This window comes from Luteimonas sp. RIT-PG2_3 (genome assembly GCF_054902115.1).
Window position 1 is genome coordinate 280,540 of sequence record NZ_JBUBPF010000005.1, and the last position, 57,168, is coordinate 337,707.

The 57,168-nt window shown below is 68.1% G+C and carries 50 protein-coding genes, 1 tRNA gene and 2 pseudogenes (2 of these 53 cut by a window edge); 31 read left to right on the forward strand and 22 right to left on the reverse strand.

The window, feature by feature from the left end; all coding sequences use genetic code 11:
- The 5 genes and pseudogenes from ACYX7E_RS10400 to ACYX7E_RS10420 all read left to right on the forward strand — a co-directional run.
- Positions 1–270 carry the final stretch of a segregation and condensation protein A gene (locus ACYX7E_RS10400; RefSeq protein WP_462080507.1) on the forward strand. The gene continues 660 nt to the left of window position 1, outside the view, so the window shows 270 of its 930 coding nt (coding positions 661–930); the start codon falls outside the window, past its left edge; its stop codon occupies positions 268–270.
- A gap of 95 nt (positions 271–365) precedes the next feature.
- Positions 366–1,160: pseudogene (gene scpB, locus ACYX7E_RS10405) on the forward strand (SMC-Scp complex subunit ScpB); the annotation flags it as partial.
- Positions 1,161–1,171: 11 nt separating this feature from the next.
- Positions 1,172–2,788, forward strand: a complete 1,617-nt coding sequence (locus ACYX7E_RS10410; RefSeq protein ID WP_462080508.1) for a pseudouridine synthase — start codon at positions 1,172–1,174, stop codon at positions 2,786–2,788.
- 186 nt (positions 2,789–2,974) lie between these two features.
- Positions 2,975–4,084: an NAD(P)/FAD-dependent oxidoreductase gene (locus ACYX7E_RS10415; protein WP_462080509.1), complete on the forward strand. Its 1,110-nt coding sequence runs from the start codon at positions 2,975–2,977 to the stop codon at positions 4,082–4,084.
- A 154-nt stretch (positions 4,085–4,238) separates the two neighbouring features.
- The gene (locus ACYX7E_RS10420; RefSeq protein WP_462080510.1) at positions 4,239–4,691 is read left to right on the forward strand and encodes a PaaI family thioesterase; all 453 of its coding nucleotides are present in this window, start codon (positions 4,239–4,241) and stop codon (positions 4,689–4,691) included.
- Between the two features lie 125 nt (positions 4,692–4,816).
- Here ACYX7E_RS10420 and ACYX7E_RS10425 read toward each other — a convergent pair whose 3' ends face one another.
- Positions 4,817–5,641 (reverse strand): amidohydrolase, encoded by an 825-nt coding sequence (locus ACYX7E_RS10425; RefSeq protein ID WP_462080511.1) that lies wholly within the window; start codon positions 5,639–5,641, stop codon positions 4,817–4,819.
- Between the two features lies 1 nt (position 5,642).
- Positions 5,643–6,788: a pyridoxal phosphate-dependent aminotransferase gene (locus ACYX7E_RS10430; RefSeq protein WP_462080512.1), complete on the reverse strand. Its 1,146-nt coding sequence runs from the start codon at positions 6,786–6,788 to the stop codon at positions 5,643–5,645.
- A gap of 72 nt (positions 6,789–6,860) precedes the next feature.
- On the opposite strand from ACYX7E_RS10430, the gene ACYX7E_RS10435 reads away from it, so the two are divergent.
- The 16 genes from ACYX7E_RS10435 (at position 6,861) to ACYX7E_RS10510 (ending at position 19,738) form a co-directional block, all read left to right on the forward strand.
- Positions 6,861–7,376 (forward strand): DUF3293 domain-containing protein, encoded by a 516-nt coding sequence (locus tag ACYX7E_RS10435; protein WP_462080513.1) that lies wholly within the window; start codon positions 6,861–6,863, stop codon positions 7,374–7,376.
- Between the two features lie 184 nt (positions 7,377–7,560).
- Positions 7,561–8,235: a heme ABC exporter ATP-binding protein CcmA gene (gene ccmA, locus ACYX7E_RS10440; RefSeq protein ID WP_462080514.1), complete on the forward strand. Its 675-nt coding sequence runs from the start codon at positions 7,561–7,563 to the stop codon at positions 8,233–8,235.
- The gene (ccmB, locus tag ACYX7E_RS10445) at positions 8,232–8,903 is read left to right on the forward strand and encodes a heme exporter protein CcmB (protein WP_462080515.1); all 672 of its coding nucleotides are present in this window, start codon (positions 8,232–8,234) and stop codon (positions 8,901–8,903) included. The genes ccmA and ccmB overlap by 4 nt, the downstream gene beginning before the upstream one ends.
- A 201-nt stretch (positions 8,904–9,104) precedes the next feature.
- Positions 9,105–9,803 carry a TetR/AcrR family transcriptional regulator gene (locus tag ACYX7E_RS10450; protein ID WP_462080516.1) on the forward strand — a complete coding sequence of 233 codons (699 nt, stop codon included), beginning with the start codon at positions 9,105–9,107 and terminating at the stop codon, positions 9,801–9,803.
- 239 nt (positions 9,804–10,042) lie between these two features.
- Complete coding sequence (locus tag ACYX7E_RS10455) at positions 10,043–10,792, forward strand: heme ABC transporter permease (protein WP_462080642.1); 750 nt, start codon at positions 10,043–10,045, stop codon at positions 10,790–10,792.
- 13 nt (positions 10,793–10,805) lie between these two features.
- A complete protein-coding gene (ccmD, locus tag ACYX7E_RS10460) occupies positions 10,806–11,006 on the forward strand; it encodes a heme exporter protein CcmD (protein ID WP_462080517.1) in 201 nt (66 codons plus the stop codon).
- The gene (gene ccmE / locus ACYX7E_RS10465) at positions 11,003–11,488 is read left to right on the forward strand and encodes a cytochrome c maturation protein CcmE (protein WP_462080518.1); all 486 of its coding nucleotides are present in this window, start codon (positions 11,003–11,005) and stop codon (positions 11,486–11,488) included. The genes ccmD and ccmE overlap by 4 nt, the downstream gene beginning before the upstream one ends.
- Positions 11,489–13,444, forward strand: a complete 1,956-nt coding sequence (locus ACYX7E_RS10470) for a heme lyase CcmF/NrfE family subunit (protein WP_462080519.1) — start codon at positions 11,489–11,491, stop codon at positions 13,442–13,444.
- Positions 13,441–14,028, forward strand: a complete 588-nt coding sequence (locus ACYX7E_RS10475) for a DsbE family thiol:disulfide interchange protein (protein ID WP_462080520.1) — start codon at positions 13,441–13,443, stop codon at positions 14,026–14,028. Before ACYX7E_RS10470 ends, ACYX7E_RS10475 begins: the two co-directional genes overlap by 4 nt.
- 41 nt (positions 14,029–14,069) lie before the next feature.
- Complete coding sequence (locus tag ACYX7E_RS10480; protein ID WP_462080643.1) at positions 14,070–14,498, forward strand: cytochrome c-type biogenesis protein; 429 nt, start codon at positions 14,070–14,072, stop codon at positions 14,496–14,498.
- On the forward strand, positions 14,492–15,556 hold the full coding sequence (locus ACYX7E_RS10485; protein ID WP_462080521.1) for a tetratricopeptide repeat protein: 1,065 nt from the start codon (positions 14,492–14,494) through the stop codon (positions 15,554–15,556). The genes ACYX7E_RS10480 and ACYX7E_RS10485 overlap by 7 nt, the downstream gene beginning before the upstream one ends.
- 233 nt (positions 15,557–15,789) lie before the next feature.
- A complete protein-coding gene (gene metX, locus ACYX7E_RS10490; RefSeq protein ID WP_462080522.1) occupies positions 15,790–16,905 on the forward strand; it encodes a homoserine O-acetyltransferase MetX in 1,116 nt (371 codons plus the stop codon).
- 82 nt (positions 16,906–16,987) lie between these two features.
- Positions 16,988–17,593, forward strand: coding sequence for a cysteine dioxygenase family protein (locus tag ACYX7E_RS10495; protein ID WP_462080523.1), 606 nt, complete (start codon positions 16,988–16,990; stop codon positions 17,591–17,593).
- Between the two features lie 59 nt (positions 17,594–17,652).
- A tRNA-Leu gene (locus tag ACYX7E_RS10500) sits at positions 17,653–17,738 on the forward strand.
- Between the two features lie 166 nt (positions 17,739–17,904).
- Positions 17,905–18,333 carry an NUDIX domain-containing protein gene (locus ACYX7E_RS10505; RefSeq protein ID WP_462080524.1) on the forward strand — a complete coding sequence of 143 codons (429 nt, stop codon included), beginning with the start codon at positions 17,905–17,907 and terminating at the stop codon, positions 18,331–18,333.
- Positions 18,334–18,496: 163 nt separating this feature from the next.
- Positions 18,497–19,738 (forward strand): CynX/NimT family MFS transporter, encoded by a 1,242-nt coding sequence (locus ACYX7E_RS10510; protein ID WP_462080644.1) that lies wholly within the window; start codon positions 18,497–18,499, stop codon positions 19,736–19,738.
- 28 nt (positions 19,739–19,766) lie between these two features.
- Here ACYX7E_RS10510 and ACYX7E_RS10515 read toward each other — a convergent pair whose 3' ends face one another.
- Positions 19,767–20,522 (reverse strand): 2OG-Fe(II) oxygenase, encoded by a 756-nt coding sequence (locus ACYX7E_RS10515; protein WP_462080525.1) that lies wholly within the window; start codon positions 20,520–20,522, stop codon positions 19,767–19,769.
- Positions 20,523–20,831: 309 nt separating this feature from the next.
- Between ACYX7E_RS10515 and ACYX7E_RS10520 the strand changes: the two genes are divergently transcribed.
- On the forward strand, positions 20,832–22,568 hold the full coding sequence (locus ACYX7E_RS10520; protein ID WP_462080526.1) for an AMP-binding protein: 1,737 nt from the start codon (positions 20,832–20,834) through the stop codon (positions 22,566–22,568).
- A 206-nt stretch (positions 22,569–22,774) separates the two neighbouring features.
- On the opposite strand, the gene ACYX7E_RS10525 is transcribed toward ACYX7E_RS10520, so the two are convergent.
- Positions 22,775–23,134 (reverse strand): RidA family protein, encoded by a 360-nt coding sequence (locus ACYX7E_RS10525; RefSeq protein WP_462080527.1) that lies wholly within the window; start codon positions 23,132–23,134, stop codon positions 22,775–22,777.
- 246 nt (positions 23,135–23,380) lie between these two features.
- On the opposite strand from ACYX7E_RS10525, the gene ACYX7E_RS10530 reads away from it, so the two are divergent.
- Positions 23,381–24,718 (forward strand): PQQ-dependent sugar dehydrogenase, encoded by a 1,338-nt coding sequence (locus ACYX7E_RS10530; RefSeq protein WP_462080528.1) that lies wholly within the window; start codon positions 23,381–23,383, stop codon positions 24,716–24,718.
- A 111-nt stretch (positions 24,719–24,829) separates the two neighbouring features.
- Positions 24,830–25,627, forward strand: coding sequence for an NRDE family protein (locus tag ACYX7E_RS10535; protein WP_462080529.1), 798 nt, complete (start codon positions 24,830–24,832; stop codon positions 25,625–25,627).
- A gap of 289 nt (positions 25,628–25,916) precedes the next feature.
- Here ACYX7E_RS10535 and ACYX7E_RS10540 read toward each other — a convergent pair whose 3' ends face one another.
- The 7 genes from ACYX7E_RS10540 to ACYX7E_RS10570 all read right to left on the reverse strand — a co-directional run bounded on the left by ACYX7E_RS10540 (position 25,917) and on the right by ACYX7E_RS10570 (position 32,424).
- On the reverse strand, positions 25,917–26,387 hold the full coding sequence (locus ACYX7E_RS10540) for a hypothetical protein (protein WP_462080530.1): 471 nt from the start codon (positions 26,385–26,387) through the stop codon (positions 25,917–25,919).
- 8 nt (positions 26,388–26,395) lie between these two features.
- Positions 26,396–26,593 (reverse strand): PspC domain-containing protein, encoded by a 198-nt coding sequence (locus tag ACYX7E_RS10545; RefSeq protein ID WP_462080531.1) that lies wholly within the window; start codon positions 26,591–26,593, stop codon positions 26,396–26,398.
- A 31-nt stretch (positions 26,594–26,624) separates the two neighbouring features.
- The gene (locus ACYX7E_RS10550) at positions 26,625–27,032 is read right to left on the reverse strand and encodes a YfeK family protein (RefSeq protein WP_462080532.1); all 408 of its coding nucleotides are present in this window, start codon (positions 27,030–27,032) and stop codon (positions 26,625–26,627) included.
- Positions 27,029–28,099: a class III poly(R)-hydroxyalkanoic acid synthase subunit PhaC gene (locus tag ACYX7E_RS10555; protein ID WP_462080533.1), complete on the reverse strand. Its 1,071-nt coding sequence runs from the start codon at positions 28,097–28,099 to the stop codon at positions 27,029–27,031. Before ACYX7E_RS10555 ends, ACYX7E_RS10550 begins: the two co-directional genes overlap by 4 nt.
- A gap of 62 nt (positions 28,100–28,161) precedes the next feature.
- Positions 28,162–29,652, reverse strand: a complete 1,491-nt coding sequence (phaE, locus tag ACYX7E_RS10560) for a class III poly(R)-hydroxyalkanoic acid synthase subunit PhaE (protein ID WP_462080534.1) — start codon at positions 29,650–29,652, stop codon at positions 28,162–28,164.
- Positions 29,653–29,805: 153 nt separating this feature from the next.
- The gene (locus ACYX7E_RS10565) at positions 29,806–30,435 is read right to left on the reverse strand and encodes a CDP-alcohol phosphatidyltransferase family protein (protein ID WP_462080535.1); all 630 of its coding nucleotides are present in this window, start codon (positions 30,433–30,435) and stop codon (positions 29,806–29,808) included.
- Between the two features lie 141 nt (positions 30,436–30,576).
- On the reverse strand, positions 30,577–32,424 hold the full coding sequence (locus ACYX7E_RS10570; RefSeq protein ID WP_462080536.1) for a 3-hydroxybutyrate oligomer hydrolase family protein: 1,848 nt from the start codon (positions 32,422–32,424) through the stop codon (positions 30,577–30,579).
- 143 nt (positions 32,425–32,567) lie between these two features.
- Here ACYX7E_RS10570 and ACYX7E_RS10575 point away from each other — a divergent pair, with 143 nt between their 5' ends.
- Genes ACYX7E_RS10575 through ACYX7E_RS10585 form a run of 3 tightly spaced genes read left to right on the forward strand, consistent with a single transcriptional unit; the run spans position 32,568 to position 34,555 of the window.
- Positions 32,568–33,386: a 3-hydroxybutyrate dehydrogenase gene (locus tag ACYX7E_RS10575; RefSeq protein ID WP_462080537.1), complete on the forward strand. Its 819-nt coding sequence runs from the start codon at positions 32,568–32,570 to the stop codon at positions 33,384–33,386.
- Positions 33,387–33,417: 31 nt separating this feature from the next.
- Positions 33,418–33,885 carry a GNAT family N-acetyltransferase gene (locus ACYX7E_RS10580; RefSeq protein ID WP_462080538.1) on the forward strand — a complete coding sequence of 156 codons (468 nt, stop codon included), beginning with the start codon at positions 33,418–33,420 and terminating at the stop codon, positions 33,883–33,885.
- Between the two features lie 4 nt (positions 33,886–33,889).
- Positions 33,890–34,555, forward strand: coding sequence for a response regulator (locus tag ACYX7E_RS10585; RefSeq protein ID WP_462080539.1), 666 nt, complete (start codon positions 33,890–33,892; stop codon positions 34,553–34,555).
- A 112-nt stretch (positions 34,556–34,667) separates the two neighbouring features.
- On the opposite strand, the gene ACYX7E_RS10590 is transcribed toward ACYX7E_RS10585, so the two are convergent.
- From ACYX7E_RS10590 to ACYX7E_RS10610, 5 genes are all read right to left on the reverse strand, one after another.
- Positions 34,668–35,156: an NUDIX hydrolase gene (locus ACYX7E_RS10590; RefSeq protein ID WP_462080540.1), complete on the reverse strand. Its 489-nt coding sequence runs from the start codon at positions 35,154–35,156 to the stop codon at positions 34,668–34,670.
- Between the two features lie 75 nt (positions 35,157–35,231).
- Complete coding sequence (locus ACYX7E_RS10595) at positions 35,232–38,660, reverse strand: hybrid sensor histidine kinase/response regulator (protein ID WP_462080541.1); 3,429 nt, start codon at positions 38,658–38,660, stop codon at positions 35,232–35,234.
- Between the two features lie 86 nt (positions 38,661–38,746).
- Complete coding sequence (locus ACYX7E_RS10600; RefSeq protein ID WP_462080542.1) at positions 38,747–39,241, reverse strand: MaoC family dehydratase; 495 nt, start codon at positions 39,239–39,241, stop codon at positions 38,747–38,749.
- 137 nt (positions 39,242–39,378) lie between these two features.
- Positions 39,379–40,242: an alpha/beta fold hydrolase gene (locus ACYX7E_RS10605; protein ID WP_462080543.1), complete on the reverse strand. Its 864-nt coding sequence runs from the start codon at positions 40,240–40,242 to the stop codon at positions 39,379–39,381.
- Between the two features lie 653 nt (positions 40,243–40,895).
- On the reverse strand, positions 40,896–43,088 hold the full coding sequence (locus ACYX7E_RS10610; protein ID WP_462080544.1) for a TonB-dependent receptor: 2,193 nt from the start codon (positions 43,086–43,088) through the stop codon (positions 40,896–40,898).
- Positions 43,089–43,260: 172 nt separating this feature from the next.
- Here ACYX7E_RS10610 and ACYX7E_RS10615 point away from each other — a divergent pair, with 172 nt between their 5' ends.
- The 4 genes from ACYX7E_RS10615 to ACYX7E_RS10630 all read left to right on the forward strand — a co-directional run bounded on the left by ACYX7E_RS10615 (position 43,261) and on the right by ACYX7E_RS10630 (position 49,468).
- Positions 43,261–44,664: a GntP family permease gene (locus tag ACYX7E_RS10615; RefSeq protein ID WP_462080545.1), complete on the forward strand. Its 1,404-nt coding sequence runs from the start codon at positions 43,261–43,263 to the stop codon at positions 44,662–44,664.
- Positions 44,665–44,981: 317 nt separating this feature from the next.
- Complete coding sequence (locus tag ACYX7E_RS10620; protein WP_462080546.1) at positions 44,982–45,914, forward strand: extracellular catalytic domain type 1 short-chain-length polyhydroxyalkanoate depolymerase; 933 nt, start codon at positions 44,982–44,984, stop codon at positions 45,912–45,914.
- Positions 45,915–46,183: 269 nt separating this feature from the next.
- Positions 46,184–47,956 carry a DUF1800 domain-containing protein gene (locus ACYX7E_RS10625; RefSeq protein ID WP_462080547.1) on the forward strand — a complete coding sequence of 591 codons (1,773 nt, stop codon included), beginning with the start codon at positions 46,184–46,186 and terminating at the stop codon, positions 47,954–47,956.
- Positions 47,957–47,965: 9 nt separating this feature from the next.
- Positions 47,966–49,468, forward strand: a complete 1,503-nt coding sequence (locus ACYX7E_RS10630; RefSeq protein ID WP_462080548.1) for a DUF1501 domain-containing protein — start codon at positions 47,966–47,968, stop codon at positions 49,466–49,468.
- A gap of 275 nt (positions 49,469–49,743) precedes the next feature.
- Here the strand turns inward: ACYX7E_RS10630 and pnp are convergent, their stop codons facing one another.
- From pnp to nusA, 6 genes and pseudogenes are all read right to left on the reverse strand, one after another.
- Positions 49,744–51,852: a polyribonucleotide nucleotidyltransferase gene (pnp, locus tag ACYX7E_RS10635; protein WP_462080549.1), complete on the reverse strand. Its 2,109-nt coding sequence runs from the start codon at positions 51,850–51,852 to the stop codon at positions 49,744–49,746.
- 124 nt (positions 51,853–51,976) lie between these two features.
- Positions 51,977–52,237 (reverse strand): 30S ribosomal protein S15, encoded by a 261-nt coding sequence (gene rpsO, locus ACYX7E_RS10640; RefSeq protein WP_462080550.1) that lies wholly within the window; start codon positions 52,235–52,237, stop codon positions 51,977–51,979.
- Between the two features lie 224 nt (positions 52,238–52,461).
- Positions 52,462–53,421 carry a tRNA pseudouridine(55) synthase TruB gene (gene truB, locus ACYX7E_RS10645; RefSeq protein ID WP_462080551.1) on the reverse strand — a complete coding sequence of 320 codons (960 nt, stop codon included), beginning with the start codon at positions 53,419–53,421 and terminating at the stop codon, positions 52,462–52,464.
- A 132-nt stretch (positions 53,422–53,553) separates the two neighbouring features.
- Positions 53,554–53,937: a 30S ribosome-binding factor RbfA gene (gene rbfA / locus ACYX7E_RS10650; protein ID WP_462080552.1), complete on the reverse strand. Its 384-nt coding sequence runs from the start codon at positions 53,935–53,937 to the stop codon at positions 53,554–53,556.
- 158 nt (positions 53,938–54,095) lie between these two features.
- Positions 54,096–56,099, reverse strand: a pseudogene (infB, locus tag ACYX7E_RS10655) (translation initiation factor IF-2); the annotation flags it as partial.
- A gap of 715 nt (positions 56,100–56,814) precedes the next feature.
- Positions 56,815–57,168 carry the 3' portion of a transcription termination factor NusA gene (nusA, locus tag ACYX7E_RS10660; protein WP_462080553.1) on the reverse strand. The gene runs 1,158 nt beyond the window's last position, so 354 of the gene's 1,512 nt are visible here — the last part of the coding sequence; its start codon lies beyond the right edge, outside the window; the stop codon is at positions 56,815–56,817.

Here is a 57,168-nt window from a genome sequence, read left to right on the forward strand (position 1 = left end):
GGCGAGCTGCTGACGCGCCTCCACGACGGCGCCTTCCACCGCTTCGAAACCCTGTTCGAGGCCCGCGAAGGCAAGCTCGGCGTGGTGGTGACCTTCCTGTCGGTGCTTGAACTCACCAAGGAACGCCTGCTCGACATCGTCCAGGACGCGCCGCTGGGGCCGATCTACATCAAGTCGCTGGCCACCGAGGGCAGCGCCAACGAGCCGATGGCGTTCTCCAGCGAGTTCGACGACGACGTCAGCGACGACGCTGCCGACGCGGTCGTCTGAGCGCAATCAGACCTTCGCACCCGCCACGTCGACTGATGACCGCGACTTTCCGTCCCACCGATCCAGCACACGACAGAACCACGCCGCCAACGCATATGGACCAACTCCTCATCACACGGATCGTCGAAGCCGCGCTGCTGGCCTCCAGCCAGCCGCTGCCGCTGGTCCAGCTCAACGGGCTGTTCCCGCTCGACGAAGCCGCCCCGGAGGGCAGCATCGAGCAGGCCCTGGAGACCCTGCAGGCCGACTGCGCCGAACGCGGCGTCGAACTGGTCGAGCTGGCCTCGGGGTGGCGCTACCAGGTCAAGGCCGACGTGCACCCTTGGGTCGCGCGCCTGTGGACCGAACGCCAGACCCGCTATACGCGCGCCACGCTGGAGACCCTGGCGCTGATCGCCTACCGCCAGCCGATCACCCGCGGCGAGATCGAACAGGTCCGTGGCGTGGCCACCAACAGCAACATCATCAAGGCGCTGGAAGAGCGCGAGTGGATCCGCGCCGTCGGCCATCGCGACATCCCCGGACGGCCCGAACTGCTGGGCACCACCAAGGGCTTCCTCGACTACTTCGGCCTCAAGCGCCTGGATGAGCTGCCGCCATTGTCGGAACTCAAGGACTTCGGCGAACTCGAGCCGCAGTTCCAGTTCAGCGGCGAGACCCGCGAACCGCGCGCGCTCGGCGACATCGCCATCAACGACGCCGATGCCGGCCTGGCCGACGCCCAGGATGCCGACGCGGACGACACGCACGACGACAGCGACAGCGACGACCACGCCGCCAACGAAGCCCTCCCGGCCGACGCCGACCACCCGACTGCCTCCGACGACAACCCGCCGCCGGAAGATTCCCAGGACCCAACCCACGCCCTCGCCGAAGACGGCGACAGCACCCGGAGCAACGCATGACCGAGCAACACCCCACTGCCGAGAAAGGCACCCGCAAACTTTCGCTCAAGCGCAGCGAGCAGGCCGCCGAGGCCCCGCGCCTTGAAGAGCGCCTGCACAAGGTCCTGGCCCAGGCCGGACTCGGCTCGCGCCGCGCGCTCGAGCAGCGCATCGCCGACGGCCTGATCAAGGTCAATGGCGAAACCGCACAGACCGGCATGAGCATCAAGGGCGGCGACCGCGTCGAACTCGACGGCAAGGTCTTCGTCGCCAGCGCGCTCGCCGAGCCCGCGCGCGTGCTGATCTACAACAAGCCCGAAGGCGAGGTCACCACGCGCGAAGACCCCGAAGGCCGCCCGACGATCTTCGAAGCGCTGCCTGCCCTGAAGGGCGCGCGCTGGATCGCGATCGGCCGCCTCGACATCAACACCACCGGCCTGCTGCTGCTGACCACCGATGGCGAACTCGCCAACGCGATGATGCATCCGTCGTACGAAGTCGAACGCGAATACGTCTGCCGGGTGCGTGCGCCCGAGGGCGAGGAGAGCGTGTCGGAGAAGATCGTCGACCGCCTGGCGCGCGGCGTCTCGCTGGAAGACGGCCCGGCCAAGTTCGACGAGATCAAGCGCATCGGCGGCACCACCGCTCAGGACAACGTGAGCAACGAATGGTTCCAGGTCACGCTGAAGGAAGGCCGCAACCGCGAAGTGCGCCGCCTGTGGGAATCCCAGGGCTGCCAGGTCAGCCGCCTCAAGCGCGTGCGCTACGGCAACGTCAGCCTGCCACAGCCGCTGTTGCGCGGGCAGTCGCAGGAACTGTCGGACGCGCAGGTCGACGTGCTGCGCCGTGAACTCAAGCTCGAGGAAGGCCCGCCGCCGGCGCTGACGCTGCAGCCGGTCATCGGCCAGCGCAAGGCCGCCAAGTCCACCGTGCACCTGTCCGGCGAAGGCCGTGGCAAGGCCTACGTCAACGGCCACAACACCGCCGATGAAGGCCGCGAACTGCGCCGCTTCGACCACGTGCGCGAAGACCGCGGCCGCCGCGGCAACCAGAAGCCGCATGGCGGACTGACGGTCAGCGGCGAAGCTGCCGCCAAGCAGTCGCAGAAGCCGTTCAAGCAGCGCGCGCAGAAGGGTCCCAAGCCGTTGCCCGATGGCAATCCGGCCGCCTTCCGCACCTGGTACGTGCCGGATGGCGTCGATACCGGCCCGGCCGGTCATCGCAATGCCGATGGCCGTGGCCCGAAGAAGCCCTACGGCAAGAAGCCCGGTGCGGGCGGTCCAGGCCGTCCTGGTGCCGGCCGTCCCGGCGCGGGCGGCCCCGGTGGGCCCGGCCGCTCCGGCCCCAGCGGCAACCGCAGCCAGGGCGGCCCCGGCCAGGGGCAGGGCCCCAAGGCCGCCGGTCAGCGCGCGCCGCGTCCGTACGGTCACCCCGGCAACGCGCCGTCGTTCCCGTCCGACCATGCCACGCCCGGCGGCTTCAATCCCTATGACCGGCCGCGCGCACCGCGCCCGGCCGGCGGCAACCGTCCGGGTGGCCCGCGTCCGGCGGGTCCGCGCGGTCCGCGTCCCGGTGGCGGTGGTGGCCCGCGCAGCGGCCCACGCGGCGGCGGCGGACAGTCCGGCAACCGCTGATCGGACACGGCAACAGGGAAAAGGGCGCTTCGGCGCCCTTTTTCATGCGCGCCAGGCACGTCAAGGGGTGCGAACACGCGAACGCAATCCGCGCGCATCCCGCCACTTCATGCCGACTTCACCGTCGCTCCTCTGCCTGCGCACGCGTCGTCGGCAGCATGGCCGCCTCCCCCGCACGGAATGGCCATGAGGTCGAACCCCAACCACAATGACGGCGGCGGACACTGGGACCTGGTGGTCGTGGGTGCGAGCTTCGCCGGCGCGGCCTGCGCGCTGGCGGCGAGGCGCGCCGGCCTGCGCGTCTGCGTGATCGAGCGCAAGCGCGATCCCGGCATCAAGCTCCACACCACCGGCATCATCGTCAAGGAAGCCGCCGAACAGACGCTGCTGTCGCGGATCCCGGCCGCATACACCCGTCGCGTCGATGGCGTACGGCTGTACGCCCCTGCCCTGCACAGCCGGCGCCTGCAGCGCGCGGACTATTACTTCCTGACCACCGACACACCGGCGGTCATGCGCTGGCTTGCCGACCAGTTGATCGCGGCGGGCGTCGAACTGCGCCTGATGCAATCGTTCACCGATGCGCGCCGCCATGACGGGGGCTGGCTCATCGATGGCCTGGGCCACGCGCGCTGGCTGGTCGGCGCCGACGGTGCGAAATCGCGCGTCGCCGCGCGCACCGGACTCGATCCGGTCCGCGACTTCCTGTATGGCGTCGAGTACGAATACGCCGGCCTGCAACTGCACGAGCCCGATGCGCTGCATTGCTTCATCAGCAAGCGCTATGCGCCGGGCTATATCGGTTGGGCCGCACAGGGCCCGACCGGCACGCAGTTCGGGCTCGCCTTCCGCCACGATGCGCGTCGCAGCGGCGTGCCCGACATCCAGGGGCTGTTGGCGTGGGTCGGACCGCCACTGGGCATCGCGCCCGACACGCCTCCCACGGCCACGCGTGCCGGATTGATTCCCTGTGGCGGCGCGGTCAGGCGCATGACCGCGCCCGGGGTCATCCTGACCGGCGATGCGGCCGGCATCGTCTCGCCGGTGACCGCCGGCGGCATCCATTCCGCATGGCGCCACGGCGAGGTGGTCGGCGATGCGATCGCGCGGCACATGCTCGACGGCGGTCCCTCTCCGGAGCGCATCGCCGGGACGATGGCGCCGCGCTTCCGCGGCAAGAAGCTGCTGCGCATGGCCTTCGACCGCCTGCAGGCGGACTGGCCGTTCGACCTGCTGCTGCACAGCTCGCCACTGCGCTGGGCGGCCGAGCGCGTCTACTTCAGCCGCCGCCGATAACCCCCCGACGTCGAAGGCAGGCCCTGCCCGTGGAGCCGTCGCGCCCTGCGCTTCATCGCCGAAAACCGCAGGTCCGCCCTGCCCGCGCGCCGCCCGCGGACCCGTCGTCCTGGCCGCTTACACTAGCGCGCCCACCTCCCGCGAGACGCACGACATGACCGTGACCGGCGACGACATCAACGCCCTGATCCAGGCCCAGGCACCGGCAGGCATGGACATCCTGATCCCGCCGCCCAGCCTGATCGACATGGCCGGCGAGTTCCTGTCCTACGAGGAAGGCAGCCGGATCCGCGTGCGTTTCCCGGTACTGCCGCGCTACCGCAACCCGATGGGCAACATGCAGGGTGGGCTGATCGTGGCCGCGCTCGACAATACGCTGGGCCCGCTGTCGTACCTGATCGCGCCCCCCAGCGTCACCGCGTCGCTCAATACCCAGTACCTGCGGCCGGTCACCGACGGCACCCCGTACATCGTCTGCGAGGCCTGGCTGGTCGAACGTACCCGCAACACGCTGTACCTGTCGGCGGACGTCCGCAATCCCGATGGCAAGGTCGTGGCGCTGTGCCAGTCGGTCAACCAGATCATGCCGGCGCCGCGCCCGGCCTGACGGTCATGCATGACGACCATCGATGACGACGGTCGTCCCGGCGACTGGCGTCCTGCCGATGACCCGCGGCCTCTGCCAGCACACGGGGTCACGATCACGCGGCGAACGCGGCCTGAAGGCCGCGCTCAGCGCAGTTCGAACGCGTCGCCGTCGAGCATCGCCGGAAAGCGCTCGCGATGCGCGGCCAGTTCGGCCGCCTGCAGCGTCGTGGTGACGACGACCTCCTCGTCGGTGCATTCGCTGACCGCATGCCCCAGGAAGTCGATCACTGCACTATCGCCAGCGTAGTGCAGGCCATTGCCGTCGCTGCCGACGCGATTGAGGCCGGCGACGTAGCACAGGTTCTCGATCGCGCGTGCGCGCAGCAGGGTCTTCCACGGGTAGGCGCGGGCCGACGGCCAGTTGGCGACATACAGCAACAGGTCGTAGTCCAGCTGGCCGGGACGCTCGACATCGAAACGGTTGCGCGAATACACCGGGAAGCGCAGGTCGTAGCAGACCAGCGGACAGATCCGCCAGCCATTCCACTCGACGACCAGGCGATCCTGTCCGGCCGCGTAGCGCTCGTGTTCGCGCGCGTAGCGGAACAGGTGGCGCTTGTCGTAATGCAGCAGGCCGCCGTCCGGCGTCGCCCACAACAGCCGGTTGAACACCTGGTCGACCCCGGCCGCATCCTTCGCGCGCAACTGCACGCTGCCGCAGACCGCCGCGCCCAGCCGTGACGCCTGTTCGCGGATCCACGCCACGGTGGGCCCGTCCATGGTCTCGGCGTTGCCGATCGCATCGTTGCTGAAGCCGCTGGTGAAGGTCTCGGGCAGCAGCACGAGGTCGGTGATGCCATGCAACGGGGCGATCAGGCGTGCGTAGTAATCGCGATTGCCCGCAGGGTCGTGCCAGCGCGTGGCGCCCTGGACCAGGCTGACCCGCAGGTCCTGGTGGGAGGTCGTCATCTCAAAGCTCCTTCAGCCGCGCGATGGCGGCATCGAGGGTGGCGTCGTTCTTGGCAAAGCACAGCCGCGCCAGGCGCTGCCCTGCCGGCGGCTGATCGTAGAACGGCGACAGCGGGATCGCCGCGACGCCCCTCTCGACCGTCAACCAGCGGCAGAACGCGGCATCGTCGAGGTCGCTGATGGCCGAATAATCCACCAGCTGGAAATAACCGCCCGGCACCGGCAACGGCGTGAGCCGGGTGCCGAGCAACTGCTCGCGGAAGCGGTCGCGCTTGGCCTGGTAGAACGCGCCCAGCTGTTCGTAGTGTTCCGGTTCCTGCTCCAGCATCTCCGCGAACGCATGCTGCGCCGGCGCGAAGGTGCAGAACACGTTGTACTGGTGGACCTTGCGGAACTCGGCGCTCAATGCCGGCGGTGCGATGCAGTAACCCAGTTTCCAGCCGGTGCAGTGGTAGGTCTTGCCGAAACTCGACACCACGAAGGCGCGCTCGCGCAATTCGGGATAGCGCAGGATCGACTCGTGGCGCGCGCCGTCGAAGACGATGTGCTCGTAAACCTCGTCCGACAGCAGCAGGATCCCGGTGTCGTCCAGCAGCCGCGACAGCGCCGCGATGTCGTCGGCGGTGAACATCGCGCCACTGGGATTGTGCGGACTGTTGATGATCAGCAGTCGCGTCCGCGCGGTGACCGCATCGCGGATGCGCTGCCAGTCGGGCGCAAAGGTCTGCGGATCCAGCGGCACGTGGACGGCCAGCGCCCCGGCCAGCTCGATCGCGGGCTCGTAGCAGTCGTAGGCCGGGTCCAGCACGATCACTTCCTCGCCGGCACGGACCACGGCATGGATCGCGTTGAAGATCGCCTCGGTCGCGCCGCTGGTCACGGTGACCTCGGCATCGGCATCCGGCCGGTGCCCGTAGACGCGTGCGGTCTTGTCTGCCACCGCATTGCGCAAAGCAGGAACACCGGTCATGGGTGCATACTGGTTGTGCCCGGCACGCATGGCTCGATCCAGCGCATCGACCAGACGGCCAGGTACGGAAAAATCCGGAAATCCCTGGCCCAGGTTGACTGCGCCATGCTCGGCGGAAAGTTGGGACATCACGGTGAAAATCGTCGTGCCCACCTTGGGCAACTTGGTCGAAAGCATCTGTTGTTTCCGTTTGTGGGTTCAAGGAACGAACCGTCCTTCGAGTTTACGTTCACCCCATGCCAGGTAGCTATGCCCGACCACCCCGCGGAGACGCAACTTCCCCATCCGGCGCTCGACGAGTCACGGATCGCAGCGCTGCTGCTGGCCTACCTGTCCGCCGACTATCGCTGGGGTCACCACGGCAGTTGGCATGACGTGCTGATCGGGCTGCCGACGCCCGGACTGGAGCTGGCCTATCCGCAGGCGCGCTCGTTCGGGCTGCTGTCGGCCTGGAACCCGGGATCGGTCGAACGCCCGCTGGACGTCAACCGCGCCGCCGACGAGGCCCTGCAGGCCGAGCTCGAGACCAGCGGCATCCGTTGCCTGCCGGCGTTCGCGTCGGCGTCCAACCGCACCTGGCGCGAGCCGAGCTGGCTGGTGTTCGACATGTCAGCCGAAGCCTTCGACGCATTGACGTTGCGCTACGGGCAGTTGGGCACGCTGTGGTGGCAGCCGCACCAGCCGGTGCGCCTGCGCATGCTGGCGCCGCGCCCGCCCGGCGTCGACAACGACGAGCATGTCGACTGGCTGGGCCCCGTCCGCTGACGGACTGCGCCACGAGAACCCGTAAAAGACAACTCGACCATGCTGCGTCGACGTCACGGCGACGGGTCGGAAAGCGCGACCCGACCTGCCGGAATGACCCGGATGCGATGCATTCGGCTCATTCGGCGAGCGCAGGCCCTAAAATGTCGGGATCGTGGCCGTCATTGCGGCCGAACCCTGCCAGATGCCCCCGACCGCACCTCCCCCTTCGCCGGCTTCCGCGTCTCCAGGCTCCAGGCCGCCGATGCTGGACGTGCACGACCTGAGTTTCTCGCGCAACGATGCGCCGGTGTTCGGCCCGCTCGCATTCGCGGTGGAGCGTGGCGAAGCCCTGCTGGTCCAGGGCGGCAACGGGGCCGGCAAGACGACCCTGCTGCGGGTGCTGGCCGGCCTGCTCAGCGCCGATACCGGCCGCGTGCGCTTCGACGGCAAGGCCGCCGAGCCGCAGTTGCGTGCCGGCCTGGTCGCCTATCTCGGCCACCTGCCGGCCTTCAAGGCCGACCTCAGCGCCGAACAGAACCTGGCCTTCCTGTGCGGCCTGCACGGGCAGCGCACCAGCCAGACCTTCGACAGCGCGATGCGCACCGTCGGCCTGGCCGGTCTCGAGGATGCCCTGGCCCGCCAACTGTCGGCCGGCCAGAAGAAACGCCTGTCGCTGGCCCGGTTGTGGCTGTCGCCGGCGCCGCTGTGGCTGCTTGACGAGCCCTACGCCAACCTCGACCTCGAGGGCATCGAACTGGTCAACCGCATGGTGCGGGCGCATCTCGAGGATGGCGGCGCCGCCCTGGTGACCACCCACGGCGCCTACGCGGCACCGCCGGTGCGCACGCGCCTGCTGCAACTGGAGCGGCCGGCATGATGTGGTCGGCGGCTCGTGCGCTGCTGCTGCGCGACATGCAACTGTTGTGGCGGCGGCGCGGCGATGCGCTGCAGCCGGCCCTGTTCGCGCTGCTGGTGATCGTGCTGTTCGCACTGGCGCTGGGCAACGAACGTGCAACCCTGACCCGGGTGGCGCCGGGCGTGCTGTGGGTCTCGATCCTGCTGTCGGGACTGCTGTCGCTGGACACGCTGTTCCGCAGCGACGCCGAGGATGGCTCGCTGGAGCAATGGATGCTGGCGCCCGTGCCGCTGTCGTGGCTGGTCCTGGTCCGCACGCTGAGCCACTGGTGCACGACCGCGCTGCCGGTCCTGCTGGCGGCACCGCTGCTGGCCGAGCTGCTGTACCTGCCACGCGCGCAGTTCGGCGTGCTGATGGCGTCGCTGCTGCTGGGCACGCCGCTGCTGAGCCTGGTCGGCGCGGTGATCGCGGCGCTGACCGTGGGCATGCGCCGCTCCGGCGTGCTGCTGGCCCTGCTGGCGCTGCCGCTGTACGTGCCGGTGCTGGTGTTCGGTGCCGGCGGCGTCGCGATGGCGGCCCAGGGCGCCGATGCCTCCAGCGGCCTGCTGCTGCTGGGCGCGGGCCTGGTGATGGCCCTGGTGCTGGCACCGATCGCGGCGGCGACGGCGATTCGCATTGCGCTGACCTGATGGTGCGCTGACCTGAGCACGCTCAACTCAGCGCGCTCAGTTGAGCCTGCTGAATTGCCTGCTGACTTGAGCGTGCTGTGCCGATCGCACTGCGCCGGTCGCGCCAGCCTGATCGACGGCCGCGGCCGACGCCCGGGAGCGGGCAGGCCCTTGGGATTCCTGCGACACTTCGGCCTCGCCCCCCGCCATTGCCGTGCCCGGATGCGCTCCACGCCACCGCCAGACCTGCGTCCACCGCCGACTGCGGCCGATGACGACACCGCCCCTGCCCTGCGGGCGCCGCCGGACGTCGAATGGTGCCGCCGCGGCGAGGTCCGCGTCGAGAAGTTCCAGGAGGCCGCGATCGAGGTCTTCCTCGAAAAGGGCTATCGCAGCGCGCGCCTGACCGACATCGTCGCCCATGCCGGCGGTTCGATGACCACGCTGTACCGCGCCTTCGGCGACAAGGAAGGCCTGCTGCACGCGATCATGCGCGAGAGCATCGCCAAGTTCGGCGAAGGACTGGAGATGCTCGACAAGTCCGGACTGACGCCCGAACACGCGCTGCCGATCGCCGCCGAGCGCATGGTCGCCGAGATCCTGTCGCCGCCGCACATGGTCACCCATCGCATCGTCTTCGCCGAAGGCCTGGCGTTCCCGGGCCTGCGCGACTGGTTCTACAAGCACGGCATCGCCCCGGCCCAGCAGCAGCTGTGCCGCTATTTCGAGCGCGAGCGCGACGCCGGCCGGCTGCGGGTCGAAGCCCCCGATATCGCCGCTAGCCAGTTCTACATGATGGTCTTCGGCGGCGTGATCCTGCGCAGTATCAACGGCATGCTGTCGCCGGCCGACATTCCGGAGATGCAGGCGCAGGCCCGCCAGGCGGTCGCGGTGTTTCTGCACGGACTGCTGCCGCGCTGACGCCGGCCCGCGCCGCAACAGGGCTCGCGGGTGGTCGCCGCTGCCGGTACCCGCACGGCGCGCACGCTGGACACCCCGGATATGCCGACCCTCTTGGCCCCTGCGACAATCCGTGACTTGGCCGCACCGGTCAAGTCTGGGAAAATGCCGGGTCAAGCCAAGGCGACCGCGGATCCTGCGGCCGTAGTGCCGTCCTTTCCCGTGTCGGCACCCCCACAGCGAGCGATGTGATGTCCAAGATGAACCCGCTGGTCCGCTGGTTCCACCAACTCGGTTCACCTCCCACCTTCGACCGCTTCGCGGCCCGCTGGGCGCCCTGGGGTTACGGGCTGGGCCTGCTGACGATGGCGATCGGCGCCTATCTCGGACTGTTCCGGGTCCCGGCCGACTACCAGCAGGGCGACAGCTTCCGGATCCTCTACATCCATGTGCCCAGTGCCTGGATGAGCATGCTGGTATTCGGATTGATGGCGCTGTACGCGGCCATCGCGCTGGTCTGGCGCATCAAGCTGTGCGAGATCCTGGCGATGGCCTGCGCCCCGGTCGGCGCGGCCTTCACCGTGATCACGCTGGCCACCGGCAGCATCTGGGGCAAGCCGATGTGGGGCACCTGGTGGGACTGGGACCCGCGCCTGACCACCGAGCTGATCCTGCTGTTCCTGTACCTGGGCGTGATGGGACTCTATGGCGCCATCGAGGACCGCCGCGCCGCAGCGCGCGCCGCGGGGCTGCTGGCGATCATCGGCGTGGTGATGCTGCCGATCATCCGGTACTCGGTGGTCTGGTGGAACTCGCTGCACCAGGGCCAGACGATCCGCGTGTTCGGCGAATCGTCGATGGACGCGAGCATGATGCCGCCGCTGATCTGGATGCTGATCGGCACCAAGCTGTGGTTCATCGGTTCGCTGCTGGCGCGCGCGCGCGCCGACAACCTGCGGCGCGAGTCCGGCAAGGACTGGGTGCGGTCACTGGTCGAGGCGTCCCGATGAGCGAGGCACTCCGATGAGCTATGCCAACTACGTCTACGCCGCCTACGCGGTGTTCGTCGCGGTCCTGCTGTGGGACTTCGTCGTGCCACGCATCCAGACCCGGCAACTGCTGCGCGCGGTGCGCGTACTGGCAGCGCGCCAGGCCGCGCGTGTGCAATCCCATGAATCCAGCGCCAGCGCCTCCGGCGCCGGCGACACGGAGCTGAAACGATGAACCCCACCCGCCGGCGCCGCCTGTGGTTCGTGATCGCGCTGGTCGTGGCCGCCGCGATCGCCGCCGTGCTGATCGCGATGGCCCTGCAGCGCAACATCGCCTACCTGTACACGCCCAACGAAATCCTCAGCGGCACCGCCGGTAGCGCGGTGTCGTCGGGCGAAGCGCGCTTCCGCCTCGGCGGCATGGTCTCGGCCGATTCGTTCCAGCGTCCGCCGGGTTCGATGGAAGCGCATTTCCGCGTCACCGATGGCGACGCCGAGCTGCCGGTGGTGTTCTCGGGCATCCTGCCCGACCTGTTCCGCGAAAAGCAGGCGGTGGTCGCCACCGGCCGCATGCGCGACGGCACCTTCGTCGCCGAGGAAGTGCTGGCCAAGCACGACGAGACCTACGTGCCCAAGGAGGTCGCCGACAAGATGGGCCTGGCGCACCAGAAGCACAACGTCGCGACCCCGGCCGTTCCCACCCAGGACGCTCCGTAAGTGCTGCCCGAGCTCGGACAGGTCGCCCTGATCCTCGCCCTGCTGTTCGCCCTGTTGCAGGGCGTGCTGCCGCTGGCGGGTGCGCAACGCGGCAAGGACAGCTGGATGCGGGTCGCGATGCCCGCCGCGCATGCGCAGACGCTGCTGGTGTTGGCCGCCTATGTCGCGCTGACCACTGCGTTCGTGACCCAGGACTTCTCGGTCAAGTACGTCGCCAGCAACTCGAACTCGCTGCTGCCGCTGGTCTACCGCTACACCGCCGTCTGGGGCTCGCACGAGGGCTCGCTGCTGCTGTGGGCCCTGATGCTGAGCCTGTGGAACAGCGCGGTGGCGCTGTTCTCGACGCAGTTGCCGCCCAGCGTCCGCTCACGCGTGCTCGGCGTCATCGGCTTGGTCGCGGTCGGCTTCCTGTCGTTCATGCTGTTCACGTCCAATCCCTTCGATCGCCTGCTGCCGGCCGCGCTCGAAGGCCATGACCTGAATCCGCTGCTGCAGGATCCGGGCATGATCATCCACCCGCCGATGCTGTACATCGGCTACATCGGCTTCGTGGTGCCTTTCGCGTTCGCGATCGCCGGCCTGCTCGATGGCCGCATCGACAATCGCTGGCTGCGCTGGACGCGGCCGTGGACCAACGTCGCCTGGGGCTTCCTGACGATCGGCATCTTCCTGGGATCGTGGTGGGCGTACTACGAACTGGGCTGGGGCGGCTGGTGGTTCTGGGATCCGGTCGAGAACGCCAGCTTCATGCCCTGGCTCGCCGGCGCGGCGCTGATCCATTCGCAGGCCGTCACCGAGAAGCGCGGCAGCTTCAACAGCTGGACGCTGCTGCTGGCGATCGCGACGTTCTCGCTGTCGCTGCTGGGCGCGTTCCTGGTGCGCTCGGGCGTGCTGACCAGCGTGCATTCGTTCGCCGCCGATCCGTCGCGCGGGCTGTTCATCCTGGCGTTCCTGGCGATCGTCATCGGCAGCTCGCTGCTGCTGTACATCCTGCGCGCGCCCAAGCTCGAAGACGGCAAGCCGTTCGCTGCGTCGTCGCGCGAGACCCTGCTGCTGCTCAACAACCTGCTGCTGACCTCGGCCTGCGCGATGGTGCTGCTGGGCACGCTGTATCCGTTGCTGGCCGACGCGCTGGACCTGGGCAAGATCTCGGTCGGGCCGCCCTACTTCGGCCTGCTGTTCCTGGTGCTGATGACGCCGCTGGTGCTGCTGATCCCGTTCGGCCCGCTGACGCGCTGGCAGAGCGAACAGGCGTCCAAGCCTATCGCGATGCTGGCGCCGTGGCTGGTGCTGGCGGCGATCGCCGCGCTGATCGCGTACTTCCTGGCCCCGCAGGGCCCGCTGAAGACCGCCGCCGGCGTCGGCGCCGCGGTCTGGGTGGCCGCCGGCACGCTGCGCTTCGTCTGGACACGGCTGCAGAGCAGCGGCAAACGCTTCACGCCCGAGATGCTCGGCATGGTCATCGGCCACCTCGGCGTCGCGGTGTTCCTGGTCGGCGCACTGCTGGTCGAAGCCCAGAATGTCCTGCGCGAAGTGCCGATGACCACCGGCCAGACCGTCGACATCGGCCACTACAGTTTCCGCTTCGATGGCGTCGAACAGGTGCAAGGCCCCAACTACCTGGCCGACCGCGGCCACGTGCAGGTCTTCCGCGACGGTCGCGAACTGGTGCTGCTGCATCCTGAAAAGCGCGCCTACGCCAGCGGTGGGCAGGTCATGACCGACGCAGGCATCAAGGCCGGCATTACCGCCGACGTCTTCGTTGCGCTCGGCGAACCGCTGGGTGCGGCCAGCGTGCCGGGACAGACCGCGCCGGCCACCGAAACCTGGGCCGTGCGCCTGCATATCAAGCCGTTCGTGCGCTGGATCTGGGCCGGTGCCCTGCTGATGGCGCTCGGCGGTTTCGTCTCTGCCACCGATCGCCGGTTCCGCAAGCCGGTGGGAGCGCCGCGATGAACACACCCACCCCGTCGCCGGAGACCGGCAACCGCCGCAAGACCCTCGCGGCGATCATCGTCGTGGTGTTCGTCGCGCTGCTGGGCCTGCTGCTGTACGGCGTGCTGCAGTCCGACCGCGCCGACCGCGAATCGCTGCCATCGCCGCTGATCGGCAAGCCTGCCCCTGAGTTCTCGCTGCCGGTGCTGCACGAGCCCGATCGCATGGTCAGCGCCGCCGACCTGCGCGGCCAGCCCTACGTGCTCAACGTCTGGGGCAGCTGGTGCCCGGCCTGCCAGGTCGAGCATCCGGTGCTGGCGCGGTTCGCCGGGACCAAGCGCGTGCGCGTGATCGGCTACAACTGGAAGGACGAGCGCGAGGATGCCCTGCGCTGGCTGGCCAAGTTCGGCAATCCGTACTGGCTGGTGCTGACCGATTACGAGGGCCGCAGTGCGATCGACTGGGGCATCTACGGTGCGCCCGAAACCTTCCTCGTGGACGGCAACGGCACCATCGCCTGGAAGTTCGTGGGGCCGGTGACCGATGCGGTCATTGCCGAGCAGCTGTTGCCGGCACTGGAGCGGATCGAACGGGAGGCGAAGTGAATCGCGTGGCAGCCGGAAGCCGGCGGCTTGCCCACCTGGCGCTGTGGTTCGCGCTGGCTGTCTTCGCACTGTCGACGTCGCCGGTCTTTGCGCAGGCAGGCCATGATCCGACGCCGCTGGCGTTCCAGGATCGCGCCGAAGAGCAGCGCTTCCACGGGCTGGTCAGCGAGCTGCGTTGCGTGATGTGCCAGAACCAGTCGCTGGCCGATTCCAATGCGCAGATCGCGCAGGACCTGCGCCGCGAAGTCTTCGAGCTGATGCGCCAGGGCCGCAGCGATCGCGAGATCAAGGCGTTCCTGGTCCAGCGCTATGGCGAGTTCGTGCTGTACAAACCGCCATTCGGCGCGTCCACCTGGCTGCTGTGGCTGGGGCCGGCCTTGCTGTTGCTGATCGGTGGCGCGGTCGTGGTGCACATCGTGCGCCGCCGTTCGCGTACGCCGGTCGCCCCCGATCCCGACCAGGAATGGTGATGACCTACGTGTTCTTTGCGCTGATGCTGGTGGCTGCGCTGGCGCTGACCGCCTGGGTGTCCTGGCCGGTCCGACGCGGTTCGCCTGCGCTGTACGGCGGCATCCTCGTCACGATTCCGGTGCTGGCGTTCGCGCTGTACCAGATCCTCGGCACCCCGGCCGCGATCGATGCGCCGGCGCCGAAACCGGTCGACGTCGCCGCGCAGGGCGGACAGGCCGACAGCCCCGAGTCGCTGTCGGCGGCGATCGAGGAACTCAAGGCCGCCCTCGAACGCGAACCCAACCAGCCCGAAGGCTGGGCGCTGCTGGCGCGCTCGCATGCCGCGCAGGGCGAGTTCGAACAGGCCCGCGACGCCTATGCGCGCGCCCTGCAACTGGCCCCCGACGAGCCGGTGCTGATCGTCGAGACCGCGCAGGCGCGCGCGCAGGCCGATCCGCAGAACCGTTTCGACGACGAATCCGTCGGCATGCTGCGCAAGGCGATCGCGATCCAGCCCGAGAACCAGCGCGCACGCTGGTTCCTGGGCATCGCGCAGCGCCAGCGTGGCGAAGACGCCGAAGCCGCCCGCACCTGGGAATCCCTGCTGCCGCAGGTCGATGCGCGGACCGCCGCCAGCCTGCGTCCGCAGATCGACGAGGCGCGCGCCGCCGCCGGCCTCGCGCCGTTGCCGCCGGCTGCCGCCACCCCGCCGGACACCGCCGGCGCCGCGCATGCCATCGCCGTCAAGGTCAGCCTCGATCCGGACTTCGCGTCGCGCGTGCGGTTGCGCGGCGACACCACGGTCTTCGTCATCGCGCGCATTCCGGGAGGCCCGCCCATGCCGGTCGCTGCCGTCAAGCACAGCCTGCAGGACCTGCCGTTGCAGGTCACGCTGGACGACAGCAACAGCCCGATGCCGACGCAGAAGCTGTCGAGCCTCGACGAAGTCGAAGTGTTCGCGCGGCTGTCGGCCAGCGGCAACGCCATGCGCCAGGACGGCGACATCGACACCGCGCCGGTCCGCGTCAAGCTGCCGACCAGCGCAGGCATTGAACTGGTGCTCGGCAAGCAGCCCTGAGAACCTGTCCACGCTCTTGCTGCGCTTGCCATCTGGCGCGCGTGCCGTGCTCGGTGGCTCATGTACCTGCACGTACACCGCGCTTTCTGCCTGCTCTTCACGGGTATGCACCCCACGCGTCACCTGGCTGCGCTCGTGACAGACTTTGAACAGGTTCTGAGGCGCGGCGGTTCGCGCGCGTCATCGCCACACTGGCCTCACCTACCGCATCCTTCCGGCTTTATCATCGCGCCATGACCGAATTCATCCCCGTCGGCACCCGCTGGTTCGACCTGCCCTCGCCTTTCCGGATGAAGCGGGGCGGCAGCCTGCTGCAGGCGCGCGTCGCCTATGAAACCTGGGGCACGCTGGATGCCGACGGCGGCAATGCGATCCTGATCGTCACCGGCCTGTCGCCGGACGCGCATGCCGCCCGCAACGAACACGACCCGCAGCCCGGCTGGTGGGAAGCCATGCTCGGCCCCGGCAAGCCGATCGATACCGACCGCTGGTTCGTCATCTGCGTCAACTCGCTGGGCAGCTGCAAGGGATCGACCGGACCGGCCTCGATCAATCCCGCGACCGGCGCGCTGTATCGCCTCGATTTCCCGGACCTGTCGGTCGAAGACGGCGCCGATGCCGCCGCGCATGTCGTGCGCGCGCTCGGCATCGCGCAACTGGCCTGCGTGATCGGCAACTCGATGGGCGGCATGACCGCACTGTCGCTGCTGGCGCGCCACGCCGGCATCGCGCGCAGCCATATCAATATCTCCGGCGCAGCGCGTGCGTTGCCGTTCTCGATCGCGATCCGCTCGTTGCAGCGCGAAGCGATCCGACTGGATCCCAACTGGAACAACGGCGGCTACGACGACGCGCATTACCCCGAGAGCGGCATGCGCATGGCGCGCAAGCTCGGCGTCATCACCTATCGCTCGGCGCTGGAATGGGACGGCCGTTTCGGCCGCGTGCGCCTGGAATCCGACCGTCGCGACGACGAGGATCCGTTCGGCCTGGAATTCGAGGTCGAAAGCTATCTCGAAGGCCATGCCCGCCGCTTCGTGCGCAATTTCGACCCCAACAGCTATCTGTACCTGAGCCGCTCGATGGACTGGTTCGACATCGGCGAAAGCTGCGTTTCCGATACCGACACCGGCCTGGCCCGCCTGCAGATCGCCAAGGCGCTCGCGATCGGCGTGCACACCGACATCCTGTTCCCGCTGCAGCAACAACAGCAGATCGCCGATGGCCTGCGTGCCGGCGGCTGCGACGCCGATTTCCTGGCGCTGCCGTCCCCGCAGGGCCATGACGCGTTCCTGGTCGACTTCGACCGCTTCGGCCCTGCCGTGGCCGGATTCCTGGCGACGATCTGACGGCGCCCGCCGCCGCGCCCGTCCCCGGGCGGGTTCTGCGCTGCAACATCATTTGGATCCATCCATGGCTAGAATGGCCCGCATGGATGATCGTTCCCCGTCGGCACCCCTGCCGGGCGTGCCGTTCCCAGGAAGCCCGCGCTTCATCGCGGCCGTGGATGCTGCCGTGTCCAGCGGCGACGAACACGCGGTGACCGCAGCGCTGCGGACCACGCTGTGCACGCTGATCCGTGACCCCGACATCCATCTGCCCGACTGCGTCTACGCGCCGATCGAAGGCCACTACGCCCGCCGCGAGCTCTACCGCAGCGCCGAACACGGTTACAGCATCGTCGCCATGACCTGGGGCCCCGGCCAGGGTACGCCGCTGCACGACCACTGCGGCCTGTGGTGCGTCGAAGGCGTCTGGCATGGCGAGCTGGAGATCACCCAGTACGAACTGCTGACGAGCGAAGGCGACCGTTGCCGCTTCCGTCCCGCCAACGGCATGCAGGCCATGACCGGCAGCGCCGGCAGCCTGATCCCGCCGCACGAGTACCACACCATCGGCAACACCAGCCGCGACCAGGTCGCGATCTCGGTGCACGTCTACCAGGCACCGATCGAGCACTGCTGCAAGTTCGAGCCCGAGGGCGACGACTGGTACGTCCGCACGGACGCCCGGCTGTCGGTGGACGTGCCGGCCTGAAGCAGGCCCTGGCCGGTCGTTCCGGCGCGCCCATCTGTTCGGGTATACTGCGCGGCCGCGCCGGTGTGGCGGAATGGTAGACGCAGGGGATTCAAAATCCCCCGGCAGTGATGTCGTGTAGGTTCGAGTCCTATCACCGGTACCAGGAAATTGTTGGTGTCACAGCGCTTTCAAGATTTACTCGATGACGGGCCTGCGGGCCCGTTTTTCGTTTGACGGACAGGGATCGACGGCACGATGCCGCGTCCCCGCGCATGCCGTCGCCGCGTTGCGCCATCATGTGCATTCCGTCCGCCGGATCCCGATTCGACATGACCGCGCCCGCGTCCCCCCTGCATCCGCGCCTCGGCGTCGGTGTCCTGATCGTCCGCGACGGACAGGTGCTGCTGATGCAGCGACGCTGCGATCCCGAAGCCGGCAGTTGGGGGTTGCCGGGTGGCAAGGTCGACTGGATGGAAACGGCCGAGCATGCGGCACGGCGTGAAGTCGACGAGGAGCTCGGCATCGCGCTGCACGAGATCCGGCTGCTGTGCGTGACCGACCAGATCGACCCGGTCCATGCACGCCACTGGTTCGCTCCGGTCTACCTGTCGGAGGAATTCAGCGGCGAACCCCGCATCGTCGAACCCGACAAGCACGCGACGCTGGGATGGTGCCTGCCCGACCAGGCGCCCGGACCGTTGACGATGAGCGCGCACGCGGCATTGGCCGCCTGGCAGGCCTTGCCGAAACTGGCCTGACCCTTCGATCCATCTATCTGGCGACTGCTGTTACGCCGGGACCGGATCGGATGGATTGAAGCGGTCACAACCCGAATGCGCCGCACGCGCAACACAGCATTGCCGGGTTTTGTCGCGGATGGCACGCGCGTTCGACGAGCCGATCGTCGACAATGCCAGGGTCATGAATACCCCACACTCCTCGCCCTGGGCGGGCCGCATCCTGGTCCTGCTCGGCATCCTGCTGTCTGCCTTCAACCTGCGCACCGCCGTGACGTCGCTGACGCCATTGCTGGACACACTGGGCGACACCTTCGGCTTCGGTTCGACGATGACCGGCGTGTTCGGCATGGTGCCGACCGCCGCGTTTGCGTTGTTTGGAGTCCTGACCCCGCGCATCGCGCACCGCATCGGACTCGAGCGCACGGCGCTGCTGTCGATGGCGCTGGCCGCGAGCGGCCTGCTGATGCGCTCGTTCGCCGACAGCACGTGGGGACTGCTCGGCGGATCGGCGGTCGCACTGGCCGGCATGGGCATCGGCAACGTCGTGCTGCCGCCGCTGGTCAAGCGCTATTTCCCCGACAAGGTCGGCACGGTCAGCACGCTGTACATCACCATCCTGCAGATCGGCACGATGCTGCCGGCGCTGGCGGCCGTCCCGGTGGCGCAGGCCGCCGGCTGGCGGGTATCGCTGGGCGTCTGGTCGCTGGTGGCGGTCGCGGCGGCGCTGTCGTGGCTGGCGGTGATGTGGCAGGAGCGGCAGCGCGGCAACGTGCTCGCCAACCTGCACGACCATGCCGTGCAGCCCGGCGACGAGGCCCCCGAGCTGGTACAGCCGCCGGCACGCGGCAAGGTCTGGCGTTCGCCGCTGGCCTGGGGCATGAGCCTGATGTTCGGTATGACCTCGCTGATCACCTACACGATGTTCACCTGGCTGCCGAAGCTGCTGGCCGAGTCCGGCGCCAGCCAGGCCTTCGGCGGCACGATGACCGCGCTGTTCTCGGCGCTCGGCCTGCTGGGCGCATTGACGATCCCGGCGATCGCGGTGCGCGTGCGCAATCCTTTCCCGCTGGTGATCGGCTGCACGCTCGCCTACGCCGTCGCGTTCACCGGCCTGCTGCTGGCGCCGATGCAATGGCCGGTGCTGTGGGTGGTGATGCTGGGGCTGGGCCCGAGCACGTTCCCGCTGTCGCTGACGCTGATCAACCTGCGCACGCGCACGCATGGCGGTTCGGCGGCGATGTCGGGCTTCATGCAGGGCGTCGGCTACAGCCTGAGCTGCCTGGGCCCGCTGCTGTTCGGCATGCTGCACGATGCCAGCCACGGCTGGGCCCTGCCGTTCGCGTTCCTGGCCCTCTGCGTGGTGGTGATGGTGTTCGGCGCATGGCAGGCCTGCCGCCCACGGATGCTGGAAGATCACTGGTGATCGGGCGCCAGCTCGCGACTGGCCCGACTCAGTAGCGCAGCCAGCCGGTGATCGACAGCCGTGACGCCTGCACGAACGGCGCCACTGACGTGACCAGGTGCGGGACCGGCACCTCGAACAGCGCCAGTGTGTTGAAGCGTGGCATCACGACCTCGTCCACGCCTCCATCGGCCGCGATGAACTGCAGTTGTCCGCCATGGTCGGCAGACCAGTCGCGACTCAGGCCGAGCACATAGGCCGCGAGCCGCTGCTTGCCGTCGGCATGATCGTCATGCTGCGTCAGGTAATGGCCGCGGCGATACCGGGTCATCTGCCCGTCGGCGAAACGGATCCGTGCGAACCCCGTCACACGACGCGTCAGCGCGACGAAGGCGTCGCCCCCCAGCAGGTGCTGCATCGCCAAGGCACGGGGGTCCGACGGCACACCGGTGTAATCGGGATCTGCCAGCGGATAACGCTCGTACAGATACTGGAAGCCGGCGCGGGCCTCGACGCTGATCAGCGCATCCAGTTCGGCGCGCTTGGCCGGATCGATCATGTCCATCTGTGCGGCATCGAAATTGCGATGCACGCCGGCCACGCGGGTCACCAGGGCCCATTCGCGCCAGTCGCGCAGGCAGGCATGCAATGCATCGGCGAAGCCGCGTTCCAGCAGGTCGGGAACGATCACGCGGCGACGTTGTGCGAAGGTCGCGGCCAGTGCATCGACGTCTTGCCGCGGCGCCAGCAGCGCCCCGGTTCCGGCAGCAGGATCGTAATGGAAGGCTGGCACGGCTTCGGACATGATCGCGACCCAGGATGACGGGATGGATGATGGGATGGACAACGTTGCAACGCGCCGTTCGCCCGGCCGACGCAGCGTCCGCCCCGCAACGACGGCGGCCAACGAGCAGGCCGGCACTTGGCATCGGGTAGGCGCCACGATGCCCAAGCATAGCGCCCGTCCACGTCACCCGCTCGGACGGCACCGCCCTGCGCTCCCGCGCAGTGGGCAATGAACGGATTACACCCAAAGTCGCAGCACGTCGACATCCATCCCGGCGTGGACGCGTTAACCTGCGTAGATCGCACGCGGCCACGATCATCACGCCACATGTCCCCTGCCATCTCCTCCCCCAGCCCGCACCTCAGCCACGTCGTCGGCGACACCGCGCAACCCCTCCTCGACGACACGATCGGCGTGCTGCTGCAGCGCATCAGTGCCCGTTGGCCATCGCAGCCCGCGCTGGTGGTGCCGCCGCAGCAGGTGCGCTGGGACTGGCAGCAACTCGACCAGCGCGTGAGCCGGCTGGCCGCCGGCCTGCTTGCCCTTGGCCTGCAGCCGGGCGATCGCATCGGCATCTGGTCGCTCAATCGCGCGGAATGGGTGCTGATGCAGTTCGCGACCGCGCGTGCCGGACTGGTACTGGTCAACATCAACCCCGCCTACCGCACGCATGAACTCGCGCACGCGCTGACCTCGGTCGACTGTGCGGCGCTGGTGTTGGCGCCACGCTTCAAGACCTCGCAGTACCTGGACATGTTGCGCGAACTGGCGCCCGAGCTCGATGACGCGCAGCCGGGCCGGTTGCAGGCGGCCAGGCTCCCGGCGTTGCGGCATGTGCTGGTCCTCGGCGATGGCCCGCACGATGGCGACGCGCGGCACGAGACCACGCCCGTGCCGGGCTGCTGGCGCTTCGACGATGTCGCGTCCTGCGCCGATGCGCATTGGCATGCACGCGTGGCGCACCTGCAGTCCTCGCTGTCGCCGCACGATGCGATCAACATCCAGTTCACGTCGGGCACCACGGGCTCGCCCAAGGGCGCGACGCTGAGCCACCACAACATCGTCAACAACGGCTGGTTCATCGGCGAGCGCATGCGCCTGGACCAGCACGACCGGCTGTGCATCCCGGTGCCTTTCTACCACTGCTTCGGCATGGTGCTCGGCAACCTGGCCTGCGTGACCCATGGCGCCTGCATGGTCATTCCCGGCGAAGGCTTCGATCCGCTGGTCACGCTGCAAACCGTGCAACAGGAACGCTGCACGGCCCTGCACGGCGTGCCGACGATGTTCATCGCGATGCTCGACCACCCCGATTTCGGCCGCTTCGACCTGTCGACGCTGCGCACCGGCATCATGGCCGGCTCGCCGTGCCCGATCGAGGTCATGAAGCGCGTGGTCGCGACGATGCACATGCAGGACATCACCATCGCCTACGGCATGACCGAGACCAGCCCGGTCAGCTTCCAGACCACGCCCAACGATCCGCTGGACCGGCGCGTGGATTCGGTCGGCCGCATCCACCCGCATGTCGAGGTCCGCATCGTCGATGGCGACGGCGCCATCGTCGGGCGCGGCGACACCGGCGAGCTGCTGACACGCGGTTACTCGGTGATGCAGGGCTACTGGAACGATCCGCAACGCACCGCCGAGGCCCTCGACGGCGAGGGCTGGATGCATACCGGCGACCTGGCCACGATCGACGACCAGGGCTATTGCCGCATCGTCGGCCGGCTCAAGGACATGCTGATCCGCGGCGGCGAGAACATTTACCCGCGCGAGGTCGAGGAATTCCTGTACACGCATCCGCAGATCGCCGACGTGCAGGTCTTCGGCGTGCCGGATGCGAAGTTCGGCGAGGAAGTCTGCGCCTGGGTGCGATTGACCGAAGGTGCCGACTGCAGTGAAGACGACATCCGTGCGTTCTGCAGGGGGCGCATCGCGCACCACAAGATTCCGCGCTACGTCCGTTTCGTCGACAGTTTCCCGATGACGATCACCGGCAAGATCCAGAAGTACCTGATGCGCGAGGACATGACCCGGCAGTTGGACCAGGCCGGCGACTGAGGTGCGGGGCACAGGCATGCCTGCGCGCCCGCGTCGGCCGGTTGTGGAACGCGGCGGATCCGCAGCATGCACTAGTTTGGCGCATGCGCCGTTCACGATGGCAGGCGCGGCAGCACAAGACCAGGTCGAATGCCGCGCCGGCAGGCGCGGCGGCAAACTGCCAACTCAAATGCCGCGCCGGCAGGCGCGGCACATCGGGCCTTTCGTCAGACGACGGCGGTGACGACGATCTCGACCTTCCACGCCGGGTTGGCCAGGCGCGCTTCGACGGTCGCGCGCGAGGGCGCATTGCCGGGGATGACCCAGGCGTCCCACGCGGCATTCATGCCGGCAAAATCGGCGACGTCGGCGAGGTAGATCTGCGCGCGCAGGATCCTGCTCTTGTCGCTGCCGGCCTTGGCCAGCAATGCGTCGATCTCGGCCAGGACCTGCTCGGTCTGTCCGGTGATGTCCGCGGTCGCGTCTTCCGGAATCTGGCCCGCCAGATAGATCACGCCGTTGTGGATGCTGGCTTCGGACATGCGGGGGCCGGCGTCGATGCGCCGGATCTCAGTGGAGGTCGCCATGTTGGGAGGTCTGTGTTGGGAAAGGGCCCGACACGGTAGGGTGCCCGGCCGTCGACGGCAAGGGTGGCCACGCAATCCCGACAGGATTTCACGCGCCCGCCATCGCATGCAGCCTATTGTTCGCGCGCGCAGACGCAGGATCGGACGCCGGCTGCGGGCGGCAGGCTCAAGGCGACCAGCGGCGTGCCGTCCGGTCGGGCTGGGGCTACCATTGTGTGAACCACGTCACGTCTGCTGGGAATCGCCATGCGTCCTGCCCTGCTCGCCCTTGCTCTCGCCCTCCCCGTACTTGCCCTGACCGCCTGCGACGATGACGTGGTGGTGGCGGGCCCGCTGCTGCCGCAGACATCGGCGCCGGCCGCCTCCGGCGCCGCAATGACGGTCTCCGCGCGCGGCAGCGCCCAGGACCAGGCCAAGGAAGAAGCCACCAACAACCCGACCGGCAACGCGGCGCCGGCCCGCGTCACTGCGGGCGCCGAGCCTGCAGCGGTGGGGTCCCAGGTTACCGGCGGCGTCCTGCCCGCACGCCTGGTCCCGACCGCCCCGCAGGACCACACCTTCGTCTACACCGACTTCGCCCGCTTCGAGAATCCCTGGGCGATGACCTTCCTGCCCGATGGCCGCATGCTGATCACCGAGCGTCCGGGGCGCCTGCGCCTGTTCAATCCGGCGACGCGGCAGACGGGCACCATCAGTGGCGTGCCGGCGGTGGTCGTCAGCGGCCAGGCCGGTATGGGCGACGTGATCCTGCACCCGCAGTACGCCAGCAACCGCCTGATCTACCTGAGCTATGCCGAAGGCAGCATGTCCAGCAATGGCGCCGCCGTGGCGCGTGCGCAGCTCACCCTCGATGCCAACGGCAATGGCAGCCTGTCCAACTTCAGCGTGATCTGGCGGCAGAATCCCAAGGTGTCGAGCACGGCCCACCTCAGCCAGAAACTGGCGTTCGATTCGGCCGGCAAGCTGTGGATCACCTCCGGCGAGCGCCAGTACTCGGACCAGGCGCAGAACATGCAGTCCAACCTCGGCAAGGTCGTGCGCCTCAACGACGACGGCAGCGTGCCCAGCGACAACCCCTTCTACAGCCAGGGCGGCGTGACCGCGCAGATATGGTCGCTGGGCCATCGCAATCCGCTGGGCATCGCGTTCGACGCGCAGGGCCGGCTGTGGGAACACGAGATGGGCCCCAAGGGCGGCGACGAGCTGAACCTGATCGAGCGCGGCAAGAACTACGGCTGGCCGATCGTCTCCAACGGCGACAACTACGACGGCACGCCGATCCCGCGCCACAGCACGCGGCCCGAGTTCGAGGCACCGAAAGCGTTCTGGAATCCGGTGATCTCGCCGGCAGGCCTGATCATCTATTCGGGCAACCTGTTCACCGGCTATCGCGGCGACGCCTTCATCGGCGGGCTGTCGTCGCAGTCGCTGGTGCAGATCCGCTTCAATGGGACGACCGCGCGCGAGTACAAGCGCTACGCCATGGGCGCGCGCATCCGCGAGGTCGAACAGGGCCCCGATGGCGCGATCTGGGTGCTCGAGGACGACTACACCGGCCGCCTGCGCAAGATCACCGCGCAGTAGCGCACGTCCGCTTGGGCCGGGCAAGCGTCTGCGCGAGCTTGCTATGCTGCGGCCCATGCAGCCAGCCCATTCCGACGGTGTCCAGGCCGCCTCCGCGCGCGTCGCCCTGCCATGTGCCTGATCGCAATCGCCTGGAAGGTGCATGAGGATTATCCGCTGGCGCTGATCGCCAATCGCGACGAGTTCCATGCGCGCCCGACCGCCGCCGCGGACTTCGATCCCGATGCCGCGGACGTCTACGGCGGACGCGACCTGCAACAAGGCGGCAGCTGGTTGATGGCCTCGCGCGCCGGCCGTCTCGCGGCAGTCACCAATGTCCGCAGCGGCCTGCACGCAGCGCCCGCGCCGCTGTCGCGTGGCTGGCTGGTCAGGGACTTCATGCGCACGGACCTCGACGCCCGCAGCTTCGCCGAAGGTTTGCGCGATACCGCCCACGACCATGGCGCCTTCAACCTGCTGTTGTGGGATGGCACGGCCCTGCTGTTTGCCAGCAACCATCCCCGGTTCTCGGTGGCGGCCGTGTCGCCCGGTATCCATGCGATGTCCAACGGCGCCTTCGATGCGCCCTGGCCCAAGAGCACGCATGCCACCCGCGCCTTGCAGCAGTGGCTGGAGACGGCGCAAGTTGAAGACGCGCCGCCGATCGAATCCCGGATCGGACCACTGTATCGCGCTCTCGCCGATACCACGATCGCCCCCGACGACGCGCTGCCCGACACCGGCGTCGGGCTGGCGCTGGAACGCAAGCTGTCGCCCGCCTTCGTGTCGGGAACCGACTACGGCACGCGGTGCAGCACCATCGTGCTGGCGGACACGCGCAGGATCTTCTTCGGCGAGCGCAGGTATGGTCCCGATGCGCTGCACCTGGGCGACTCCCGGCAATGGCTGACGCTGCGACCGGCGCAGTAACCGCCCGGCGTCACCGCAACCTCTGCGTCAGCCGTCCAGCCACACGGTCGCTCGCACGGCGTTTGCGACATCCGTGCGGGCGTATATGAAGAAGGCCCAGTCCGTCGGATCTCTCCGGCTGGCTGAGCCTTCCAATGCCGAAGTTGTGGATGTCCTGCTGACGCATTCCATCTGTGTTCTTCGACAGCTGTAGATTGCGCCTGCATGCGTTAGGCGCGCGTCAACAAAACGACCGTCCATCGGTTGAATACACACAAGACGTCCAGATGCGCAACGGCGACGCATTGCCCTAGACGGAACTGCCGCCCCATGGCCACCAGCCGCGTCCGCTGCGGGCATAGCGGTCGGCCGCACGCTCGAAGCGGTTGCGCACACTGATCCCGCCACACAGGAAATACAGCGGCAGGAACAGCGGCCCAAGCACCATGTACTGGTAGACATGCGCGCGCTCATGGTCGCCAAGCAGGATCGATGGCTCCTCGCCATGGCCTGCGCGATGGGCATAGGTCGTACAGGACGTATCCAGACTGTCGCCGGTATGCACGATGACATTGCCCAGCGTCATCGCCCCACCCGGTCCCCAGGGCCAGTGGTGGAACACCAGCGCACGCTCGCGCCGGTTCACGCGCAGGCGTGCGCCGGACGCCAGTCCGGCGGCACCGAGCAGCAAGCCGACGACGCTATTGGGCAACGTCCAGATCGCGCCGACCGCGAACAGGCAGCGGCCGATCCAGGCAGGGGCCGGCGTCGCATCCGACACCGTTCGATTCAATCGTCGCCTTCCGGGATCAGCAGCCACAGCACCAGGTAGACCAGGATGCCGGGGAACGCCACCGAGACCGCCGCCCCGATGACGTACAGCACGCGGACGAGAGTCGGGTTCCAGCCGAAGCGCCGGGCGATGCCGCCCAGGACACCGGCAAGGACGCGGTCATTGATGGAGCGGGCCAGCTTGGGGTTCGACATCGTTGTGCAGGGACTCGGGCGTTGGCCGAGTCTAGCGTGGCGGTTGTGAAGAATTCCTTGCACGCAACCGGGCCAGTTCGGCATCGAACCAGCGCGCGGATTCGACTACCGGCTTGCCTGCACAGCGCACGCGGTATGGCGTGCCGCTGCGGCTGCTGCGGGTGGCCGCGCGCTCGATGAACAGCTCGGCGCTGTCGGCCAGCGCGCGCTTTTGGAGCCAGCCGTACTTGCGTTGCAGGTGCGCGCGCGCGGTGTCCGCGTCGTGCCAGTCGCCGTTGCGCTCGAACTGGCAACCCGACGTCGCCAGCGCCTGGATCAGTCCCGCGATCTCGCGTTCTGCCCGGTCGGGGCCAGCGGCCTGCGCAACGCCGGCGCACAGCGCCAGCAGCAGGCCGGGCCATCGCCACGGCACGATGCGCTGCCGCGGGCCGCGCGTCATCCGCCCCGCTCCTGCAGCCAGTCGTGGATCGCCGTCGGCACTTCCTTCTGCGCCCGGCCGGAGACGTAGATGCCGATGTGGCCGCCACGGAACGACAGCTCGGAGTAGTCCTCGCTGCCGACCAGGTCCTTCAGCGCGCGCGATGCGTCCGGCGGCACCAGGTGATCCTGCTCGGCGTAGATGTTGAGCACCGGCATGTCGACGAAGCCCAGGTCCACCGGGTTGTCACCGATGAAGATGCCGCCATTGACGAAGCCGTTGGCCTGGTAGAACTGCTTGATGAACTGGCGGAACGCCTCGCCGGCCTGGTCGGGCGAATCGAAGATCCACTTCTCCATGCGCAGGAAGTCCTCGATGGCCTTCTTGTCGTCGAGGATGTCGACCAGGCCGATGTACTTCTGCACGAACAGCCGCCACGGCTTCAGCGTCAGGTAGCACATGTTCATCATGTCGGCGGGCACGTTGCCCAGCGTGTCGACGAACAGGTCCACGTCCATGCCGCGCGTCCAGTTGGACAGCATGTTGTCGTCGGTATGGAAGTCGACCGGCGTGACCATCGTGATCAGGTTGCGCACGCGCTCGGGATGCAGCGAGGCGTAGCACAGCGAGAACGCACCGCCCTGGCAGATGCCGAGCAGGTTGATCGCATCGAGCTTGAAGCTGCGCCGCAGGTGGTTGATCGCGCCACCGAGGAAACGTTCGATATAGTCCTCAAGCGTCAGGAAACGATCCGAGCGGTCCGGATAGCCCCAGTCGATGATGTAGACATCCTCGCCGCGCTCGAGCAGGCCCTTGACGATCGAACGGTCGGACTGCAGGTCCACCATGTAGGGGCGGTTGACCAGCGCGTAGCTGATCAGCAGCGGGATCTTCGCGGTCGGCGCCTTGCTGCCGATGAAGCGGTACAGCACGACCTTGCCGTCGCGCCAGACTTCCTGCTTCTCGGTGGCGCCGTAGGCGACGTCTTCGACCTCGCGCAGGGTGTGCATGCCCGCGCCCAGCTTGCGCTGGAACATCGCCGCTTCTTCGGCAATGTCGTCGATGCTGATGTTCAAGGGTCCATTCATGTCAGCGGTTCCTCCCGGGAAGCGGACGTCGGCGGGTCAGGGTTGGCGCGATCGCGCCAGGCTCATTCGCTGCGATCCAGCGGCTCGGGTGCGATCGGCACCGGCGTGACCGGGATCGACGACGAGAATCCATTGGTCGGCGACGAACGACGGCGAGGCGGTGGCGTGGCACGCCTCGCACCGGGCTTGCTTGCCGCGGACTTGCTGGTGGCGGGTTTGCTTGCTGCGGACTTGTCTGCGATGGACTTGCCGGCGACGGCCCCGGCGGGCGCGGGCTTGTCGTTCGCAGGCTTGTCTTTGGCGGATTTGCCTTTGGCGGGTTTGCCGCCTGCCGAAGGCGTGGCCGTGCTCGGCTGGCCCACTGCTTTCGCCTGCTTCGCGGGCGCGCGCTGCGTGAGCTTGCCGGAGACGGACTGTTTGGCGATGGGCGCGCTGGCGGCAGAGACACCCGCGTCAGGTGTGCCCGACGCCGCCTTGCGCGTGGCCTTCTCCGGTGCGCTGCGCTTAGCCGGCGTCGCCTTGTCGGCAGCGACCGGTTCAGGCGCGGGCGACGCGGCAGCCGCCCCCTTGCGGGCGCGCGGCGATGCCGGCTTCGCACGCTGGCCGCCGGCTGGCGCGGCATGAGCACCGCCCTGTTCGGCCTGGTCGCGCAGCTTGCGCAACGCGCGTTCGAGTTCGACGATCTTGCGGTGCGCACCATCGAGCTCGGTCCGCGTCGGCATGCCCAGTTGCGCGCTGGCCTGCTCGATCTCGCGCTGGACGCCGGCGCGCAAGCGCATCTGCGCGTTGACCAGTTCGCCATAGGCGCTGCGGAAATCCGGCGACAGCGCGATCGCCGCATAGGCCTGCTCGGCCGCGTCGACCCAGAGGTCGAACAGCGCGCGCGGCGTCTGGATCTGCTGTCCCAGGCCTTCGCGCTCGGACAGCATCTTCTCGAAGATCTCGAAGGCCTCCTGCGAGGCCCGCAGCATCAGCGCGTTGTAGCCCTTGTTGGCCTCCTGGTAGTCCAGTTGCGCCTGCGCCAGCGCCTGCAGCCGCTCCTGGTGCTCGCGCGCGAACCCGAACGCGGGCATCTGCAGCAACGACGCGCCCTCGCCGCGCAGCGCACCCAGCATCGGTTCGACATTGCGTATCCACTGGTCCATGCCCTGCAGGCCATTGCCGGCCATGCTGTTGAGCATGTCGGGGAACAGGTTCACGGCCGAGTTGCCGAGTGCCTGCTTCCAGGCCGACACGATATCGGCCGCGGTATTGTCGCGGCCGCCGAACTGCGCGGCGACCTGCTGCATCTGTGCGTACCAGCTGCTCGCCTGGCGATTGAAGCGGCCGAGCGTGTCCTCGACTACCGGCGGCCCGGAGAACTGTCGCGTCCACCAGTCGATGCCGTCCTGCCAGGCGCGGGCGCCCATCTGCGCCGGCGTCGGCGCAGGCGCCATGCCGGGGACCGCATTGCGGATCGCGTCGCCCCAGGCGCCCCAGTACTGCCGCGCCAGGCGCTCGAACTCTTCCGGCGTCCCCGGAACGCCTACGCCGCCGAAGCCACTGTTCAACATGCCCATCTCCTGTTAGCGCGTTCGATCATAACAATCGTGATCGCGTTTGATGATGCCGGAGACGAGGGCTGCGCGGACGCGAACGCCAGCGGCCGGGCCCTGTTCAGGGCCCGGCCGGGGCCCCGAGCTGCGCGGGGCCAGCGCGGCCAAGCGTCAGAGCTTGGGGATGCGCAGGGTCTTGCTGATCATCAGCGAGCCCGACAGCGCGAACACCAGTACCAGCGGATGCAGCTGCCACGGCCCCAACTGGACGACGCCGAACCAGATGTCCTCGCCGATCCTGTCGCTCCAGGCGGCCACGGCCAGCGCGATGACGATCAGCAGACTGCTCGGGATCGGCGTGCCCTCGAAGAACTTCACCTTGTCGCCGCCATCGGCCAGGGTTTCGGCGGTGACGTTGTAGCGCGCCAGCCGGCTGACGCCGCAGCCGACGAAATAGCTCAGTACGATCCAGTCCCAGCCGCCCTGCAGGCCGCAGGCATAACCCAGGGCGGCCGGCGCGACGCCGAACGAGATCACGTCGGCCAATGAATCCAGCTCGCGGCCGAGCGTCGACGACACCTTGCGCCAGCGCGCGATGCGGCCATCGAGGGCATCGAAGATGAAGGCCAGCGGGATCAACGCCATGCCGATCATCAGGTCGCGCCGGCTGTCGTCGACGACACCGGCCTCCTGCAGGTACCGCATCGCCGCGAAGATCGCGCCGGTTCCGCAGAACGCATTGGCCAGCGTGAACCAGTCGGCGAGATGGAAATCGCGGAGCATCGAGAAATGTCGGGACATGGCAGCGCCACCGGAGGACCGGCCAACAGGGTAAGCCGAATCCGGTGAAGACGTCGCTGTCGCCGAGGCCCGCTTGGTGACGGGCGGGACTCACGGGCAGGCCTCAGGACCGGGCCTGCCTGCCCTGCGTTTGCAGCCGCGTCAGCGCGGCATCGCGAACTGGGCGGCGTCGACGCTGCCATTCCCGCGCGGACGCGCATCGATCACCGCATCGGCCGGCAGCGTGCGCTTGCCGTCGAGCACCGCATCGACCTGGTCGAGCGCCGCGTACATGTACGGCAGCAGCGGCACGTAGCGCGCGCCGTACGCCGGCAGCGCCAGGAAGCCGTCGAAATGCTGGGCGTTGCGCACCTGCCAGTAGCGCAGGTCGGGATTGCCGGCACGCGCCTGTTCGACGTACGGCGCACTGGAGAACGCTGCCGGGATCAGGCCGTCGTCGAGGCCGTGAATGACGATGACCGGACGACGCGCAGTGGCCAGCGACGCCCGCGTCTGCGCGAGGCCCGCCTGCACGCGGCGCGCGTCCTCGCCATCGCCGGTCTGCAGCGCGCGCAGGCACTGCAGGCCCGGCAAGGTGACGTCCGGCGGCGCCAGCCGCGTGTCGACGATACCGACGCCACTGCCCGGCGGAATGCCGCTGCCGTCGGACCACCAAGCCGCGCGCTCGGCCGCGGTCGTCGCGCGCGGGCTGAAGTCGGCGTTCTGGGCAGAGAAGGCATACCCGCAGGGATGCTCACCGACGCCATAGCGGCCATAGGCCGAGGCATAGGTCACCGCCACCGCCCGCCACAGGTCGAAGCCGACGCTGAGCACGCCGGCCGTCAACGCCTGATCGGTCCAGCCACCGGCCTTGAGTTGCTCATAGGCGGACGCGGCCTGCGCCCTGGCGTTGTCTCCGCTGACCAGGCCGGCGCTCTTCAGCGAAGCGCAGCGCGCGGTCCACAGCGGTTCCACCTGGGCGCGCAGCGGCGGCTGCGGCAGCGAATCCGCCGGCAGGTACAGCAATGCGCAGGGCATCAGCAAGGCCGCCTCGGTGCCGAAATCGAAGGCTGAGCGCGCGCCCGGCGCCGACGCCAGGATGTTCGGCTCGCCGGCCACCACGGCATCGAGCCAGCCGGGACCGCCGGCATCGTCGAGCTCGCTGGCCCGCAGCACCGCTGCGCCGCCGTTGGAGACGCCGACGGCGATCACGCGGGTATTGTCGAAGCGGAACGGCGCGGCTTGCGGGAAGGCCCGGCCCAGTGCCGCCAGCGCGAACTCCGCTGCCTGCTTCACATGGCGGCCCCAGTCGGCTTCGGGATTGTCCCTGGAATGCGCATGCTTGAAGGCGACGCCGCTGCTGGCGGCATGGGGCAGCTCGGGCGCGAACGCGAGGCCGCCCTCGGCCAGCGGCGCCAGCGTGCCGTCCTCACGATTGCCGGCGCGGGTGTCGAGGTCGACATAGTCCGAGCCCGCGCCCTTGTCGGTGTAGGCCACCGCGCAGCCCCGCGGCAGGCCCCAGGCGCCGGCCACCGCGATCGAGCCGTAGATGCCGCGCGACCCGGAGGACGCGGTGACCACGATGCAACGCTTGCCGGCATCGAAGTCGTCGGGCACCTGCACCAGCACGCGATGCGGCTGGTGTGCGCCGGGCAGCGTCGCCAGCGCCGCGTATTCGCGACCGGGCACGTTGGCGGTGCTGCCGTAGACCTCGCCATAGCCGCCGCTGGCCGACAGATCGGCGATGCCGCGCCAGTTGTTCCAGATCGCACGACGCCGCAGCTCCTGACTGGTCGGCTGGTTCGCGTCGGCGAAGGCCGGCGGCACCATACCGCGCAGGCCGGCCAGCCCGAGGCCTGCGGTCAGCAGGTCGTCGCTGCCGCGATGTTCGGTGACGCGCTGGGGTTCGATCATCTGGGTCGCCGCCGGTGCCTGGGTCGGAGTGGAGCTGCAGGCGGACAGCATCGCGCCGAGCAGCAGGCCGCAGGAAAGTGGTGTCGTCGCGTTCATGCCAGGAGGCAATCCAAGGTTCCGGTCAGTGCCACGACGCTACCGCCTTGCGGAAGTCCCGTCATCGTACTTTGGTACGAGCTTGGCGTCGGCAGGCCTCTGCTACGGTGCGATGCACCCTGCACGCCCCGCCAGAAGCCGCCATGACTGCCCTCGCCGCGCCCGATCCGTTCCTGTCCTCCCGTTGCGCCCTGGTCACCGGCAGCACGTCCGGCATCGGCCTTGCGATCGCCTGCGCGCTGGGCACGGCTGGCGCACGCGTGTCCATCAATGGGCTCGGCAGCGCCGCGCAGATCGAGGACGCCATGGCTGCGGTGCGCGCGGCTGGCGCCCGCGATGTGCGCCACTTCAACGCCGACCTGCGCGATCCCGCGCAGATCGAGGCGATGATGCAAGACATCGACGCCTGGGGCGGACCCGACATCCTCGTCAACAATGCCGGCATCCAGCATGCCGTGCCGCTGGCGCAGATGCCGGTCGCGAAGTGGGACGACATCCTCGCCATCAACCTGTCGGCGGCGTTCCACACGATGCGGCTGGCGATGCCGGGCATGGCCGCGCGCGGCTATGGGCGCGTCATCAACATCGCGTCCGTGCATGGCCTGGTGGCGTCGAAGGACAAGGCGCCGTACGTGGCCAGCAAGTTCGCGATCGTTGGGCTGAGCAAGGTCGCCGCGCTGGAATACGCCGCCTGCGGGACGCGCGCCTCCGGCGGCGTCACCGTTAACTGCATCTGTCCGGGCTGGGTCGAGACGCCCTTGATCGAACCGCAGATCGAGGCGCGTCGCGACGGCGGCAGCCGCGACGACGGCATCCGTTCGCTGTTGGGGGAGAAGCAACCCAGCCTGCGCATGTCGCTGCCCGAGGACATCGCGGCGATGTCGGTCTGGCTGTGCCGGCAGGAGGCGCACAACCTGACCGGCACCGCGCTGCCGATCGATGGCGGCTGGACTGCGCAATAATCCCCTGCACCCTCCCCACCTCCCCGCATGCATGATCTTCCATCGCGACACCATGATCGGTCCCGACGTCATCGCCCTGCTCGAACAGCATCGCGCTGCAATGGAGGACACCACGCCCGCCGAAAGCCGGCATGCCCTGGATGCCACTGGCCTGCGCCAGCCGGAGGTCAGCTTCTGGACGCTGCATCTCGACGATGCGCTGGTCGGTTGCGGCGCGTTGAAGCACCTCGACCCCGGGCATGCCGAGATCAAGGCGATGCGCACCGCAAAGACCCATCTCAACCGGGGACTGGGCAAGGCCATGCTCGATCACCTGATGGCCGAGGCTGCGCGTGGCGGCTATCGCCGCTTGAGCCTGGAGACCGGCGCCATGGCGTATTTCGAGCCTGCGCGACGCCTGTATCTTGCGGCCGGATTCACCACCTGCCCGCCGTTCGGCGACTATGTCGACGACCCCAACACCGTTTTCCTGACGCGTCTGCTGGACGCGAACGCCTGAGCCCATGCCGACCCTGCTGATCGCCGACGACCACCCGCTGTTCCGCGCCGCACTGCGTGGAGCCGCGGCCGATGCGGTGGCGCAGCTGTCGGTACTGGAAGCCGAATCGCTGGACGGCGTGCTGGCGACGCTGGAAGCCCACGCCGACATCGACCTGGTGCTGCTGGACCTGCACATGCCCGGCAACCATGGCCTGGCCGGCCTCGCCGCTGTGCGCGCGCAATACCCGGCGGTGGCGGTCATCGTGGTCTCGGCCAACGACGATCCGCGCGTGGTGCGGCGTGCGCTCGACCATGGCGCGGCCGGCTACCTGCCCAAGAGCTCGGGACTCGACGAACTGCGCGATGCGATCCGCAGCGTGCTGGCCTGCGAGCAATGGCTGCCGGCGTCGCTGCGACGCGCGGTCTCGCGCGCGCAGTCGTCGGAACACGACACCGACCTGGCCGCGCGCCTGGCCAGCCTGTCGCCGCAGCAGTTCCGCGTCCTGACCCTGGTCGCACAGGGCCTGCTGAACAAGCAGATCGCCGATCGCCTGGAGGTGCAGGAACGCACGGTCAAGGCGCATCTGTCGGCGATCTTCGACCGCCTGGGCGTGCGTAACCGGACCCAGGCCAGCGTGGTGCTGCGCGAACTCGAACTCGCAGATCCGGCCAGACAGCTCGAAGGCTGAACAGCTCGAAGGCTGAGCCGCGTCCACAGCCACCTTCGCACGCGCGACGCTCAGACCCTGGTGACGATCCGTCGCGAGCGCCGTCAGGCGCAGCGGGATCGGGAACAGGCTCCTAGATCCGCGCGTAGTTCCAGGACACCATGCGGCCGTCGCGATAGGGCATCACGCCATGGAAGGCACGCGGATCGTCATCGAACACCAGCGGCAGGAACTGGCGGTCGCCGTCCCACAGCGGCAACGTCAGGATCCGGTCGACATCGATCCATTCCAGCGTGCCTTCGGGATTGGACGTCAGCGGCGTACCGGTGAACGCGGTGATGACGAACACGAAGCCCAGCCAGTCCTCGCCGTGCTTGCCGAAACCGGGCCAGCTGATGGTGCCGCGCAGGGCCAACTCGGTGCAATCGATGCCGGCCTCTTCCTGGATCTCGCGGCGCATGCCGGCGACCACGTCTTCGTCCGCTTCCAGCTTGCCGCCCAACCCGTTGTACTTGCCCAGGTGCTGGTCGTCCGGACGCGCATTGCGGTGGATCAGCAAGGCCTGGCGACGGTCGGGCGACAGCACATAGCCCAGGGTGGCGACGATCGGGGTGTAAGGCATCGGCAGGGTCCTGCGGAACAGCCGCGCATTCTACCGATACCCGCGCGCGTCATCCCGGCACGTCATCGCGGCCTGCTAGACTCGCGCGCCGCCAGGCATGTCGTCCGCATCCCGTTCCGACGCATGGCCGGCCACATCGCCCGGAACCGTGCCGGCAGGCGCATCCGCGCTGTCGCTGGTCCGCGCCGACAGCAGGCGGTCGAGCACCGACTTCAGCGCCAGCGGACGTACCGGCTTGGCCAGCAACGGCAGGTCGGCCTCGCGTACGGCACGGCGCACCGCATCGGTCTGGTCGGCACTGAGGATCAGGCAGGGCCTCGCGCCGAAACGCGCACGCAGGCGCGACGCCAGCGCGACGCCGGTATCGCCTTCGTCGAGGTGGTAGTCGAACAGCCAGAGGTCGGCGGGACGGGCCGACAGCGCCTGCTCCGCGCCCCGCGCATCGGCGGCGACGGCGACGTCGCAGCCCCAGCCTTCCAGCACCTGCGACAGGGCCTGCAAGGCGGCCGGGTCGTTGTCGACGGCCAGTACGCGCCGTCCGCCAATCCCGGTCCGCGCGATGGCCGGCGCGCTCGGCTGCGACAACGCGGCCACGCGCCGCAGTTCGACAGCGAAGGCCGCGCCATGGCCGACACGACTGCGCAGCGACAGCGGCGCCCCGATCAGGCCGGCAATGCGGTCGGCGATCGACAGGCCAAGCCCCAGCCCCTGCCCCGCGACGTCCTCGCCACGCCGGAACTCTTCGAAGATCGCGCAACGCTCCGCCTCGGCGATCCCCGGACCACTGTCGACCACTTCCACGCGCAGGCGATCGGCGCCGATCCGGCGCACGCCGAGCAGCACGCCGCCATGCACGGTGTAACGCACGGCGTTGGCGAGGAAGTTCTGCAGGATCCGCCGCAGCAATTGCGGATCGGTGTGCACCCAGGCCTGCGTCGGCACGCACTTGAACGCCAGGCCGTGTTCGCGCGCAAGGACGCCGAACTCCGACGCCAGCGGCTCCAGGATCTCCGCCAACGGCACGTCGCGTGGCTCCGGCACCAGGCCACCGGCCTCCAGGCGCGACATGTCCAGCAGGCCGGTCAGCAGGTCGGTCGTCGAGTCGAGCGCGCCGCGGATCTGCGCGACCGATTCGCGCTGGCGCGGCACCGACAGCTGCTGCGACAGCGCATCTGTGAACAACTGCGCGGCATGCAGCGGCTGCAGCAGGTCGTGGCCGATCGCGGTCAGGAAGCGGCTCTTGGCATCGTTGGCATGCTCGGCCTCGCGCTTGGCGGTCTCCAGCCGCGCGGTGCGGTCGGCGACGCGCTGCTCCAGGGTTTCGTTGGCGCGCTTGAGTTCGCGCTCGGCATGCCGCGACGCGGTGATGTCGGTATAGGTCGCGACGAAGCCGCCGCCGGGCATCGGATTGCCACGGATCTCGACGATGCTGCCATCGGGGAACACGCGTTCGGTCAGGTGCGGCGTGCCCGCGCGCATGAAATCCAGGCGCCGCTGCAGCGCGTGTTGGTCGTGGCCGCGATGCGGCATGCGCTGCAGCGCCCAGGCGGTCAGGTCGGCGATCGGTCGCCCGACCTGCAGCAGGTCTGCAGGGAAGCCGAACATCTGCGCGTAGCGCCGGTTCCAGGCCACCAGCCGCTGTTCGCGATCGACGACGCTGATGCCCTGGCTCATGTTCTGCAGCGCGGCTTCCAGCACCTGCTGGTTGAAGCGCAGCGCCTGCGTGGCCTCGCCGACCAGTTCGGCGACGGTATCGAGCGGCGCGCTTTCGCCGCGCCAGGCTGCGTCGATCAACAGCCTCGCACTGGACACGCCGACCACCGCGGCCAGTTCGCGCTCGACGGTGGCCACCATCGCTTCGTCGGCGGTCGCGTCATGGCCATTGCGTTCGGCCAGCTCGCGCACGTAGTCCCTGGGCAGGAAGCGGCGGGCCACGTTCTCGAGCGCGGTGACCGCGATGCCGCCGCGCGCGGCATCGGGCTTGAGCGGCATGAAGCGCGCGACCAGCAGCACGGTGGCGACGTTGACCAGCAGGCTGACCAGTACGCCGCGCGCGACATCGTGCATCCAGCCCAGCCACAGGAAATCGTGCGGCGTCAGCCAGTGCCATGCAGGTCCCGGCGAAAGCCGCGGCAGCAGTCCGGCCTCCATCGCCGTGGGCACCAGCATCAACCACAACCACACCAGCGAGCCCAGCAGCAGGCCCGCCAGGACCGCGCCGGACGGCAACCGCGGTCGATAGACGGCCAGCACCACCGCGGGCGCCAGTTGCGCCAGCGCCGAGAACGACAGGATGCCGAAGTCCGCCAGCGCCTTCGCGCCGGACATCGCCTGGCTGTACAGCCAGGCCAGCACGAACACCAGCGCGATGCCGAAGCGGCGGTTGGCCAGCACCCACGGGCGCAGGTCGGATCCGGAACTCGCGCGCGCGGCATCGCGGACGAAGTGCGGGCTGATCCAATGGTTGGCCAGCATGATCGACAGCGTCAGCGCCGACAGGATCGCCATGCCGGTCGCCGCGCTCATGCCGCCCAGGAAGGTCAGCAGCGCGAGGCCTTTCTGTCCCGATGCCAGCGGCAAGGCCAGGACGTAGAGATCGGCGGGGACGCGTGCACCCAGGTCGAGTTGCCCGGCCCAGGCGATGGGCAGGACCGGCAATGCGATCAGCAGCAGGTACAGCGGGAACAGCCAGCGCGCGGTGCGCAGGTCGCGATTGCTGCGCAGCTCGACGATGCCAACATGGAACTGGTGCGGCAGCGTGAACATCGCAATCGCGCCCAGGCCCATCAAGGCATAGAAGCTGCCGTCATAGTCGCCGGCCGGCAATGCCTGCGCCCGCTGCGCCAGATCCGCAAAGCCGTCATGCGTGCCCCAGACCACGAAGGCGCCGACCGCCAGCAGCGCCGCCAGCTTCAGCAGCGATTCGAAGCCCAGGGCCAGCACGATGCCGCGGTTGTGCTCGGTGGCCGACGCGCGACGCGTGCCGAACAGCATCGTGAACGCGGCCATGACCAGCGCGATCCACAGCGAAGCATCGAGATAGGCCGGCTGCGCGTTCGGATCGCCACCGATCAGCAGCGTGAAACTCAGCGCCACGGCCTTCAGCTGCAACGCGATGTACGGCACCATGCCCAGCAGCGCCACCGCCGTGATCGCGATGCCAAGGCGACGGTCCTTGCCGAAACGCGACGTCACCAGGTCGGCCAGCGACGCGCTGTTGTGCTCGTGGGTCAACCGCCCCAGCCGCTGCAGGAAATTGAAACCCAACACCAGCAGCAGCACGATGCCGAGGTAGGTCGGCGGCGACGGGAACTGCCAGCGCACCGCCTGCGCCACCGCACCATAGTAGGTCCAGGCCGTGCAATGCACCGCCAGCGACAGCGTGTACACCAACGGCCAGATGCGCCCCAGGCGCGAGGTATTGCGTTCACCCCACAGGGCCACGCCAAACAGCACTGCAGCCCATGCCAGGCTGGCAACGATGACGGTCAGCGGACTGAGCATGGGCGCAGTCTAGGGCCTGTCATCGATGAACGGATAGCCCGCGCCGCCCTCGGCATGCCGCGCATGACCGCGTCGCGGGCGTGCGCCTAGGCAAGCCTCAGCAGGCTCAGTTGTTCGGCCACCAGCGCCGGGCCATCCTGCCCCTGCACCTCGATGCGCTTGACCTGCCGCAGCAACCATTGCCCGGGATGCTTCTCGACCAGCGACTCGACCTGCGAATGCACGCGCACGCGCGCACCGCACGGCACCGGCGACAGGAAACGCACCTTGTCGAGGCCGTAGTTCAGGACATGCACGATCCCCGGCAGGCGCGTGATCTGCGCGACATCGTCGTCGATGGTCATCGACAACAGCAGGAAGCCATGCGCGATCGTGCCGCCGAACGGCCCCGCGCTGCGGGCGCGATCGGGATCGGTGTGCAGCCAGTAGTCGTCGCCGGTCGCAGTGGCGAAGCCATCGATGCGCGCCTGCGTGATCGCGATCCAGTCCGCGCTGCAGCGCGGCTGGTCGGCCCATTGCCGCAAGGTGTCCAAGGTCGCCTCGCGCGAGGCCCCGGCCGCAGCCGTCGAGGTGTCGTTCAATGTGGTTCCTTGTGATTCGTGGAGGGAGATCATGCGGGGTGCGGGCCTACCAACGGCCACGTCGACCGCTCATGCATATGGCACGTCTGGACCCGGGCATCTCGAATGCTCACACAGCACGCGGGTCTGGACCCGCCCTACCCCAGCAGTTGGGCGATGGCTTGGCGCGCTTCGGGTTCCGAGAGGCTGGGGGCATGCCCGACGTCGGGGACTTCGGCCAGCATGGTGCCGGGCGCGGCGGCCAGCATGCGCTGTGCGAGCTCGGCGGTCAGGATGTCCGAGGTCTGGCCGCGCACGAGCAACACGCGGCAACCCCGGGCGAGCTTCCGATAGGCATGCCACAGCAGCGGTTTGAGCAGGCGCAGCATCCACGGATTGATCGTGCGCACGATCGCCGGATCGTAGTCGAGCACCCACAGCCCGTCGTCGCGGACGCGGAACGTGCGCGCAACCATCGCATCCCACTCGGCCTGGCCATAGCGCGGATACACCGATTGCGCGATGCGCTGGATGTAGGCCGCCGCCTCGTCGCGGCGCATCGGCGGCACCGGTTTGCCGGCATAGGCGGCGATCCGCTGCAGCGCCTGCTCCGGGACTTCCGGGCCGGCATCGTTGAGTACGGCGGCGGCGACCGCATCGCGCCGCTTCGACGCGACCGTCATCGTCACCAGCACACCCAGCGAGGTCCCGATGAACACCGCGCGCGCGATACCCTCCTGGCGCATCAGTGCCAGCACGTCGTCGGCATAGACCGGCGGCCGGTAGCGCGAACGTGCGCCGTACTCGGAGCCGGCACGTCCGCGCAGGTCCACCGCCAGCACGCGATGCCCCTTCGCCGCGATCCAGGTCGCGAGCTCCTCGAAATCGGCGCTGTTGCGGGTCAAGCCCGGTATGCAGATCACCGGCAGCCGATCCTGCACCGCTGTCGGCGCCGGCGCGTAGTCGCGCGCGTGCAGGCGCAGGCCTTCCCGGCTGCGCCAGTACAGATCCTGGACATCCATCGTCGAACGGTCCCCCACTGCCGGGTCGCGCCCCGGCTTCCATCGCCACCTTACCCGGCGTGTCGGCCTTCGCAAGCTGTACCTTCGGACAATCCCGTCGCCAGGCCGCGAGCCTGGACGATGGCCGGCGCTCAGGCGCCCTGGATCGCGTGCATGCCCGCGGTGCCTTCAAAGTTCTTCGCCCGATCGCGGGGAGCCGCAGGCCTGCCGGATCGCTGATGCCGGATCTGCAGCGGCTGCGGGCTGGTCTTCAGGGCATGTCCGAGCCGTCGAAGACCTCGGCCCATCCAAGACCGGGCGTCGCCCCGGGTGGGGATTGCGGAGAGCGGGCCAGGACGGCCCGCGGCGGCGAGTCAGCCATGGGTGAGCAGGGGCTGCTTGCGCGGCACTGCCGCGCAGCCCATGCGAACGCCCGGCGTGCTGCGCCGGGCCGGACCGGGCCGCGTAGCGGCACGGGCTGACCGAGCCGCGCAGCAGTCCCCGGCTGGGGCGATGCGGGTTCCGAAGTCAACGGCGCCTCCTTCGTGAGTCAACGGCGCCTCCTTCGTGGTGCGACACAGACACACGAACTGCAAAACTCTCCTCACTTTAGAGAAAAAAGGGCAGGACCCGAAGGCCCCGCCCTGCAACGCATCGACGCGGGACGCCCCGACTCAGAAGTCGTAGCGCGCGCTCAGCGTGTACTGGCGCGGCGCGCCATAGAAGCCGATCAACGAACCCACCGCCGGAATGTTGTAGCCGGTGGTGCGGTATTCCTTGTCGGTCAGGTTGCTGCCCTGCAGCGAGAACGACCAGGCCTCGTCCAGCCGCCAGTTCACGCCGGCGTTGAGCAGGCCATAACCGTCCTGGCGGATGGCCGGGCTGAGGTCGGTGGTCGGCCAGACTTCGCTCTGGTAGGTGTAGCCCACCCGCGTCGACAGGTTGCCGCCATTGGCCAGCGGCGTGCGGTATTCGACATTGATGCCGCCCGACACCTTGGGCGCATTGGTGAAACGCATCTGGTCGGCGACATTGACGCCACGGTCCAGGTACTCGTCGTACTTGGTGTGCAGCCAAGCGACGTTGCCCGAGATCAGCCAGTTCGCGGTCGGCAGGTACTGGTATTCGACTTCGACACCGTTGACGGTACCCGCGCCGGCATTGGTGAAGTCGCCGAAAAACTGGTCGTCGATGCCGTCGTTGTTGGTGTCGATGCCGGTGAACACCGACAGCTGGATGTCCTTGTACTTGTTGTGGAACGCCGACAGGTTCAGGAACAGGCGCTGGTCGAGGAAGGCCATCTTGCTGCCGACCTCGAAGCTGTCGACGGTCTCGTCGTCGAACGGCTCCGCCGAACGCGGCACCGCGACCGCATTGGCGCGGATGTTGTAGCCGCCGGACTTGAAGCCGCGCGTCGCCAGGCCGTAGACCATGATGTCGGGCGTCACCGCATAGTCCAGCGAGACCTTCGGCGAGACGTTGCTGAAGTTCGTGGTCTTGTCGAAGTCGGCGACGATGGCGGTCGGCGTGGTGAAGGTGGCATCGGAGTAAGAACGGTTGAACACCACCGCACGCTTGTCCTCGTCGGTATAGCGGGCACCGAGGTCGAGCTTCAGGCGGTCGCTGAGGTCGAAGGTCCAGTCCGCATACAGCGCGATGCTCTCGGTGTACACGGTGCCGCGGGTATCGCCGAACAGCAGGTTGAAGAAGTTGTTGCGGATCTGGCCGCCGGCCTCGCCGTCGAAGGCGTACAGGCCGACCACGCCGCGCGCGCGGCCGCCGGCATCGTAATTGACCTGCAGCTCGTTGCTGACCTGCTGGTCGGTATAGATGCCGATGACGTCGGCGATCTTGGCCGGCGTGGTGTCGAAGTCGATGTTGCCCTCGGTATCGGATTCGCGCTTGGCGACCACGTACTTGAAGGCCCAGTCCTCGTTAGGGCGCCAGTTGACCGTGGCCGACGCGCCCTTGTTCTCCACGTTACTGTGGTTGCGCATGCCAGAGCGGACGTCGTAGCGGTCGTCCATCGGCGGGAAGCCCGGCGTGAACGGGTTCGGCGCCAGCATCTTGGAACCGCGCATGCCCGACTTGTCGTCGATCCAGTCCAGCGCGAACTGCACGTCGAAGTCCTCGCCGGCATAAGCACCGAGGCTGAAGCGCGCTGCGTTGATCTCCTTGTCGCTGATCGGTTCGCCGGTGACGACGTTCTCGCCGAAGCCGTCGCGGTTCATGCTGGCCACGGCAACGCGCGCGCGCAAGCCGCTGTCAGGACCGCCGATCCCGCCACCGAGCGCGGCCTTGGCATCGAGCTGGTTGTAGTTGCCGACGGTGACCTGGGCGAAGCCCTCGGTCTCCTTCGGCAGGCCGCGCGAGATGTACTTGATCGCGCCGCCGATCGTGTTCTTGCCGTACAGCGTGCCCTGCGGGCCACGCAGCACTTCGATGCGCGAGACGTCGAACACGTCCAGCAACGCGCCCTGCGGGCGGGCGATGTAGACATCGTCCAGGTAGATGCCGACGCCGGGATCGGCGCCCCAGGTCGGGTCGGACTGGCCGACGCCGCGGATATAGGCGGTGACCGTGCTGCTGGCGCCGCGCGCGGCGTAGATCGTCAGGTTGGGGACCTGGCCGCCGAGGTCGCTGATGTCCTCGACGTTGAGCTTGTCCAGGGCATCGGACGTGAACGCGGTGACCGCGACCGGCACCTCCTGCAGGGTCTCCTCGCGCTTGCGCGCGGTCACGGTGACGGCGTCGAGCGTCGTCGTGCTGGACGGCGTGTCGGCATTGCTGCGAGTGCTGTCCTGCGACCACGCCGCAGGCGCCAGCAGTACGCCGACGATCGCCAAGCTCAGGTGCTTGCGCTTCATATAGGTCTCCCCTCCTCCCGGGTACGACATGACAGCGGCCAGGTGGCCGATTCGCAGCCAAGGCTAGAGATCGCGACCCGCGCCGACACTTGTACCTTCGTACAGTGGGCCGGCCGACGCTGCGGCGGATACTCGACGCACCTTGATCGAGCCCGTACCGGGGAACCCGTCGATGTCCTTCCTGATAGTGCTGGCCGCGCTCAGCTTCCTGATGTTCGTGGCCTACCGTGGCTACAGCGTGATCCTGTTCGCACCGATCGCCGCGCTCGGCGCGGTGCTGCTGACCGATCCCTCACTGGTCGCGCCGATGTTCACCGGCCTGTTCATGGACAAGATGGTCGGCTTCCTGAAGCTCTACTTCCCGGTATTCCTGCTCGGCGCGGTGTTCGGCAAGCTGATCGAGATCTCCGGCTTTTCCAAGTCCATCGTCGCCGCGGTGATCCGGCTGTTCGGCCCCCAGCGCGCGATGCTGTCGATCGCAGTGGTGTCGGGCCTGCTGACCTACGGCGGCGTGTCGCTGTTCGTCGTGGTGTTCGCGGTATACCCGTTCGCCGCCGAGCTGTTCCGCCAGAGCAACATCCCCAAGCGGCTGATCCCGGCGACGCTGGCGCTGGGTGGCTTCACCTTCACGATGGATGCGCTGCCCGGCACGCCGCAGATCCAGAACATCATCCCGACCGCGTTCTTCGGCACCGATACCTGGGCCGCGCCGGTCCTGGGCACGATCGGCGGCGTGTTCATCCTGATCGTCGGCATGACCTACCTGGAATGGCGCCGCCGCAAGGCCTCCGTCGCCGGCGAGGGCTATGGCGACGCCGCCACGCTGGTCAACGAGCCGGCAGCGTTCGCCGGCTCGCGGCTTGCCAGTGCCTGGATCGCAATCCTGCCGCTGGTGCTGGTCACCGGCTGCAACAAGCTGTTCACCGTCCTGATCCCGCAGTACTACGGCGACAGCCACACGTTCATTCCCGCGGTCATGGGCACGGCCGCACCGGTGGTGCAGGAAGTCTCGAAGGTGGCTGCGATCTGGGCCGTCCAGGGCGCGCTGCTGGTCGGCATCGTCAGCGTGCTGGTGCTGGCCTGGAAGAATGTCGCGCGGACCTTCGCCGAAGGCACCAAGTCGGCGATCAGCGGCTCGCTGCTGGCGGCGATGAACACCGCCTCCGAGTACGGCTTCGGCGCAGTCATCGCCGCGTTGCCGGGCTTCCTGGTGGTGGCCAACGCCTTGAGCCGCATTCCCGACCCGCTGATCAACCAGGCCATCACCGTGACCTCGCTGGCCGGCATCACCGGCTCGGCGTCGGGCGGCATGAGCATCGCGCTGGCGGCGATGTCGGAGACCTTCATCGCCAATGGCCAGGCCGCCGGCATCCCGATGGACGTGCTGCATCGCGTCGCCGCGATGGCGTCCGGCGGCATGGACAGCCTGCCCCACAACGGCGCGGTGATCACGCTGCTGGCGGTGACCGGGCTGACCCATCGCCAGTCCTACAAGGACATCTTCGCGATCACGCTGATCAAGACTGCGGCGGTGTTCGTCATCATCGGCGTGTTCTACACCACCGGCTGGGTCTGAGCCGCATGCCCTTCACGCGACCGCCCGCCCCGCGGCGCGCCTGCCGCCCGGACCGTACGCGTCACCTCGCAATGGCCGGGGTCGGAATGGCGTAGGTCGCAAGCCTGGCGAAGTAAGGCTGGAGAACGCCTAGCGCCCGCCATCCGCTCGCGACCTGTCGCGAACGCCAGACATTCCCATTCTCCACCCCACAGGAACGATCACCCGCATTCCCCCGCACCACGACGTAACGCACCACGACGCAAGGAGTTCCGACCATGACATCGTTCGCATGTCGTCTCTGCTCGATGCTGCTCACCGCCCTGTTGGCGGTTCCGATGATCGCTTCCGCCCAGTCCGGCCACTGGGAGTTCGGCCTCTACGGGAATGCCTATGGCGCCCGCGAGTACCAGGTCTGGGTCCCTGATGGCTACGACGGCAGCGAGGCCCTGCCACTGGTGATGGTGCTGCACGGCTGCGTGACCGGGCCGAACCTGATGGCCGAGGCCAGCGGCTTCAATGATGTCGCGGATGCGGAACGCTTCCTGATCGTCTATCCACGGCAGAACGTCACCAGCAATCCGACCCGCTGCTGGAACTGGTCGCTGGCGATCAACCAAGCACGCAACACCGGAGAGCCCTCGATCCTCGCCGGCATCGTGGCCAAGGCCAAGGCCGACTACAACGTCGATCCACAGCGCGTCTACGTCACCGGCATCTCGGCCGGCGGCGCGATGACCGCGACCATGCTGGCCTGTTACTCGGACGTGTTCGCCGCCGGTGCGATCCATGCCGGTGGCATGTACAAGGGCGCCACCACGTTGTCCGGCAGCGCGTATGCGCTGTTGAACGGCAGCATCTATTCGCCCGACGCGCGCGGCAAGGATGCCTGGGCGTGCTCGGGTTCGCCGTCGCCACGTCCCTTGCCGGTCCTGGTCTTCCACGGCACCGCGGACGCCACCGTCAATCCGGTCAACGGCCAGCAGGCGGTCCGCCAGTTCCTGCAGACCAACGACATGGCCGACGACCGTCGCGACAACAATTCGGTCGGCATCAGCCCCACGTCGACGCTGACCGCGCAGATCCCCGGCGGCCGCAGCTACACCGTCGACACCTACGCCTATGGCGGCCAGGTCCAGGTGCAGCACTACGTGGTGCATGGCATGGGACATGCGTGGAGCGGCGGCAACGGCGCACTGCCGTTCACCGATCCGGGCGGCCCGGATGCCAGTGTGATCAGCTGGCTGTTCTTCAAGCACCGCACGCGCTGAACCACGCCCTTGGCGATGGGCGACACACCGTCGTCCATCGTCCCGGGCTCGCGCGCTCGCCCTGCCACCCTTCGCCTGCGCCCCCGACCTGCGCGCCACCTGCGCACTTGCCGTCGCATTCATGGGCACGCCATGGGCGCGACGCGCATCGCGCGTCCGATCGACACCCCAAACCCGTCGATGTAGATGGACTGGGCCTGCGGTCACATCGTGCGGCAGGTCGCGCCCGCTACGCTAGGCATGCAGGGGGCTGCAGACAAGGACACCACATGGAGCAGGCCATTTCGCCGGCCCAGTTGCAATCGCTCGCGCAGGCGCAGGCCCGTCGCTATCGGCTGACGCAGGCGCCACGCTACCAGGTCGCGCCCACGCCGGAACGACTGTTGGCCAAGGCCGCAGCCGCCGATGCGGGTCCCGTCACCGGCGGCAATGGGCAGGTGCGCCGGGTAACGATGCAGACGCCGGAGTTCGCGGTCCGCATCCTCAACCATCTCAGCCACGGCGCCACCAGTGCGTCGCTGGCCGAGTTCAAGGCGCTCGGGGCGGACGACAACGCGCGCCTGACCGCCTACGTCGACCGCCAGCTCAACTGGGAAGCCATCGACGACAGCGCGGTCGAGTCGCGCCTGGCGTCGGCCGGTTACACCACGCTGGCCAAGACGCTGCCGCAGCTGTGGGCGCAGCACGTGCGCCAGGACGACTACAACACCCGCATGCGGCCGGGCTGGGAAATCCAGCGCGCGGCCCTGGTCCGCGCCGTGTATTCGAAGCGGCAGCTGCGCGAAATGGCGACCACGTTCTGGCACGACCATTTCAACGTCCAGCTCAGCGACTACTCGGCCTGCCCGGTCTATGTGCATTACGACCGCGACGTGATCCGCCCGCATGTGTTCGGCAACTTCCGCGCGATGCTCGAGGAGGTGGCCAAGAGCAATGCGATGCTGCATTACCTCGACAACCTGTCGAACCGCCGCGCCGGTCCGAACGAGAACTTCGCGCGCGAGCTGCTGGAGCTGCATACTTTCGGTGCCGAGAACTACCTGGGCTTCATGGACCCGTTCCAGGTGCCGCCCTGCCCCGAGGATGCCGCCTATCCGATCGGGTATACCGACATCGACGTCTACGAGACCGCGGCCGCATTCACCGGCTGGACCTTGAAGAACGGGCATTGGGAATTCCCCAACGACAACGACGGCACCTTCGTCTACCGGCCGTCCTGGCACGACACCGGCCCCAAGTACGTGCTCGGCCGCTTTATCTATCCCGAACAGCCCGCCCTGAAGGACGGACGCGACATCCTGGACCGCATCGCCAGCCATCCGCGCGTGGCCACCTTCATCTGCAGCAAGCTGATCCGCCGCTTCGTCGACGACGCACCGCCGCGCGACCTGGTCGACAGCGCGGCCGCGATCTTCCGCCAGCATTGGCAGAGCGGCGACCAGATCAAGCGCACGCTGCGCCATATCCTGCTGTCGGATGCCGCGCGTGCCAGTTGGGGAAACAAGCAGCGCCGCCCGTTCGAAGCGATCGCCGCCGCGCTGCGCGTGCTCGACTGCGACTGGACGTATCGCCTCGACGACGCCCGCAGCAACGACCTGAACTGGCGCATGGGTTTCACCGGCCACCAGCCCTACGACTGGCCCGCCCCGAACGGCTATCCCGACAAGAGCCTGTCGTGGTCGGGCGCCAACAGCTACGCGATGACCTGGAAGGCGTTGAACTGGCTGACCGAAGCCAGCCTCAGCGATACGGCCAGGCTGCTGCCGATCCTGGAGACCACGCGCACCGGCGTCCCGGTCGCGCAGTGGACGGCGAAACGGCTGGTGGATTTCTGGTGCCTGCGCATCCTCGGCTACCAGCCTGCATCGGCGCAGTACCAGGCCTTGCTGGGCTTCATGGCGCAGAACGGCGATGCCGCCACGTACGTCATTGCCGACAACGACATCTGGGCGGCCAACGACCTCAAGCGCCACTACAACCAGTCGCGCCTGCGCAGCATGGTGTCGCTGATCCTGATGTCCCCCGAATTCCTGGCCCGCTGAGGAGATCACATGCAAAGGATCGAACTCAACCGCCGCGATTTCCTCAAGGGCTGCTGCGCGACCGCCGCAGTCGGCGCCGCCGGCCCGACCCTGCTGTTCGGCAAGCCCGCGCACGCCGCGCTCAATGGCTACGACACCATCGTGCATGTGTTCCTGCGCGGCGGCATCGACGGCCTGAACCTGGTGGTGCCGGTGTCGGGCAACGACCGCGGCTTCTATGAGGAAGCACGCCCGGAACTGAAGATCGCCACCAGCGGCGACTACGCGGCCTTGCCGCTGACGCTGGCCAACGGCAGCGCGACCGGCTTCGGCCTGCATCCGTCGGCCAGCGGCCTGCGCGACGTCTGGAGCGATGGCAGGCTCGCGATCGTGCATTGCTGCGGCATGGCGACCACGGTGACGCGCAGCCACTTCGACGCGCAGCTCTACCTGGATCTCGGGTCACCCGGGCATGCCGGCATCGGCAGCGGCTGGATGACGCGCGCCTGGAACACCCAGGGCGCCACCGGACCGATGGTGATGCCGGCACTGGCCGTCAACAGCCGCACACCGGCCAACCTGCTGGGCTCGACGCAGGCGCTGACGATGGGTAGCCCGAGCGACTTTTCACTCAACGCCGGCGCCTGGGCCTGGCAGCAGGCCCGCAGCGATTCGCCGGCCGGCTTCAAGGGACTCAACGAAACGCTGGCACGGCTGTGGACCGGTCATACCGGACTGGAGCGCAACGGCGCCGCCGCCGACGGTTCATTGCGTGTGGTCGCGCAACAGCCCTATTCGTCGACCCTGCCCACCGGCTGGCCGAGCACCGACTTCGCCCGGCAGCTGTGGACCGTGGCGCAGTCGATCCGCTTCAACCTGGGCGTGCGCTACGCCACCGTCGACCTTGGCGGCTGGGATACACACGACGGCCAGGGCTCGGCCGGCAGCGGTTACCACTACTACCAGAACAAGATCGCCGAGCTGTCGCAGGGGCTGGCCGCGCTGTACGCGAACCTCAAGGATGGCGGCGAGCTCGGACGCGTCACCATCGTCGTGCAATCGGAATTCGGGCGCCGCGTCCGCCAGAATGGCAGCGGCGGCACCGACCATGGCTACGGCAATCCGCTGCTGGTCATGGGCGGCGCGGTCAACGGTCGCAGGTTCTATGGCCAATGGGCCGGGCTGGATCCGGAGATTCTGTCGCCGTACTTCGGCGACGTCCCGGTGACCACCGACTTCCGCCAGGTGTTCTCGGAACTGTTGTCGGCGCGCATGGGCCACACGCGGCTGGCCGAGGTGTTCCCGAACTACGCGGCGCCGGCCGCGCTGGGCATCGTCGGCACCGCGGTGCAGGCGCAGATGGCCAGCGCCAGCCTCCCGCGTCCGGTGCAGCCGGTGTACGGATCGTCGCTGTCTTCGCTGCCGGCCAGCACGCCAGAGCGCACGCGCATCGGCATCCTGCCGCGCAAGCTCAGCCGGCCGCTGCTGCGGCTGCGGCTGCGGCTCTACAGGCTGATGCTGCAACGCCAGTAACCGCGCACCAGCACGCGAACCGCCAGGGCGCCGCGACGACGGCAAGCCGCAGGCGTGCTGCAGCAGTGCATGCGCGTGCATGGGCATGCATGGGCGCGCCTGATCGCGAGCACGCGCCCCGAGCCATCGCATGCACAGCGATGGACATTGCGACGGACGCGGCGACAGACACCGCGATCCGCGGATGAGACCGCCACAGGAAAAAGCGGCCCCCATCACGCAACAAGGCGGGCCAATGGCCCGCCTTGTCGAGATTCCAGCGTTGGACGCGCGGCTTATTCGGCCGCGATGCCCTCGCCTTCTTCAACGGCCTTGATCGACAGGCGGATACGGCCCTGCTTGTCGACTTCCAGCACCTTGACCTTGACCACGTCGCCTTCCTTGAGCTTGTCGCTGACCTTCTCGACGCGCTCGTTGGAGATCTGCGACACGTGGACCAGACCGTCCTTTCCGGGGGAGATCGTCACGAACGCACCGAAGTCCATGATCTTGGCGACCTTGCCTTCGTAGATGCGACCGGGCTCGACGTCGGAGGTGATCTGCTCGATACGCTCCTTCGCAGCGCGGCCGGCAGCAGCGTCCACCGAGGCGATGGTGATCGTGCCGTCGTCCTGGATGTCGATCTGGGTACCGGTTTCCTTGGTGATGGCCTGGATCACCGAACCGCCCTTGCCGATCACTTCACGGATCTTGTCGGGGTGGATCTTGATCGTGATCAGGCGCGGCGCGAACTCGCTGAGTTCGGCACGCGGTGCGGTCAGCGCCGCTTCCATTTCCTTGAGAATGTGCAGGCGGCCCTGCTTGGCCTGGGCCAGCGCGACCTTCATGATCTCTTCTGTGATGCCCTGGATCTTGATGTCCATCTGCAGCGCCGAAATACCGTTGGCGGTACCGGCCACCTTGAAGTCCATGTCGCCGAGGTGATCCTCGTCGCCCAGGATGTCGGACAGTACGACGAAGTCGTCGCCTTCCTTGACCAGGCCCATCGCGATGCCCGCGACCGGTGCCGAGATCGGCACGCCCGCATCCATCAGCGCCAGCGAGGAACCACAGACCGACGCCATCGACGACGAACCGTTGGACTCGGTGATTTCCGAGACGACGCGGATCGTGTACGGGAACGCTTCGATCGTCGGCATCACCGCCAGCACGCCACGCTTGGCGAGGCGGCCATGGCCGATTTCGCGGCGCTTCGGGCCCATCATGCGGCCGGCTTCACCCACCGAGTACGGGGGGAAGTTGTAATGGAACAGGAAGTGTTCCTTGTACTCGCCGGCAACAGCGTCGATGACCTGGCCATCGCGCGCGGTACCCAGCGTGACCGCGACGATCGCCTGGGTCTCGCCACGGGTGAACAGCGACGAGCCGTGGACGCGCGGCAGGATGCCGACCTTGGAGGCGATCGGACGTACGGTATCGAGCGCGCGACCGTCGATGCGGACCTTGGTCTTCAGGACCGAGTTGCGCATCGTCTGGTATTCCTGCTCGCTGAATTCCTTCGACAGCTCGCCGGTCGACCATGCATTGGCTTCGGCTTCCGGCGCCAGCGCGTTGAGGATCGCCTTCTTGACGGTGGAGATCGCGTCCTTGCGCTCGAGCTTGTCGCGCACCTGGAACGCGGAGGCCAGCTGCTCGCCGACCGCAGTGCGGATCGCGGCGATCAGGCCTTCATTGGCGGCCGGGGCCGACCATTCCCACTTCGGCTTGCCGGCTTCGGCAACCAGTTCGTTGATCGCGGCGATCGCCACCTGCTGCTGCTGGTGGCCGAACACCACCGCACCCAGCATGACGTCTTCCGACAGTTCCTTGGCTTCCGACTCGACCATCAGCACCGCAGCGGCGGTACCGGCGACGACCAGCTCCAGGTCCGAATCCTTGAGCTCGCTGACGGTGGGGTTCAGCAGGTACTGGCCGTTCTTGTAACCGACCTTGGCGGCACCGATCGGGCCGTCGAACGGCGCACCCGACAGCGACAGCGCGGCCGACGCACCGATCAGGGCGAGGATGTCGCCGTCGATGTCCGGATTCATCGACATCACGGTGGCGATGATCTGGACTTCGTTGCGGAAGCCATCGGGGAACAGCGGGCGGATCGGACGGTCGATCAGGCGCGAGATCAGCGTTTCCTTCTCGGTCTGACGGCCTTCACGCTTGAAGAAACCACCGGGGATACGGCCACCAGCATAGAACTTCTCCTGGTAGTCGACGGTCAGCGGGAAGAAATCCTGCCCTTCACGTGCGGTCTTGTTGGCGACCGCGCTGACCAGCAGCACCGTGCCCTCGCACGACACCATGACCGCGCCGCCCGCCTGGCGTGCGATCTCGCCGGTCTCGAGCGTGACTGTCTGATTGCCGTACTGGAAGCTCTTGGTAACTTTTGCCACGTTGGAATTCCTTGAATGACGCTTTCGATGAACCTGCCGGAACCCTTGCCCCGGCCGGGCGGCCACAGTGCTGCAGCCTGAAAAAAAACCGCGGCGCATCGCTGCGCCGCGGTCATGGTTCGATTTATCGGCGCAGACCGAGCTTTTCGATCAGGGCCTTGTAACGGTCTGCGTCCTTGCGGTGCAGGTAGTCGAGCAGGCTGCGACGACGGTTGACCATCATCAGCAGGCCACGCCGGCTGTGGTGATCCTTCTTGTGCGTCTTGAAATGCTCGGTCAGGTGCGCAATGCGCGCGCTGAGCAGGGCGACCTGGACTTCCGGTGAGCCGGTGTCGCCTTCGCCGCGCTTGTGTTCCTGGATGATCTGGCTGTTGTCGATGGACATGGAATGACCTTGTTGACTGATGCGGGACCCGCAGACACGTCGCAGCCCGACAAAGGCTTGCGCACCACTGGGTCCGCCGTGGACTGAAGGAAAAAACGAAACGTGTCCGTTGAAAAACGGACGCGGCATTGTACTCGGGCAAGCGCCGCAGGGACAAGGCGCAGGATCGGCCAGCCGGCCCCGCCACCCGGTCCGCCGGGGCCCGGTTATCCCAGGACCCGCGTTCAGGCGTTGCGTTTGGCGCCCTGGACGGCCCAGGCGAACAGCCGCTGCGGGCGTAGCACGCCGTCCTGGCCCACCTCGCCCAGGCCCAGCACACGGGCGCCGGGACCAAAAATGGCCACTTCCCCGCGCTGGCGGAAATGCGCGGCCACCAGTTGTCCGTGGCCCAGCCGGGTCGCCTGCGCGGCATCGAGCTCCAGTCTCGGCCAGGACAGCATCCCGGCCTCGATCGGCAGCAGGCAGGCCTCCAGCGCCTGCTCGCTACGGCGCGCCAGCGATTCCAGCTCCTCCAGGGTCCACATCCGCGGCTCCCTGAACGGATCGACCCAGAGCCTGCGCAACTCGGCGACATGGGCGCCGCAGCCCAGCGCCTCGCCGAGATCGCGGACCAGGCTGCGCACATAGGTGCCCGACCCGCATTCCACATGCAGACGCAGCAGCGGCTCGCCGCCATCGAGCAGGTCGGCGGCGGACTGCAACTCGAAACCGTGGACATCGACCGGCCGCGTCTCGACTTCGACCACCTCGCCACGACGGGCCTTGGCGTACAGCGGCTCGCCACCGCGCTTGAGCGCGGAATAGATCGGCGGACGCTGCTGGATGTGGCCGGTCAACGCCTGCAGCGCGGCATCGATCTCGGGCACGCGCAGCTCGGGTACCGGACGTTCGCGCAGCGACTGGCCGTCGGCGTCGTCGGTATCAGTGACCACGCCGAGGCGGGCCACGGTGTCGTAGGCCTTGCGTGCGCCGAGCAGGCCGCCAGCGATCTTGGTGGCCTCGCCGAAGCACACCGGCAACAGACCGGTCGCCAGCGGATCGAGGCTTCCGGTATGGCCGCCCTTCTCGGCACGGAACAGATGGCGCACGCGCTGCAGGGCCTGGTTCGAACTCAGGCCGCGCGGTTTGTCGAACAGCAGGATGCCGTCGAGCTTGCGGAAGATCGTGCGTGGCCTGCGGGTCATCGCGTCATCGTAGGGCGGGCTTCAGCCCGCCGTCGAGGCCAGGCCGCAACAGGGGGGCCGACAGTGCGGTCCCGCGCGCAACCGGGCCGGCGCGACCGCAGCAAGGGCGGCCTCGTGCACCTGGCGCACGGACTAGCGGTCTCCATCCTCGTCGGAGGGATCGCTCGGTGCCGGCGTCAGGTCGCGCAGCAGGTTGTCGATGCGCTCGCCGCGATCGACGGAATCGTCGTACTGGAAATGCAGCTCGGGCACATGGCGCAGCTTGACCGCACGCGCCAGCCGGAAGCGGATCTCATGCGCGATCGCCTTCAATCCCTTCAAAGCCTCGGCCGAACGCTCGCCCTGCAGCGCGGTGAAGAACACCTTGGCATGCGCCATGTCGCGGGTGACCTCGACATCGGAGACGCTGACCGAAGGCAAGCCATGCTCGGCCACGGCTTCGCGCACCAGGGTGCCCAGTTCACGGCGGAGCTGGGCGGAGACGCGGTCGGTGCGGTGGAAGGATTTCTGGGCCAAGGGACGGATTCGATCTTCAGGAATGGGGAATGACGCGAAAACACAAGGCCCGGGCAAACGATGCGCCGGGCGCACATGCATCCGGTCGCGGGCCTGGATCGTGCCGGGAACCCTGGAACGGTTCCCGCGACACGTGCCCGCGCCGTGACGCACCCCGGTTACAGGGTGCGCTGGACCTCGATGCGCTCGAAGCACTCGATCTGGTCGCCAGGCTGTACGTCGTTGTAGGCCTTGACGCCGATGCCGCACTCGGTGCCGTTGCGCACTTCGTCGACGTTTTCCTTGAAGCGGCGCAGCGATTCGAGCTCGCCTTCGAACACCACGGTGTTGTCGCGCAGCACGCGGATCGGCTTGTTGCGCTTGACCACACCCTCGACCACCATGCAGCCCGCGACCGCGCCGAACTTGGAGCTGCGGAACACATCGCGGACTTCGGCAGTACCGATGATCTCTTCGCGGATCTCGACGCCGAGGATGCCCGACGCGACCTGCTTCACCTGGTCGATCACGTCATAGATGATCGAGAAGTAACGCACGTCGAGCTTGTTGGCGTCGATGACCTTGCGCGCGGAGGCATCGGCACGGACGTTGAAGCCGATGATCGTGGCACCCGATGCCGCCGCCGAATTGGCGTCGGACTCGGTGATGCCGCCGACGCCGGCGATGATCGCGTTGATGCGGATCTGCTCGTTGGACAGGCCGGTCAGGGCCTGGCGCAGCGCCTCCACCGAACCCTGGACGTCGGCCTTGATGACAAGCTGCAGGCTCAACTGGGCCTCGCTCTTGCCCATCTGCGCCATGATGTCTTCCATGCGGTTGCCCGCCGCCAGCACCAGTCGCGACTCGCGACGCTTGCTGTCGCGCTGCGATGCCACGTCCTTGGCCAGGCGCTCGTCGGCGACGACGACGAAATCGTCGCCGGCATCTGGCACGCCGGACAGGCCGAGCACCTGCACCGGGATCGACGGACCGGCCGACGGAACCTGAGAACCGGTTTCGTCGAACAGCGCGCGGACGCGGCCGTACTGCACGCCGCAGACCAGATAGTCGCCCTTCGACAGCAGGCCCTGCTGGACCAGCACCGTCGCGACCGGGCCACGGCCCTTGTCGAGCGAGGACTCGATGACGGTACCGGTGGCATGGCCGTCGGCCACCGCCGTCAGTTCCAGCACTTCGGCCTGCAGCGAAATCGCATCCAGCAGGTCGTCGACGCCCTGGCCGGTCTTGGCCGACAGCTCGACCATCTGGGTCTCGCCACCGAAGTCCTCGGCGACGATCTCATGGGTCAGCAGTTCGTTCTTGATCCGCTCCGGGTCGGCATCGGACTTGTCGATCTTGTTGATCGCCACGATCAGCGGCACCTTGGCCGCCTTCGCATGCTGGATCGCCTCGATCGTCTGCGGCATCACACCATCGTCGGCCGCGACCACCAGCACCACCACGTCGGTCAACTTGGCGCCACGCGCACGCATCGACGTGAAGGCCGCATGGCCGGGGGTATCGAGGAAGCTGATGACGCCCTTGGCGGTTTCGACGTGGTACGCACCGATGTGCTGGGTGATGCCACCGGCTTCACCGGTCGCGACCTTGGTGCGGCGGATGTAGTCGAGCAGCGAGGTCTTGCCATGGTCGACGTGACCCATGATCGTGACCACCGGCGGACGCGAGACCTTGTCGCCCTGCGCGGATTCGACATGCGCCAGCAGTTCGGTTTCGGCATCGTTGCGATCGGCCCTGACGGCCACGTGCCCCAGTTCCTCAACCACCAGCACCGCGGTGTCGTGGTCGATGGTCTGGGTGATGGTCGCCATGACGCCCATCTTGAACATGGCCTTGACCACGTCGCCGCCCTTCAGCGCGAGCTTCTGCGCAAGGTCGGCCACGGTGATCGCTTCACCGATCTCCACTTCGCGCACGACCGGCGCGGTTGGACGCTCGAAGCCGTGCTGGCCGCCACCGCTGCGCGACTGCTCGATATGGCGGCGCGTGGGCTTGGGCTTGCCGCGTGCCGTGGTCCGGCGCGCGCGCTCGGAGGCGCTCAGGTGCAACTGGCCGGCGAAGCGTGCGGCGTTGTCGTCGTCCTCGACGCCCGCGACCATCACGTGCGAACCGCGGTTGCCCTTGTGCTTGGGACCGGCATTGCGGTCGTCGGCACGCGGCGCAGGCGGCTTCGGCGGATGGCCGTGGCCATGCTGCGAGGCCGGCTTGCGGACCGCGGCGGGCGCGTCGTCGGCAGCTGCCGGCGTCGCCGCGGCGGCGGCGACCGCCTGCTCGGCTTCGGCACGCAGGCGCGCGGCCTCGGCTTCTTCCTGGCGCTTGCGCTCGGCCACGGCCTCGGCACGTTGGCGATCTTCATCGGCCAGGCGCTGCTGTTCCGACAGGTTGCGCTGCTTGGATTCCTCCAGCTTGCGCAGGATGTCGGCGCGCTCGTCGTCGGGATCGATCATGCCGCTGTCCGAAGGCTTGACCAGGGTCACCTTCTTGCGGACAACGACATCGACCGTCGTCTTGTTCTTGCCGCCACCCACCGTCAGCTCCTGCTTGCGGCTGCGGTTGAGGGTGATCTTCTTGGGCGCGGCCGCTTCTTCGGCCGGCGCTTCGGTCTTGCCATGGGTACGGCGCAGGAACCCGAGAAGCTTCACCTTCTCGGTACTGGTGACGACCTGGTCCGGATTGCTGAAAGGCATGCCCGCTTCGGACAGCTGTTCCAGCAATTTCTCGACCGGCGTGTTCACCAGTGCGGCAAGCTTGCGAATGGTGGTTTGTTGCGTCATTCGGGATTCTTGTCCTTGAGCGCCGGCAGCTGCCGACGCGTGTATCGATCATTCTAGACCGCGGGCGGGCCCACGGCTTGAGTATCCGGCCGGTCCGGCCTGTTCAGCCTTCGCGTTCCAGACGGGCGATCTCCTCGGCGCGAGCCGCCAGGATCAGGGCCGCTGCGCGCGCCTCGTCCAGACCCTCGATGCCGAATTCGACCACTTCGTCCGCGCCGAGGTCCGACAGGTCCTCGCTGGTACGCACGCCATGCGAAGCGAGCGCGTACGCGGTTTCATCGTCCATGCCTTCCAGCGCCAGCAGGTCTTCGGACGGCGCGTTCTCGTCGACGCCCTCCTCGACCGCGAGCGCGTCGTTGAGCAACGAGTCGCGGGCGCGACCCCGCAGCTCCTCGACGATGTCCTCGTCGAAGCCTTCGACCGCGAGCAGTTCGCCCACCGGCACGTAGGCGATTTC

Coding starts and splice junctions, on each gene's coding strand:
- ACYX7E_RS10410 (WP_462080508.1), top strand. CDS start 1,172: ATGACCGAGCAACACCCCACTGCCGAGAAAGGCACCCGCAAACTTTCG.
- ACYX7E_RS10415 (WP_462080509.1), top strand. CDS start 2,975: ATGAGGTCGAACCCCAACCACAATGACGGCGGCGGACACTGGGACCTG.
- ACYX7E_RS10420 (WP_462080510.1), top strand. CDS start 4,239: ATGACCGTGACCGGCGACGACATCAACGCCCTGATCCAGGCCCAGGCA.
- ACYX7E_RS10425 (WP_462080511.1), bottom strand. CDS start 5,641: ATGACGACCTCCCACCAGGACCTGCGGGTCAGCCTGGTCCAGGGCGCC.
- ACYX7E_RS10430 (WP_462080512.1), bottom strand. CDS start 6,788: ATGCTTTCGACCAAGTTGCCCAAGGTGGGCACGACGATTTTCACCGTG.
- ACYX7E_RS10435 (WP_462080513.1), top strand. CDS start 6,861: ATGCCCGACCACCCCGCGGAGACGCAACTTCCCCATCCGGCGCTCGAC.
- ccmA (WP_462080514.1), top strand. CDS start 7,561: ATGCCCCCGACCGCACCTCCCCCTTCGCCGGCTTCCGCGTCTCCAGGC.
- ccmB (WP_462080515.1), top strand. CDS start 8,232: ATGATGTGGTCGGCGGCTCGTGCGCTGCTGCTGCGCGACATGCAACTG.
- ACYX7E_RS10450 (WP_462080516.1), top strand. CDS start 9,105: ATGCGCTCCACGCCACCGCCAGACCTGCGTCCACCGCCGACTGCGGCC.
- ACYX7E_RS10455 (WP_462080642.1), top strand. CDS start 10,043: ATGAACCCGCTGGTCCGCTGGTTCCACCAACTCGGTTCACCTCCCACC.
- ccmD (WP_462080517.1), top strand. CDS start 10,806: ATGAGCTATGCCAACTACGTCTACGCCGCCTACGCGGTGTTCGTCGCG.
- ccmE (WP_462080518.1), top strand. CDS start 11,003: ATGAACCCCACCCGCCGGCGCCGCCTGTGGTTCGTGATCGCGCTGGTC.
- ACYX7E_RS10475 (WP_462080520.1), top strand. CDS start 13,441: ATGAACACACCCACCCCGTCGCCGGAGACCGGCAACCGCCGCAAGACC.
- ACYX7E_RS10485 (WP_462080521.1), top strand. CDS start 14,492: ATGGTGATGACCTACGTGTTCTTTGCGCTGATGCTGGTGGCTGCGCTG.
- metX (WP_462080522.1), top strand. CDS start 15,790: ATGACCGAATTCATCCCCGTCGGCACCCGCTGGTTCGACCTGCCCTCG.
- ACYX7E_RS10495 (WP_462080523.1), top strand. CDS start 16,988: ATGGATGATCGTTCCCCGTCGGCACCCCTGCCGGGCGTGCCGTTCCCA.
- ACYX7E_RS10505 (WP_462080524.1), top strand. CDS start 17,905: ATGACCGCGCCCGCGTCCCCCCTGCATCCGCGCCTCGGCGTCGGTGTC.
- ACYX7E_RS10510 (WP_462080644.1), top strand. CDS start 18,497: ATGAATACCCCACACTCCTCGCCCTGGGCGGGCCGCATCCTGGTCCTG.
- ACYX7E_RS10515 (WP_462080525.1), bottom strand. CDS start 20,522: ATGTCCGAAGCCGTGCCAGCCTTCCATTACGATCCTGCTGCCGGAACC.
- ACYX7E_RS10520 (WP_462080526.1), top strand. CDS start 20,832: ATGTCCCCTGCCATCTCCTCCCCCAGCCCGCACCTCAGCCACGTCGTC.
- ACYX7E_RS10525 (WP_462080527.1), bottom strand. CDS start 23,134: ATGGCGACCTCCACTGAGATCCGGCGCATCGACGCCGGCCCCCGCATG.
- ACYX7E_RS10530 (WP_462080528.1), top strand. CDS start 23,381: ATGCGTCCTGCCCTGCTCGCCCTTGCTCTCGCCCTCCCCGTACTTGCC.
- ACYX7E_RS10535 (WP_462080529.1), top strand. CDS start 24,830: ATGTGCCTGATCGCAATCGCCTGGAAGGTGCATGAGGATTATCCGCTG.
- ACYX7E_RS10545 (WP_462080531.1), bottom strand. CDS start 26,593: ATGTCGAACCCCAAGCTGGCCCGCTCCATCAATGACCGCGTCCTTGCC.
- ACYX7E_RS10550 (WP_462080532.1), bottom strand. CDS start 27,032: ATGACGCGCGGCCCGCGGCAGCGCATCGTGCCGTGGCGATGGCCCGGC.
- ACYX7E_RS10555 (WP_462080533.1), bottom strand. CDS start 28,099: ATGAATGGACCCTTGAACATCAGCATCGACGACATTGCCGAAGAAGCG.
- phaE (WP_462080534.1), bottom strand. CDS start 29,652: ATGTTGAACAGTGGCTTCGGCGGCGTAGGCGTTCCGGGGACGCCGGAA.
- ACYX7E_RS10565 (WP_462080535.1), bottom strand. CDS start 30,435: ATGTCCCGACATTTCTCGATGCTCCGCGATTTCCATCTCGCCGACTGG.
- ACYX7E_RS10570 (WP_462080536.1), bottom strand. CDS start 32,424: ATGAACGCGACGACACCACTTTCCTGCGGCCTGCTGCTCGGCGCGATG.
- ACYX7E_RS10575 (WP_462080537.1), top strand. CDS start 32,568: ATGACTGCCCTCGCCGCGCCCGATCCGTTCCTGTCCTCCCGTTGCGCC.
- ACYX7E_RS10580 (WP_462080538.1), top strand. CDS start 33,418: ATGATCTTCCATCGCGACACCATGATCGGTCCCGACGTCATCGCCCTG.
- ACYX7E_RS10585 (WP_462080539.1), top strand. CDS start 33,890: ATGCCGACCCTGCTGATCGCCGACGACCACCCGCTGTTCCGCGCCGCA.
- ACYX7E_RS10590 (WP_462080540.1), bottom strand. CDS start 35,156: ATGCCTTACACCCCGATCGTCGCCACCCTGGGCTATGTGCTGTCGCCC.
- ACYX7E_RS10595 (WP_462080541.1), bottom strand. CDS start 38,660: ATGCTCAGTCCGCTGACCGTCATCGTTGCCAGCCTGGCATGGGCTGCA.
- ACYX7E_RS10605 (WP_462080543.1), bottom strand. CDS start 40,242: ATGGATGTCCAGGATCTGTACTGGCGCAGCCGGGAAGGCCTGCGCCTG.
- ACYX7E_RS10610 (WP_462080544.1), bottom strand. CDS start 43,088: ATGAAGCGCAAGCACCTGAGCTTGGCGATCGTCGGCGTACTGCTGGCG.
- ACYX7E_RS10615 (WP_462080545.1), top strand. CDS start 43,261: ATGTCCTTCCTGATAGTGCTGGCCGCGCTCAGCTTCCTGATGTTCGTG.
- ACYX7E_RS10620 (WP_462080546.1), top strand. CDS start 44,982: ATGATCGCTTCCGCCCAGTCCGGCCACTGGGAGTTCGGCCTCTACGGG.
- ACYX7E_RS10625 (WP_462080547.1), top strand. CDS start 46,184: ATGGAGCAGGCCATTTCGCCGGCCCAGTTGCAATCGCTCGCGCAGGCG.
- ACYX7E_RS10630 (WP_462080548.1), top strand. CDS start 47,966: ATGCAAAGGATCGAACTCAACCGCCGCGATTTCCTCAAGGGCTGCTGC.
- rpsO (WP_462080550.1), bottom strand. CDS start 52,237: ATGTCCATCGACAACAGCCAGATCATCCAGGAACACAAGCGCGGCGAA.
- truB (WP_462080551.1), bottom strand. CDS start 53,421: ATGACCCGCAGGCCACGCACGATCTTCCGCAAGCTCGACGGCATCCTG.